This window comes from Paenibacillus sp. J22FR5, assembly GCF_059691975.1.
Genome location: NZ_JCAUAN010000018.1, coordinates 1 through 57,480, shown reverse-complemented (window position 1 = coordinate 57,480; position 57,480 = coordinate 1). Strand labels below are relative to the sequence as shown.

The 57,480-nt window shown below is 45.9% G+C and carries 56 protein-coding genes, 1 pseudogene, 1 riboswitch and 1 other annotated feature (1 of these 59 only partly in view); of the genes and pseudogenes, 50 read left to right on the top strand and 7 right to left on the bottom strand.

Annotated features, from left to right (window positions below; translation table 11 throughout):
- From AC58P7_RS21155 to AC58P7_RS21100, 12 genes are all read left to right on the top strand, one after another.
- A protein-coding gene (locus tag AC58P7_RS21155; RefSeq protein WP_497346335.1) for an alpha/beta hydrolase crosses the window boundary here: on the top strand, nucleotides 1–414 show its 3' portion. The gene continues 390 nt to the left of window position 1, outside the view; the window shows 414 of its 804 coding nt (coding positions 391–804); the start codon falls outside the window, past its left edge; it ends in the stop codon at nucleotides 412–414.
- Nucleotides 411–1,193 carry a 5-oxoprolinase subunit PxpB gene (gene pxpB, locus AC58P7_RS21150; protein ID WP_497346333.1) on the top strand — a complete coding sequence of 261 codons (783 nt, stop codon included), beginning with the start codon at nucleotides 411–413 and terminating at the stop codon, nucleotides 1,191–1,193. The genes AC58P7_RS21155 and pxpB overlap by 4 nt, the downstream gene beginning before the upstream one ends.
- Entirely contained in the window at nucleotides 1,183–2,178 is a 996-nt protein-coding gene (locus tag AC58P7_RS21145; RefSeq protein WP_497346331.1) for a 5-oxoprolinase subunit C family protein, read from the top strand. Before pxpB ends, AC58P7_RS21145 begins: the two co-directional genes overlap by 11 nt.
- A gap of 71 nt (nucleotides 2,179–2,249) precedes the next feature.
- Complete coding sequence (locus AC58P7_RS21140; protein WP_497346329.1) at nucleotides 2,250–3,017, top strand: LamB/YcsF family protein; 768 nt, start codon at nucleotides 2,250–2,252, stop codon at nucleotides 3,015–3,017.
- Between the two features lie 968 nt (nucleotides 3,018–3,985).
- Nucleotides 3,986–4,273, top strand: coding sequence for a CD3324 family protein (locus AC58P7_RS21135; protein ID WP_028556449.1), 288 nt, complete (start codon nucleotides 3,986–3,988; stop codon nucleotides 4,271–4,273).
- 161 nt (nucleotides 4,274–4,434) lie between these two features.
- A complete protein-coding gene (locus AC58P7_RS21130) occupies nucleotides 4,435–4,818 on the top strand; it encodes a gamma-glutamylcyclotransferase family protein (protein ID WP_497346327.1) in 384 nt (127 codons plus the stop codon).
- Nucleotides 4,819–4,908: 90 nt separating this feature from the next.
- Entirely contained in the window at nucleotides 4,909–5,283 is a 375-nt protein-coding gene (locus AC58P7_RS21125; protein WP_497346326.1) for a response regulator, read from the top strand.
- A gap of 215 nt (nucleotides 5,284–5,498) precedes the next feature.
- A complete protein-coding gene (locus AC58P7_RS21120; RefSeq protein WP_497346324.1) occupies nucleotides 5,499–7,262 on the top strand; it encodes a response regulator in 1,764 nt (587 codons plus the stop codon).
- A 199-nt stretch (nucleotides 7,263–7,461) separates the two neighbouring features.
- Complete coding sequence (gene nikR, locus AC58P7_RS21115) at nucleotides 7,462–7,962, top strand: nickel-responsive transcriptional regulator NikR (RefSeq protein ID WP_497346322.1); 501 nt, start codon at nucleotides 7,462–7,464, stop codon at nucleotides 7,960–7,962.
- A 55-nt stretch (nucleotides 7,963–8,017) separates the two neighbouring features.
- Nucleotides 8,018–8,422, top strand: a complete 405-nt coding sequence (locus tag AC58P7_RS21110; RefSeq protein ID WP_497346320.1) for a DUF2203 domain-containing protein — start codon at nucleotides 8,018–8,020, stop codon at nucleotides 8,420–8,422.
- 4 nt (nucleotides 8,423–8,426) lie between these two features.
- On the top strand, nucleotides 8,427–10,085 hold the full coding sequence (locus AC58P7_RS21105) for a copper resistance CopC/CopD family protein (RefSeq protein WP_497346318.1): 1,659 nt from the start codon (nucleotides 8,427–8,429) through the stop codon (nucleotides 10,083–10,085).
- 42 nt (nucleotides 10,086–10,127) lie between these two features.
- Nucleotides 10,128–10,313, top strand: a complete 186-nt coding sequence (locus AC58P7_RS21100) for a hypothetical protein (RefSeq protein ID WP_497270105.1) — start codon at nucleotides 10,128–10,130, stop codon at nucleotides 10,311–10,313.
- A 103-nt stretch (nucleotides 10,314–10,416) separates the two neighbouring features.
- Here the strand turns inward: AC58P7_RS21100 and glsA are convergent, their stop codons facing one another.
- The gene (gene glsA / locus AC58P7_RS21095) at nucleotides 10,417–11,370 is read right to left on the bottom strand and encodes a glutaminase A (RefSeq protein ID WP_497346316.1); all 954 of its coding nucleotides are present in this window, start codon (nucleotides 11,368–11,370) and stop codon (nucleotides 10,417–10,419) included.
- A gap of 24 nt (nucleotides 11,371–11,394) precedes the next feature.
- Nucleotides 11,395–12,315, bottom strand: coding sequence for an aldo/keto reductase (locus AC58P7_RS21090; protein WP_497346314.1), 921 nt, complete (start codon nucleotides 12,313–12,315; stop codon nucleotides 11,395–11,397).
- 249 nt (nucleotides 12,316–12,564) lie between these two features.
- Between AC58P7_RS21090 and lepB the strand changes: the two genes are divergently transcribed.
- Nucleotides 12,565–13,095: a signal peptidase I gene (gene lepB / locus AC58P7_RS21085; protein ID WP_497346312.1), complete on the top strand. Its 531-nt coding sequence runs from the start codon at nucleotides 12,565–12,567 to the stop codon at nucleotides 13,093–13,095.
- 52 nt (nucleotides 13,096–13,147) lie between these two features.
- On the opposite strand, the gene AC58P7_RS21080 is transcribed toward lepB, so the two are convergent.
- Complete coding sequence (locus AC58P7_RS21080) at nucleotides 13,148–14,803, bottom strand: MDR family MFS transporter (RefSeq protein WP_497346310.1); 1,656 nt, start codon at nucleotides 14,801–14,803, stop codon at nucleotides 13,148–13,150.
- Nucleotides 14,804–14,832: 29 nt separating this feature from the next.
- Complete coding sequence (locus AC58P7_RS21075; RefSeq protein ID WP_497346308.1) at nucleotides 14,833–15,261, bottom strand: MarR family winged helix-turn-helix transcriptional regulator; 429 nt, start codon at nucleotides 15,259–15,261, stop codon at nucleotides 14,833–14,835.
- 208 nt (nucleotides 15,262–15,469) lie between these two features.
- Nucleotides 15,470–15,724, top strand: a binding site (T-box leader).
- Nucleotides 15,725–15,794: 70 nt separating this feature from the next.
- On the opposite strand from AC58P7_RS21075, the gene pheS reads away from it, so the two are divergent.
- The 6 genes and pseudogenes from pheS to AC58P7_RS21045 all read left to right on the top strand — a co-directional run bounded on the left by pheS (nucleotide 15,795) and on the right by AC58P7_RS21045 (nucleotide 23,160).
- Nucleotides 15,795–16,829 (top strand): phenylalanine--tRNA ligase subunit alpha, encoded by a 1,035-nt coding sequence (gene pheS, locus AC58P7_RS21070; RefSeq protein WP_497346306.1) that lies wholly within the window; start codon nucleotides 15,795–15,797, stop codon nucleotides 16,827–16,829.
- 25 nt (nucleotides 16,830–16,854) lie between these two features.
- Nucleotides 16,855–19,347, top strand: coding sequence for a phenylalanine--tRNA ligase subunit beta (gene pheT, locus AC58P7_RS21065; RefSeq protein WP_497346304.1), 2,493 nt, complete (start codon nucleotides 16,855–16,857; stop codon nucleotides 19,345–19,347).
- Between the two features lie 94 nt (nucleotides 19,348–19,441).
- Nucleotides 19,442–21,568: a hypothetical protein gene (locus AC58P7_RS21060; RefSeq protein ID WP_497346302.1), complete on the top strand. Its 2,127-nt coding sequence runs from the start codon at nucleotides 19,442–19,444 to the stop codon at nucleotides 21,566–21,568.
- A 4-nt stretch (nucleotides 21,569–21,572) separates the two neighbouring features.
- The gene (locus tag AC58P7_RS21055) at nucleotides 21,573–22,127 is read left to right on the top strand and encodes a CvpA family protein (RefSeq protein WP_497346300.1); all 555 of its coding nucleotides are present in this window, start codon (nucleotides 21,573–21,575) and stop codon (nucleotides 22,125–22,127) included.
- Nucleotides 22,128–22,542: 415 nt separating this feature from the next.
- A pseudogene (locus AC58P7_RS21050) lies at nucleotides 22,543–22,713 on the top strand (transposase family protein); the annotation flags it as partial.
- Between the two features lie 36 nt (nucleotides 22,714–22,749).
- Nucleotides 22,750–23,160, top strand: coding sequence for a hypothetical protein (locus AC58P7_RS21045; RefSeq protein WP_497346480.1), 411 nt, complete (start codon nucleotides 22,750–22,752; stop codon nucleotides 23,158–23,160).
- A gap of 76 nt (nucleotides 23,161–23,236) precedes the next feature.
- On the opposite strand, the gene AC58P7_RS21040 is transcribed toward AC58P7_RS21045, so the two are convergent.
- Together AC58P7_RS21040 and AC58P7_RS21035 are read right to left on the bottom strand one after the other, a co-directional pair.
- A complete protein-coding gene (locus tag AC58P7_RS21040) occupies nucleotides 23,237–23,659 on the bottom strand; it encodes a cupredoxin domain-containing protein (protein ID WP_497346298.1) in 423 nt (140 codons plus the stop codon).
- A 173-nt stretch (nucleotides 23,660–23,832) separates the two neighbouring features.
- Nucleotides 23,833–24,201 carry a phage holin family protein gene (locus tag AC58P7_RS21035; protein ID WP_497346296.1) on the bottom strand — a complete coding sequence of 123 codons (369 nt, stop codon included), beginning with the start codon at nucleotides 24,199–24,201 and terminating at the stop codon, nucleotides 23,833–23,835.
- A 235-nt stretch (nucleotides 24,202–24,436) separates the two neighbouring features.
- On the opposite strand from AC58P7_RS21035, the gene AC58P7_RS21030 reads away from it, so the two are divergent.
- From AC58P7_RS21030 to AC58P7_RS20900, 27 genes are all read left to right on the top strand, one after another.
- Nucleotides 24,437–26,797, top strand: coding sequence for an endonuclease MutS2 (locus AC58P7_RS21030; protein WP_497346294.1), 2,361 nt, complete (start codon nucleotides 24,437–24,439; stop codon nucleotides 26,795–26,797).
- Nucleotides 26,798–26,890: 93 nt separating this feature from the next.
- Nucleotides 26,891–27,571: a PspA/IM30 family protein gene (locus AC58P7_RS21025; RefSeq protein ID WP_497346292.1), complete on the top strand. Its 681-nt coding sequence runs from the start codon at nucleotides 26,891–26,893 to the stop codon at nucleotides 27,569–27,571.
- A gap of 126 nt (nucleotides 27,572–27,697) precedes the next feature.
- Nucleotides 27,698–28,117 carry a DUF350 domain-containing protein gene (locus tag AC58P7_RS21020; protein WP_497346290.1) on the top strand — a complete coding sequence of 140 codons (420 nt, stop codon included), beginning with the start codon at nucleotides 27,698–27,700 and terminating at the stop codon, nucleotides 28,115–28,117.
- 133 nt (nucleotides 28,118–28,250) lie between these two features.
- A complete protein-coding gene (locus AC58P7_RS21015; RefSeq protein ID WP_497346288.1) occupies nucleotides 28,251–28,751 on the top strand; it encodes a hypothetical protein in 501 nt (166 codons plus the stop codon).
- 120 nt (nucleotides 28,752–28,871) lie between these two features.
- Nucleotides 28,872–30,104 carry an MFS transporter gene (locus tag AC58P7_RS21010; RefSeq protein ID WP_497346286.1) on the top strand — a complete coding sequence of 411 codons (1,233 nt, stop codon included), beginning with the start codon at nucleotides 28,872–28,874 and terminating at the stop codon, nucleotides 30,102–30,104.
- A gap of 62 nt (nucleotides 30,105–30,166) precedes the next feature.
- Nucleotides 30,167–31,087, top strand: a complete 921-nt coding sequence (cysK, locus tag AC58P7_RS21005; protein ID WP_497346284.1) for a cysteine synthase A — start codon at nucleotides 30,167–30,169, stop codon at nucleotides 31,085–31,087.
- Nucleotides 31,088–31,285: 198 nt separating this feature from the next.
- Complete coding sequence (locus AC58P7_RS21000) at nucleotides 31,286–31,777, top strand: Lrp/AsnC family transcriptional regulator (protein ID WP_056609404.1); 492 nt, start codon at nucleotides 31,286–31,288, stop codon at nucleotides 31,775–31,777.
- Between the two features lie 15 nt (nucleotides 31,778–31,792).
- On the top strand, nucleotides 31,793–32,995 hold the full coding sequence (locus AC58P7_RS20995; protein ID WP_497346282.1) for an aminotransferase class I/II-fold pyridoxal phosphate-dependent enzyme: 1,203 nt from the start codon (nucleotides 31,793–31,795) through the stop codon (nucleotides 32,993–32,995).
- 67 nt (nucleotides 32,996–33,062) lie between these two features.
- Nucleotides 33,063–33,329 carry an aspartyl-phosphate phosphatase Spo0E family protein gene (locus AC58P7_RS20990; RefSeq protein WP_497346280.1) on the top strand — a complete coding sequence of 89 codons (267 nt, stop codon included), beginning with the start codon at nucleotides 33,063–33,065 and terminating at the stop codon, nucleotides 33,327–33,329.
- 61 nt (nucleotides 33,330–33,390) lie between these two features.
- Nucleotides 33,391–33,918, top strand: coding sequence for a hypothetical protein (locus AC58P7_RS20985; RefSeq protein WP_497346278.1), 528 nt, complete (start codon nucleotides 33,391–33,393; stop codon nucleotides 33,916–33,918).
- A 32-nt stretch (nucleotides 33,919–33,950) separates the two neighbouring features.
- Nucleotides 33,951–34,104, top strand: a riboswitch (cobalamin riboswitch).
- A gap of 161 nt (nucleotides 34,105–34,265) precedes the next feature.
- Nucleotides 34,266–35,282, top strand: coding sequence for an ABC transporter substrate-binding protein (locus tag AC58P7_RS20980; protein ID WP_497346276.1), 1,017 nt, complete (start codon nucleotides 34,266–34,268; stop codon nucleotides 35,280–35,282).
- A complete protein-coding gene (locus AC58P7_RS20975; RefSeq protein ID WP_497346274.1) occupies nucleotides 35,282–36,319 on the top strand; it encodes a FecCD family ABC transporter permease in 1,038 nt (345 codons plus the stop codon). The genes AC58P7_RS20980 and AC58P7_RS20975 overlap by 1 nt, the downstream gene beginning before the upstream one ends.
- Nucleotides 36,320–36,324: 5 nt before the next feature.
- Complete coding sequence (locus tag AC58P7_RS20970) at nucleotides 36,325–37,101, top strand: ABC transporter ATP-binding protein (protein ID WP_497346272.1); 777 nt, start codon at nucleotides 36,325–36,327, stop codon at nucleotides 37,099–37,101.
- 23 nt (nucleotides 37,102–37,124) lie between these two features.
- Nucleotides 37,125–38,228: a nicotinate-nucleotide--dimethylbenzimidazole phosphoribosyltransferase gene (cobT, locus tag AC58P7_RS20965; protein WP_497346270.1), complete on the top strand. Its 1,104-nt coding sequence runs from the start codon at nucleotides 37,125–37,127 to the stop codon at nucleotides 38,226–38,228.
- Nucleotides 38,229–38,331: 103 nt separating this feature from the next.
- A complete protein-coding gene (gene cobU, locus AC58P7_RS20960; protein ID WP_497346268.1) occupies nucleotides 38,332–38,892 on the top strand; it encodes a bifunctional adenosylcobinamide kinase/adenosylcobinamide-phosphate guanylyltransferase in 561 nt (186 codons plus the stop codon).
- A 37-nt stretch (nucleotides 38,893–38,929) separates the two neighbouring features.
- On the top strand, nucleotides 38,930–39,922 hold the full coding sequence (gene cbiB / locus AC58P7_RS20955; protein WP_497346472.1) for an adenosylcobinamide-phosphate synthase CbiB: 993 nt from the start codon (nucleotides 38,930–38,932) through the stop codon (nucleotides 39,920–39,922).
- A complete protein-coding gene (cobS, locus tag AC58P7_RS20950) occupies nucleotides 39,898–40,725 on the top strand; it encodes an adenosylcobinamide-GDP ribazoletransferase (RefSeq protein WP_497346266.1) in 828 nt (275 codons plus the stop codon). The genes cbiB and cobS overlap by 25 nt, the downstream gene beginning before the upstream one ends.
- A 16-nt stretch (nucleotides 40,726–40,741) precedes the next feature.
- Nucleotides 40,742–41,854 carry a threonine-phosphate decarboxylase CobD gene (gene cobD, locus AC58P7_RS20945; protein WP_497346264.1) on the top strand — a complete coding sequence of 371 codons (1,113 nt, stop codon included), beginning with the start codon at nucleotides 40,742–40,744 and terminating at the stop codon, nucleotides 41,852–41,854.
- Nucleotides 41,851–43,464: a cobyric acid synthase gene (locus AC58P7_RS20940; protein ID WP_497346262.1), complete on the top strand. Its 1,614-nt coding sequence runs from the start codon at nucleotides 41,851–41,853 to the stop codon at nucleotides 43,462–43,464. The genes cobD and AC58P7_RS20940 overlap by 4 nt, the downstream gene beginning before the upstream one ends.
- Nucleotides 43,461–44,030 (top strand): cob(I)yrinic acid a,c-diamide adenosyltransferase, encoded by a 570-nt coding sequence (locus AC58P7_RS20935; RefSeq protein WP_173110852.1) that lies wholly within the window; start codon nucleotides 43,461–43,463, stop codon nucleotides 44,028–44,030. The genes AC58P7_RS20940 and AC58P7_RS20935 overlap by 4 nt, the downstream gene beginning before the upstream one ends.
- Nucleotides 44,027–44,968, top strand: a complete 942-nt coding sequence (locus tag AC58P7_RS20930; RefSeq protein WP_497346260.1) for an RluA family pseudouridine synthase — start codon at nucleotides 44,027–44,029, stop codon at nucleotides 44,966–44,968. The genes AC58P7_RS20935 and AC58P7_RS20930 overlap by 4 nt, the downstream gene beginning before the upstream one ends.
- Before the next feature lie 127 nt (nucleotides 44,969–45,095).
- Nucleotides 45,096–45,461, top strand: coding sequence for an arsenate reductase family protein (locus tag AC58P7_RS20925; protein WP_497346258.1), 366 nt, complete (start codon nucleotides 45,096–45,098; stop codon nucleotides 45,459–45,461).
- Between the two features lie 7 nt (nucleotides 45,462–45,468).
- Nucleotides 45,469–46,563, top strand: a complete 1,095-nt coding sequence (locus tag AC58P7_RS20920; protein ID WP_497346256.1) for a site-2 protease family protein — start codon at nucleotides 45,469–45,471, stop codon at nucleotides 46,561–46,563.
- A 28-nt stretch (nucleotides 46,564–46,591) separates the two neighbouring features.
- Nucleotides 46,592–47,767 (top strand): aminotransferase class I/II-fold pyridoxal phosphate-dependent enzyme, encoded by a 1,176-nt coding sequence (locus AC58P7_RS20915; RefSeq protein ID WP_497346254.1) that lies wholly within the window; start codon nucleotides 46,592–46,594, stop codon nucleotides 47,765–47,767.
- Between the two features lie 92 nt (nucleotides 47,768–47,859).
- Nucleotides 47,860–49,026, top strand: a complete 1,167-nt coding sequence (locus tag AC58P7_RS20910) for a DNA sulfur modification protein DndB (RefSeq protein ID WP_497346252.1) — start codon at nucleotides 47,860–47,862, stop codon at nucleotides 49,024–49,026.
- Complete coding sequence (locus AC58P7_RS20905; RefSeq protein WP_497346250.1) at nucleotides 49,026–50,201, top strand: DNA sulfur modification protein DndB; 1,176 nt, start codon at nucleotides 49,026–49,028, stop codon at nucleotides 50,199–50,201. Before AC58P7_RS20910 ends, AC58P7_RS20905 begins: the two co-directional genes overlap by 1 nt.
- Before the next feature lie 172 nt (nucleotides 50,202–50,373).
- The gene (locus AC58P7_RS20900) at nucleotides 50,374–50,565 is read left to right on the top strand and encodes a hypothetical protein (RefSeq protein WP_497346248.1); all 192 of its coding nucleotides are present in this window, start codon (nucleotides 50,374–50,376) and stop codon (nucleotides 50,563–50,565) included.
- Nucleotides 50,566–50,656: 91 nt separating this feature from the next.
- Here AC58P7_RS20900 and AC58P7_RS20895 read toward each other — a convergent pair whose 3' ends face one another.
- Nucleotides 50,657–51,682 (bottom strand): LacI family DNA-binding transcriptional regulator, encoded by a 1,026-nt coding sequence (locus tag AC58P7_RS20895; RefSeq protein ID WP_497346246.1) that lies wholly within the window; start codon nucleotides 51,680–51,682, stop codon nucleotides 50,657–50,659.
- 525 nt (nucleotides 51,683–52,207) lie between these two features.
- Here AC58P7_RS20895 and AC58P7_RS20890 point away from each other — a divergent pair.
- From AC58P7_RS20890 to AC58P7_RS20875, 4 genes are all read left to right on the top strand, one after another.
- Nucleotides 52,208–53,527: a sugar ABC transporter substrate-binding protein gene (locus tag AC58P7_RS20890; protein ID WP_497346244.1), complete on the top strand. Its 1,320-nt coding sequence runs from the start codon at nucleotides 52,208–52,210 to the stop codon at nucleotides 53,525–53,527.
- A gap of 93 nt (nucleotides 53,528–53,620) precedes the next feature.
- Nucleotides 53,621–54,934, top strand: coding sequence for a carbohydrate ABC transporter permease (locus tag AC58P7_RS20885; RefSeq protein ID WP_497346242.1), 1,314 nt, complete (start codon nucleotides 53,621–53,623; stop codon nucleotides 54,932–54,934).
- The gene (locus AC58P7_RS20880) at nucleotides 54,931–55,779 is read left to right on the top strand and encodes a sugar ABC transporter permease (protein WP_497346240.1); all 849 of its coding nucleotides are present in this window, start codon (nucleotides 54,931–54,933) and stop codon (nucleotides 55,777–55,779) included. Before AC58P7_RS20885 ends, AC58P7_RS20880 begins: the two co-directional genes overlap by 4 nt.
- Nucleotides 55,776–57,347 (top strand): alpha-amylase family glycosyl hydrolase, encoded by a 1,572-nt coding sequence (locus AC58P7_RS20875; protein ID WP_497346238.1) that lies wholly within the window; start codon nucleotides 55,776–55,778, stop codon nucleotides 57,345–57,347. Before AC58P7_RS20880 ends, AC58P7_RS20875 begins: the two co-directional genes overlap by 4 nt.
- The last annotated feature ends 133 nt before the right edge of the window (nucleotides 57,348–57,480 follow it).

Below are 57,480 nucleotides of genomic sequence, written 5' to 3'. Positions count from 1 at the left end.
TACGATGCAGGAGATCAGACATCATCAGATCAGATTGATCAACATAGCTCACGTCCTGATCTCATGGTGCTGTGTTATCCGGTTATTTCATTCGGTGTGAATGCACATCAAGGTTCACGAATTAATCTGATTGGTGAAGATGCCAGTGATGAGTTAGTCAAGGATTTGAGCAATGAACTTCAAGTAACGGCCGATACGCCGCCAACCTTTCTGTGGCATACTGCGGATGACGGTGCAGTTGCCGTTGAGAATAGCCTTCTCTTTGCTGGCGCACTTAGTCGTCATAAGGTACCATTCGACCTGCATGTTTTCGAATCAGGACATCACGGGATCGGTATCGCAGATGATCATGCTGAAGCATATATCTGGCCTGAGGTTTGTGCAAATTGGTTGAAAAAGCAGCGTTTTGCATGACCAAGCTTGCCTATGTATGTTATCCGCTCGGAGACTCGGCGATTGTGATCCGATTAGGAGAGGACATTCAACTAGCTAATCTGTATCAGATATCGCGGCTAACGAAATATCTGGAGCGTAATTGGCTTGATGGCTTTATCGAGCTTGTTGCCGCTTATACAACCATTACAATTTATTATGATGCTTTCCGAATTTATACCTATACATCTGAAGGCAATCTAAAATTTGGACGCGCCATAAGGAAGCCTAGTTGGCTTCCTTATGATTATGTTTTACAGTACATAGAGCAGATTTTGGACAAGTATGACGAAGGGGACGAGCACGGTCAGGGGCAGTTAGGAACGATCATAGAAATTCCCGTTTGTTATGGGGGGACGTTTGGGCCTGATCTTGCGGAAGTCTCCGCGTACCATAAGGTAACGCAAGAAGAAATTGTGACAAGGCATCACTCTCGCTTGTATCGGGTGTATATGATTGGTTTTGCACCAGGTTTTCCTTATTTGGGTGGTATGGATGAAGGACTTGCAACACCACGGAAATCAGTGCCTCGCACACAAATCCCTGCTGGTTCTGTGGCCATTGGTGGGGCACAAACAGGTATTTATCCATTTGAAACACCAGGGGGCTGGCAGCTCATTGGTCGAACACCCCTGCGTCTCTTTCGACCAGAAGCTAATCCTCCCTCTTTGTTACAAGTAGGGGATGGAGTGAAATTTGTGCCGATCACTTCGGAGCAGTTCCATGCGTTAGAAGAGGGGAATGCGAGCTATGGGCTTTGAGGTAAAGAAACCTGGCATCTTATCCTCTCTCCAGGATGAGGGACGCTACGGTCACAGGAGGCATGGCGTGATTGTAGCAGGGCCGATGGATCGATTTGCCCATCGTACTGCTAACCTACTTGTTGGGAATGAGACAGAGGCTGCCACATTGGAAATGACACTTCTCGGACCGACCCTAGTTGCGCACAGAGACATGCTGCTTGCGATTTGCGGTGCGGATATGGGAGCAGATGTAGATGGAAGTCCGGCCCCTCTGTGGCGACCGTTCGTCCTTCGCGAAGGGAGTGAGTTGCAATTCCGTTATGCCTTTGAAGGATGTAGAGCGTATTTAGCTGTGCATGGGGGGTTCAGGGCTAACGTTGTGCTTGAAAGCCGCAGCACCTATTTGCGGGCGGGAATAGGTGGATATGAGGGAAGACCCCTTCGCACAGGGGATGTGTTAGAAGTTGAGATTAATGATCTGGTTTCTGAGTTTATGTACGGCGTAGAGCTTCCAACCAAGTCAGTGAGCTCAATGTTTCGTCCCGTGTATCGCGATAATCCTACGATACGCATTATTCGCGGCAAGGAATCATCCTTATTTACCGAAGATAGTTGGTCCAGATTACTTTCTCAAAGCTTTCAGGTGACATCACAATCGGATCGAATGGGATATCGGTTATCGAATGAGTCAAAGTTTGAGCTTGAAGCTGGTGCGTCCTACGAAATGATTTCGGAAGCTGTAGTTGGAGGTACGCTGCAGGTGCCCTCGAGTGGACAACCCATTCTACTTCTGGCTGATTGTCAAACAACAGGTGGATATCCCCGGATTGCTCACGTTATTACAGCCGATCTTCCGTTGGTTGCTCAGGTGAAACCAGGGGGGGAGCTTCGTTTCCAAGAGGTTACTCATCGGGAAGCGCAGGAGCAACTGTTGCTGCAGGCGATGGATCTTAAGCTTCTGGAGGCGGGGACGAAGAGCTGGATGAGGGAAATGAGACGATGAATTTCGCTAGGCTTGGATAGCGTGAGTGGCAATGATGAGTTGGGATTAACTTGAGTGGGAGCGTGATGGCAATGCTGCGCATTGATTTGAATTGTGACATGGGCGAAGGCTTTGGCGCTTATCGCCTCGGCCGCGATGCGGAGCTGCTGGACTTCGTCAGCTCCGCCAACATCGCCTGCGGGTTCCACGCAGGCGACCCTGCAACCATGCGCAGCACGGTACAGCTGTGCCTGCGCAAGGGCGTTGCGATCGGGGCCCATCCGGGCCTGCCCGATCTACAGGGCTTCGGCCGGCGCGAGATCGCGATCACGCCGGCGGAGGCTTACGAGCTGACGTTGTATCAGCTCGGAGCACTGCAGGCATTCGTCCACGCCGAAGGCGGACGAATGCGGCATGTTAAGCCGCATGGCGCGCTCTACCACATGGCTGCGAAGCGCCATGAGCTAGCCGCCGCGATTGCGGCAGCGACAGCCAGCGTCAGCACGGAGCTGACGCTGTATGGTCCGCCCGGCAGCGAGCTGCTGCGGGCGGGCGCCGCCGCGGGGCTGCGGACCGCGAGCGAGGCTTTCGCGGACCGCAGCTACCAGCGGGACGGCTCTTTGACGCCCCGCGATCAGGCGGGGGCGCTGCTGGAGAGCGCCGCCGAGGCTGCGGCGCAGGTGGAGCGGCTTGTCCGCGAAGGGAAGGTTCTCTCCCGTGAGGGAGAGAGCCTGAGCATGCGCGCGGACACGATCTGTATCCACGGCGATGGCGTTCACGCCGTGGAGTTCGCGCGCGATATCCGCGCGCTGTTGGAACGAGGCGGCATCACGGTGATGCCGCTGGGTGCTAGCACCTAGCACGCTAAGTAGCTAAGCGGAAATAGAAGCGGTCAACCGCTTCTAAAGTAGCCAATCAGCTACTTTGAAATGTGATAAGAGCGGTGAACCGCTCTTAAGTGCACGCTAGGTGTGACATTTGAGGAGTTTAAGCGGAAATAGAAGCGGTCAACCGCTTCTAAAGCAGCCAATCAGCTACTTTGAAATGTGATAAGAGCGGTGAACCGCTCTTAAGTGCACGCTAGGTGTGACCTTTGAGGAGATTAAGCAGAAATAGAAGCGGTCAACCGCTTCTAAAGCAGCCAATCAGCTACTTTGAATTGAGATAAGAGCGGTGAACCGCTCTTAAGTGCGCGCTAGGTGTGACCTTTGAGGAGTTTAAGCGGAAATAGAAGCGGTCAACCGCCATTATTCAACCGCGTTGCCTCACCTATTCACTCCCGCCAGTAGGAAAGAATCCTTATACCGATTCTTTCTCTTGAGACTAGGTCTCCAATATGAGTTAATTAGGTTGTAGCCGGCCGGCTAATTCCTTCGGAAAGGAGTGATCAAGGTGATTACAACGCAAACAGAGGTGGTCTCTGCGTAAGCAGGGATCACTGTTCCAAGCGAGGGCCCCTAGGCCCTCGCATAACTTTAACGAACGAGTAGACAGCGAGATGCTTTTTACATATAATGAGAATTGTGAACACGAAGTGAACACAACAATAAACTACGGTGAAGGGAGTGCTTTTTAATGAACACAATGACAATGACAGTAGCGATGAATGTTGCGGCCGCCGCAGAGGTACTCGTCTCCTAACTGAATATCATTCGTGGAATAACCGTTCACCTGAATTGTATAATTGCATATACAACCGACAGGCACGATTATGATCGTGTTTTTTTTATTCCATTTTTGAGAATGGTAGGAGGTTAAGGGGCGATGAAGATACTCTCTGCAAATCAGTCAAAGTCAAGCTTTGCACAATTTGAGGAGGTTTTCATCCATGAGTTACAAGAACGGGAAAGATGTTCTTCCCCCTAACCTATTAAAACAACTACAAGAATATATCCAAGGCGAAATCGTGTATATCCCTAAGAAAGAGCAGAAGCGCGCTGGCTGGGGAGAAAATAACGGCACTCGCATTATCATTGAGCGGAGAAATCGTGAGATTTTCCGGTTGTACCAAACGGGCTCGACGGTTCTGGAGCTGATCAAGGTGTTTCATTTATCCGAGGACAGCATCCGCAAAATTATCGTCAAAACTCGCGAATTAACAGCGAATCAAGCATAGAAGTGGCATCCATCGTGATGCTGCTTTTTTTTGTTGATTTTCTATGGTGAGTCGCATACTGCCTTATCGGTATCTCATGTCATTCATCTTTACATAGGAATCCATGGTTTCCGCGCCGAAATCATTCATATAGAGCATGTAGACGATTAGGAGGAATAGAGATGATCACTGTATTTGTGTATGGAACGTTGCTGGTAGGAGAAAGCAATCACGCTGTTGTCTCGCCATTTTTGCTGGATGTGCAACCTGGTGCGATCTATGGACGTTTATTTGATGTAGGGCCTTACCCAGCACTAGTTCGCACAGGTGATGATCATATCGTTGTGGGGGAATGGATCAAAGTTACCGAAGAAGGGTTGGCCGATATGGATGTCTTGGAAACTTACTACGGCCCAGGTCATGCGGACAATGAGTACGAGCGAATTTGGGTGAAGGATGTCAGCGGAGAGCGAGAAGGTTGGGTCTATTGTTATACAAGCACGCGTGGGCTTCCAGTAATTCATGGCTCCTCCTGGAAGGCCTATCGGCACCAAAAAAGCATGTGATTTCTTTCGGGTTTTTCCGACATTTTCCTATCTTGGCCCCTGATATGATGCTATAATTAGTAGTAATTTAAGGACTCGAGGAGAGAGAATATGTCAGCATACAAAATTTTGCTTGCCGATGATGAATTGGCGCTTCGCTTTCTGCTGACGGAAACGTTATCCGATGAAGGATACGTCATCACAGAGGTTGAGGATGGTGGGCAAGCGATCGAGCAGTTGAGCAAGGAAGCTTATGATTTAATCATTCTTGATTATATGATGCCAGAGCGTACGGGTGTAGAAGTTTGCTCATGGCTTAGACAAAGTGACAATGTAAATCGGGACTTGCCAGTCATTCTATTGACAGCCAAAGCTCTTGAAAAAGATAAAGAGAAAGCTAAGGCAGCTGGTGTCACCACGTACATTGTGAAACCTTTCAGTCCACTTCAATTATTAGACACCATAGAGCAACTGTTGCAACGTTAGGTTGAACAAGTATGTGCTGAGATCAGTTTGACCGCATAAGAATTTATAAGTTTCCGGTACTCGGAAGAACAAATTCTTATTGGCGATAAAAACAACCATATATAGGGATCTTTGGACGGAGACCAAAGTGTCTCTCCACTTCTAACGCGGTCGCTCATCCTCGAAGTACTTCGATAAAAGTTTTTCTCATAAAGCTTATAAAGGGTGATTGTGTTATGAGCCATAATAACTTAGAGAGATCGAAAGATTCCGGTTCAGAATTTGATCGAGATGCAAGAATTCTTAAACAAGGAAGAAAGCTGTTTATTCGTGAATATGAGAAACAGCTTCAGCAGCTTCAGTCTTTGCTGACAGCGTTTCAAGTTGAGCCAGTCCGAGAGGACCTGCAACAATGTTATCGGATTGCACATACACTTAAAGGGAGTGCACCCGTTTTTGGCTATCAAAGAATTGGTAAGATTGCCGAAGAACTCGTGCGGAATTGGGAATGGACCCAAGGGGTGTTAAGCGAAGATCATGAGGTACTCCTGTCAACAAGTCCTGTCTATGAAAGCATAGAGCGAACGGCTGGACTGTTACTTGAATTAAATATGGAACTGGATATCGGATTAACGGAAATTCAGATGGATGAACAGCAAGATCCTACCCCGGGTTCCATGCTTAGAACTCTAAAAAGCCGCATATTGTTAGTCGATGATGACGATGCGCTGCGCTCTTATTTGACAAGGCGCTTGCAACTCGATGATTGCGTGGTTGATGAAGCAGCAGATGTAGAGTCAGCTAAAAAATTGCTCCGTGAACAAACGTATGATCTCGTTACATTGGATCTTATGATGCATCCCCAGTCTGGCTATGAGCTGTTTGAGTTCCTGAAGGAAGATCCTACACTTAAATGGTTGCCGCTTATTGTTTTATCAGGTCGTGATGATGTTAGTGATAAAGTTCGCTGTTTTCATTTAGGGGCCGATGATTATGTGACCAAGCCGTTCCAGTACGAGGAATTGGCTGCACGCATCTATGGACTTCTCAAGCGAACACGGAATTTTGAACAACTGGCTTTCCGCGACCCATTGACAGGTGTATTCAATCGCCGCTATTTTGATCTGCAGATTGGACTGGAGCTGCAGCGGATTGAGCGTTACCCAGCGCCAATTTCCCTCGTGTTTATCGATATTGACAGCTTCAAAAGCGTCAATGATACGTATGGGCATCATGTAGGAGACTTGGTGCTTCAAGGCTTGGCTCACTTGCTGCAGATCAATCTGCGCTCAACAGACTTATTGGCGCGCTTTGGCGGTGAAGAGTTCGTTATCGCACTTCCGAATACGACAGTGGATCAAGCTCGGTCTATTATGCAAGATATTTTAGACAAAGTACGCTTGAAAGCAGTAGCTCAGAATGATGGTCAAACGTTCTCCATCACGTTCTCTGCTGGTGTAGCTGAATGGCAAGTGGGCATGACAATTGCGGAGTGGGTTGAAAAGGCTGATGATGCAATGTATCAAGCGAAGCAGCAGGGCAAGAACCGCATAGTACGTGCCGATTTAGAGGATGAGGGTGCACAATTTACAAAGCTTGTCGCACATGCGCATGCACAGCTTCAGAAGAAAAAGCTTCTCATCGTTGATGATGATCCCATTCTAAGAGCTATTCTCATTTCGCAATTAGAGCATTTACCGATTGCGATAACGCAAGCTTCGGATGGGGAAGAGGCGTGGCAGTTACTGACTGATCAAGCCTTCGATGCTTGTATCCTAGATGGCGTTTTGCCAAGGTTGGATGGATTCACGTTATTGGAGAAAATAAAGGCAGATCGCGATTCTCTTTTGAAGGATATGAAGGTACTTATGCTTTCAGGGAAGAAGAAGGTATCCGATGTAGTGAAGGGTCTTCAAATGGGAGCAGACGATTATATGACGAAGCCGTTCTCACTCTTAGAGCTCGAAACTCGTGTGAAACAGTTAATGAAACTTGAATAAATAGAGGAGGGGGGCTTGTAGCTTCTCTCTTTTTTTGTTTTTCGATTGTGGGGGACACGGCCTCATCTTATGGTCGCTATTCTTTGAAAGGCCGAGGATAGAGTTTTGTCATTGTATCTCCATGCTTGAGGTTTGCGACGCCAGCACTTTCTGCTACAGTAGGAATATAGACGAAGAAAAATATGAAGGAGCAAGATGAATGTCGGATAAAGACAATCTGGTGCGTTTCGGCATTTCGATGCCGCAATCCCTTATCGAGCAATTTGACCGGTTGATTGCGTTACAAGGGTATGATAATCGCTCGGAGGCGATTCGGGATCTTGCGCGCAAGGCGCTTTTAACCTCAAGCAGTTTGCAGCCTAATGAATTGGTCGCCGGCACGATTGTGATGGTGTATGACCATGAAATCAGAGATTTGCCGATCACGCTAATGGAGCTTCAGCACGACTATCATCATGCGATTATTTCAACGATGCATATCCATTTAAACCATCAGCAATGCTTGGAAATACTTGTGGTTCGCGGTGTGGTACAGAAGCTTCGAGAGTTACAGCAACGCATTCAGGTGCTTAAAGGAGTTGGCTACGCGGAGCTGTCTGTTACACATGTGGACGAGCATAGTCAGAGCCAAGGGCACGGCCATCATCATGACCATCATCATGACCATTATCACAGTCACGATAAGCCCAACACGGACTAGTAGAATTCGTAGTTCTTCCGTTTTTTTGCTAAAATAAAGAGCATGGAGGTGCGTTATGTCGGAGAAGAAATGGTTCTCTTTGGAAGAGGCCAATGGCTTATTGCCTTTTGTGGATGGGGAATTGAAGAAAATGCAAGCCTTGAAAAGTGAGTTTGAGGACAAATATATGGAACTACGTCATAAGAAAAATGAGTACGCGGAGAAGCCTGGAACGGAAAAGGATCCGTTTTTTGTCATGGAAGCTGCCCTGGAATTTCTTCAAATTGAAGCGCGTGGACTCATTCAAAGCTTTCAAAAGACAGGAATAGAGCTGAAGGATATCGATACGGGTCTTGTTGATTTCCCATCTATTATGAATGGACAAGAAGTGTTGCTGTGTTGGAAGCAAGGAGAGGATCAGATTCGTTATTATCACGGGGAGCAAGATGGTTTTGCTGGCCGTAGACCGATAACGGATTAGAGGGATGAAGATGCGACTAGATAAGCAACGAACTAGGCATTGGCTTCTACGATTGCCAGCAGGCTTGATTGCTGTGTTAGCGATCATGCTGCTCAGCGCCATGATTGCACCTCAATCAGCCTCGGCGCACGCCTCATTAGTCGAAGCGACACCCGAAGAGGGAGCGAAGCTCGAAACCTCGCCGGCTGGGGTGTCCGTCACGTTCAATGAACAATTAGATAGCGGACTCTTTTATATCAAGGTCTATGATCATAGCGGAGCTGAAATCACGGATCGCAAAGCACAGATGAGTAAGGATCAGATGAGCATTAAGCTTGATCTGCCTAAGCTGTCAGAAGGCGTGTATTTGATTAGCTATCACGTCATTTCGGCTGACGGGCATCCCGTTGGGGGGAGCTATCCGATCACGATCGGAAATCCTCCGCAGGAGGATGTGCTCGATGTGCCGACTGCTCATACAGGCCATGATCATAGCTCGGGGCCATTAACGACAAAGGGCTTACTGCAATATGCCTCTCGGGGCTTGTGGTTCCTGATGTTGTTAGCATTGACCGGCTGGGCATTCTGGTTGCGATTAGTAAGGCCGCAAGGAGAAGAAGCACAGAAATCGGTATCCAACTGGACGCTGAATCTTCAACGCGCACATATCGTTGCCCTATTGTTACTCATTTTTACACATATCGAGGATCTCCTAGGTGGCGGAGGTGTGGAAGAGGTATGGCAGCTGCTAAGCTCAACGAATATCGGAATCTCGTGGGTGCTGCTTCTCGTGTTATCCTTCCTAGGCTTTGTTCTGCTTGGCAGGTGGGCATGGGTAGATGTGACTTGGTCGTTGGCTCTTCTAGCTGTCAAAAGCTTTAGCGGCCACGCAGCCTCCTTTTCTCCCTTGTGGGCGACGATTGGGCTTGACTTTATTCATCTCGTTGCTGCAGCCTGTTGGGTAGGCGGATTAATTCTGCTGTATGCAAAATGGCGTCATAACAAGATGGATCTCGGTAGCTATATGCAGAAGTTTTCAAGATTCGCACTGATCTCGATCCTTGTTTTAACCGTTTCAGGATCTATTTCCGTACTCATCTTTCTGCCAAATCTGCATTATTTGCTATACACGTCATGGGGTAAACTGCTGCTTGTGAAAATTGGTGTGGTGGTACTCGTCGCACTGATTGGATTCGTGATTCGGCTCTTTCTTCGCAAAAAGAAAGTGAATCAATCGATCGTCTGGGTCAAGCTGGATCTGACGCTTATGGTCATCATTGTTGTACTTGTCGGTTTGCTTACGTATATGGCGCCGATCCCGGCCAACGAGCCGCTTCAGTGGCATCAGATGGGGGAGAAGGTCCATGTTTCAGTGGATATTTCGCCCAAAGTACCTGGCAATAACACGTTCGTCGCAAAGGTATGGCTACCTGAGAAATCAGGCCAACCGAAGCAGGTTCTTTTGATTTTGCATAATATGGATGATAACGAGATTGCACCGATTGCTGTGCCTTTAACGATGTACAAAGACAATACGGAAGAGGAATCGTATGGATTCGCCAAATTTAGCTACAAATCCGAAGGACCTTACCTGCCTTTTAGAGGAAATTGGGAGCTTGAAATGCGCGTCATGGATTCAGAAGATAACGAGACCGTGTATACCAAAGATTTTATTGTGTATTGAGTCAGTAGAAAGCAAATTCGTTTAGCAGGGAGGAAGATGACTATGGCATGGGTTCAAATTTTAGATAAAGACCATCTGTCAGTCAAACTCGATGATAAAGATGATTCCGCTCTAATTGAAATCAATGACGGCGGCATTTCGCCGAACTATGTGACGATTCGATTGAATGAGCATGAGGTAGATGAGTTGATAGAGGCGCTCCAACGAATCAAGCAATCGATGCAATAACGGTAAACATAGAAAGAACCTTCCCCTCGACTGAAAAACAGTCAAGTGAGAAGGTTCTTTTTTTAAACCTGCCAAGTTGGTGAGAATGCCAGAACGTAGCTGCTTAGAACATGCTCCAATCAAATTCTTGGGAGAGAATGCCGAGGAGATGAACACCAGCGGTGCTATTCCCCTTGCGGTTCAGCGCAGGCCCCACGAGACCGATGCCGTATTGTCCAGGCACCATCGTCAGGATACTGCCGGATACACCGCTTTTCGCAGGCAGCCCAACGTTCATAGCAAATTCGCCAGAGGCATTGTACATCCCACAGGTAAACATGAATGTCTTGGCAATTTGCACGAAGCGCCGCGGGATGAGGCGTTGCTTGCGAATCGGATCCACGCCGTTATGGGCGAGAACGAGAGCCATTCTAGCCAAATCCGTACAATTCACCTCGATGGAGCAGTGGCTGAAGTAGACGCGAAGAACATCGTCAACTTCTTTGTCTAGAACGCCGTTATCCTTGAGGAAATAAGCCAAGGAACGATTACGGTGTGCCGTATCGGACTCTGATTTGAACACTTCTTGATTAATCGCAAGCGAGGGGTTATCGGCAATATCCCTGAAAAAATGCAAGATTCGATCGATCTGCGCATCTGTACTATCTCCAGCTATTAAGGAGGAGATGGCAATCGCTCCCGCGTTAATTAAGGGGTTGAAAGGGATCCCCGGCTCGATTAGTTCTAGCTTCAGCATGGAGTTGAAGTCATCGCCTGTCGGCTCCATCCCCACCTTTGAGAATACAACGTCTTCGCCGTTATCCATAAGTGCTAGAATCAGTGAAAAAACTTTCGAAATGCTTTGCAAGGTAAAGCGAAAGTCTGAGTCACCAGAGACAGTGGTATTTCCTTCACTATCCATGATGCAAATACCGAGCATATCCCCAGAAGCGTTCGCTAATTCGGGAATATAGGAAGCGACATGACCTTCAGAGGTATGCGTTTTGCTAATGGCAACCCACTCGTCGATATGTTCATTAAGCTGCTTCCAGGTTTCATCGTGTTGTAGGTGACGCATGGCGAAGTCAGTCCTTCCTCGTCTCTAGGCTTTCCAAGCTTGTGGATGATTGTCGCTGATAAGCTCTGTTGCTGCGGCATTGGCAATCACTTGCTCTGGGTTTTTGCAGCCTGGAATAACGGAAGTGACGGCATCATGTTTCAAGCACCAAGCCAATGCCCACTTAGCCATATCCATGCCTTCTGGCACTTCATTTTGCTGAATGCGCTGAACTTCTTCAAGCTTCTGTCTGACGCTTTCCGCATCGTGACGGTGACGAACATCCGTATTGCTGAATACAGCACCAGGTTTATATTTACCACTTAAATAACCGCTAGCCAGCGGTACACGTGCAAGAACACCAAGATCCTGTTCCACACATGATGGGAAAACTAAATCTTCTGGTGCACGATCCAGGCGATTGTACACAACTTGAATGGCTTTGGAATTCACTTTACTGGAAGCCGCGGTTTGATGAATATTGGCGTTGCTGCCGATCGAAGTACCCAGATGACGAATTTTACCAGCCTGAACTTGTTTATCAAGTGTCGTCCAGAGATCATCATTATCGAACAAAGCATCCGGTCCGGAATGGAATTGGTATAAGTCAATGTAATCCGTATGTAAAGCTTGCAGTGACGCATCAAGCTGCTTGATGACGGATTCCGCGCTAAACTCGTCAGTACGTGTGAATAAATCATGGAAATGGTGGCCGAATTTCGTGGCTACAACCCATTTATCACGGTCGCGGCGGGATAAATAATTACCGATGAGAGACTCTGAAAGGTGATCACCATAGCATTCAGCGGTATCAATTAAGTTGATCCCGAGCTCATCTGCTTGATCCAGAATTGCGTCTGCTTCCGCTTGTGTATAGTTTAATCCCCACTCTCCACCAAATTGCCAAGTGCCAACACCAACGATGGAAACTTTCAGGTCTGTTTTGCCAAGTCTGCGATATTTCATTAAGCACACTCTCCTTATTAGGGTATCCAAATTCATTATACAACAACATTTTATTTTACCACATTAGCATGGTTGAAGTTTTCGGTTCCCGAAAACGTCTTGCTAATTGGCGATATAAACAACCTTTAAAACGCGGTCGCTCATCCTCGAATGACTTCGATAAAAGTTTATCTCATATTAATGTAAGCTTTCAATAAATGCGTTACATTGTAAGAGTCTATCATTGAAAAAGAAAGTGAGCTGGTTCTATTGATCAAGAAGTACTTACTAGGCTTGTTGAAAGAATGGGTACCTACGCTAGCGTTCGCTTTCATCATTGCGCTAGTGGTCAACACGTATGTTGCGCAAGCGATGACCGTTCCCACGGGATCCATGCTGCCGACCATTCAATTACAAGACGAGCTGATCGTTGAGAAAATGAAGCCATTAACTGATTTCGAGTTCGGTGATATCGTTGTGTTCTGGCCGCCTTTAGAAGGTAATGAGGACCGTTACGTGAAGCGTTTGATTGGACTGCCTGGCGATACGATTGAGATCAAAGGTGGTGCGTTGTACCGGAATGGAGCCAAAGTGGATGAGCCTTATATTAAAGCGCCAATGACGTACACCTATCATCAGGTAACTGTACCTGAAGGAAAGTACTTCTTCCTTGGTGATAATCGCAATGACAGCTATGATTCCCACTTGTGGCCGACGACACCGTTTGTTGCGGAGAAAGATATTATCGGTAAAGCCGTTTTTCGCATTTTTCCTTTAAGTCAAATTGGAACAATTGAATAGGTGAATAAAGAAGCTCCCAACCTCGGTAGAGGAAGGGAGCTTTTCTTATGAATTATATGAGATGAGCTGACATTTGTTTCTCGTCTTCACCGTCTTCGTTTTTCTTCGATTTACGGTCAGAAAGTTTGATGTTACCAACGAATAGCGTAAGGATCGCGCCGAGGATAACAAAGACTAAACCATAAATGAAAACTTGATGAAGTGATGTAACGAGTGCGTTTTTAATCAGAGGTACCATGTGTTCTACGAACTCTTTTGGCATTTTGGCTAAAGACTCAGGAACGAGTAACGATGAATATAAGCCTTGCGGATTAGTGTGAATCATCTCTGTCATTTGAGAGGCTAGCTGACTCGATTCCGCGGGAAGCTGCTTCAGAACCGGCTCCAAATCTTGTTCGAGCAAGACCGTCGATTTATGGTTCATGATGGCACCGAGAATCGTCATCCCGAACGTACCCCCAATTTGACGGAAGAATTGGCTGGAAGAAGTAACTACACCAAGCTCTGATTTCGGGAAGCTTTCTTGAAGAGCGAGAGTCAGAATTGGCATAACAAGACCCATACCTAAACCAAGAAGAACCATATAGCTTGAGGCAATCAACTTCGTAGTTGAGATTCCCATTGTGCTTAAGAATATGAATCCTACCGCCATTACAATCATACCTATAAGCATTTGTCTTTTAACGCCGATTGTTTGAATCAATTGACCTGACACTACACTGGCAGCAATCATTGTAATCATAAGAGGTGTCATAACCGTACCCGATGCGGATGCGCTGATTCCTACAATTCCTTGCATAAAGAGGGGAACGAACATAATGGCACCGAACATTCCAACCGACATCAGGAAGCCTACACCGTTAGTGGTGGAGAAGGTTCTGTTTTTAAATAAACGAACGGGAAGAATAGGTTCTTCTGCTTTACTTTCAATTCGTACGAAGGCAACTAAAGAGACTACAGCAACTACGAACAGGCCGATGATTTGCCAGGAACCCCAAGCATATTCACTGCCGCCAAAAGTCAGAGCAAGAAGCAAGCTTACGACACCGACGATCATGGTGATAATACCTGGAATATCGAATTTAACTTTTCCGACTGATATATGCTTAGGCAAAGCAATTGCGATCAAAATAACAGCTAAGATACCGACAGGCAGGTTGATATAAAACACCCAACGCCAGTCCCAAGCATCTACGATCCAACCACCAACTTGGGGGCCAATAACAGAAGATAAACCAAAAATGGCACCGAAAACACCTTGCCATTTGGCACGTTGTTTACCGGTAAATAAGTCCCCAATGATAATCATTGCCATCGGCATCATGATACCACCGCCAAGACCTTGCAAACCGCGGAACAAAATGAGCTCTGTCATGTTCTGAGACATCCCGCAAAGGGCGGAAGCTACGATAAAGATAAGTAAACCAGTAACATATACGACACGACGACCGATCAAGTCAGACAATTTACCTGCAATCGGCACGATAACGGTTGAAGTCAGCATGTACGCTGTCGTCAGCCAGGTCATCAAGCCAAGTCCGCCAAATTCACCGACAATACGCGGCATCGCCGTTCCTACAATCGTACCGTCCAAAGCTCCGAAGAGCATAGCGATGATCAAACCGGCGAGCAGAAGCCCACGATTTTTGAGCTCAGGCGCAGCAGCTTCGAAGATATCCTTAGGCGCTGCTTTTTGAATGCTTTCCATGTGTACCACTCCTTTGGTGTCATAAAAAATTAATAAAATGAAGTAAACTTTTCAAATGCTTCTACGAAAATCCGTAGTTCGTCAGCTGGAAGCTGTGATAGACCGCGAGCAATTACATTCTTTTGGACTTCGTGGGCCTCAGCAAGGACAGCGGTACCTTCGGCCGTATTTTCAACTAGTACAATACGTCGATCCGTTTCATGATGTTTACGAATAACATGCCCACTTTGAACAAGGCGATCAATCATGACGGTGATTGCGCTTGGTTTAACGCCCAATTTATCGGCAAGATGGGATTGCTTCGGTGTATTCTCCTTGGAGATCATCGCTAACATGAATAATTGTGGCGCCGTTAACTCTGAATTGAGTTCATTGAGGAGAGTATGATTAATTTTGCGGTGAGCCAGCTCAAATGTTGTGCGGAAGCGATTGGTATAGGCTGTCAATTCATCTTCCAAAATCATAACCTCCCCTTGTAAATTGTTAGAATTGTCTAAAAATTAAATAATATAATATTTAAGTAGAGAAATATTTAAAGTGTTTAATTAAAATATAAACCCGTCAGCGGGTGAAGTCAATAGGTGATTTCTGAAATTTTCAGAAACAAGGGGTTCGTGTACTTGCATATCCTTTGTATCTTGCATATAATAACTGGAACATATACGTGGAAATGCTTTGACGGAGAAGAGTACACAGTGCTTCTTGACAGGGAGGGCAAGCCGAAGATTGAGAGCTGGCCCCGAGAATCAGGCTGTGGAAGTTCGCTCCCGAGCAGTCCTTTGAACAGAAGCGTTGAGATGCTTCTCATTAGAGGGAACCGGACACATCGTCCGTTATCTGGAATGAAGTGAGACTCGTTTATTTGACGATTGTACATAGACGAATCTAATTAGGGTGGTACCACGGCTTTTCGTCCCTTGCGAGGGAGCGGAAAGTCTTTTTTGTGTTTTCATAAAGGGCGATTCAGAGGCCTAATTCAGGAGGGATTTCGATGAAAGAGCGGTTAGAGGCTTTGAAGCAAGAAGCACTGCAGGAGCTTAGCGGCGCCCAAAGTCAGCAGGAGCTGAACGATTTAAGAGTTAAATATTTGGGTAAAAAGGGGCCATTAACAGAGGTTCTTCGCGGTATGGGCACGTTAAGCGCAGAAGAAAGACCGGTCATCGGCCAAGTGGCGAATGACGTTCGTGCAGCCATTGAGGCTGTTATTGAAGAAAAACAAGCAGCGTACACGAAACAAGAAACTGAAAACAGACTTCGTGCTGAAATGATCGATGTTACGCTTCCAGGACGTCCTTCACAGCAAGGTGCTGTACATCCTTTGAGTAAAGTTATTCAAGAGATTGAAGACATCTTCATCGGGATGGGCTACACCGTAGCTGAAGGCCCAGAGGTTGAACAAGATTACTACAACTTCGAAGCGTTGAACTTGCCGAAGGATCACCCGGCTCGGGATATGCAGGATTCGTTCTATATTACAGAAGAAATTTTAATGCGTACGCAGACATCCCCTGTTCAAGTAAGAACAATGGAGAAACGTAAAGGTGAAGTTCCGATCAAAATCATTTGCCCAGGTAAAGTTTACCGCCGTGATGACGACGATGCGACTCACTCCCACATGTTTACGCAAATTGAGGGCTTGGTTATTGACCGCAATGTGCGGATGAGTGACCTTAAGGGCACCTTGCTTCAATTTGTGCAAGAGATGTATGGCCCACAGACCAAAATTCGCTTGCGTCCAAGCTTCTTCCCTTTCACTGAGCCTAGCGTTGAGGTTGACGTTAGCTGTGCGATGTGTGGTGGCGAAGGCTGCCGTACATGTAAGCAAACCGGTTGGTTGGAAATTCTAGGAGCCGGTATGGTACATCCGCGCGTTCTTGAAATGGGTGGCTATGATCCGAAGGAGTATACGGGCTTCGCATTTGGGATGGGCGTAGAGCGTATCGCCATGTTGAAATACGGAATCGAAGATATTCGTCATTTCTATACCAATGACTTGCGTTTCTTAAAGCAATTTCTACATGTGTAAGCAATAGGAAAAGGAGGGTAAAAGCATGAAAGTTTCTTATCAATGGTTATCAGAATATGTTGACGTAACAGGCTTCACAGCCGAGGAATTAGCTGAAAAATTAACCCGCAGCGGTATCGAAGTGGATATCGTCGAGGATCGTAATAAAGGTGTAACGAATGTTGTTGTTGGATTTGTGAAATCTCGCGATAAGCACCCAGACGCTGACAAGCTAAGTGTTTGTGTGATCGATGCGGGGCAGGGCGAAGACTTGCAAATCGTTTGTGGCGCTAAAAATATTAATGCCGGACAAAAGGTTCCTGTCGCAATGATCGGTGCCGTCCTTCCGGGCGGACTGGAAATTAAACGTGCCAAGCTGCGCGGCGTAGAATCCCAAGGGATGATCTGCTCCGCAAAAGAGCTTGGATTGAATGATAAGTTGCTGCCGAAAGAAATCCAAGAAGGCATCTTGGTGTTGCCTGAAGATACGAAAATCGGAAGCTCCATTCTTAATGTATTAGCGATCAGCGACAAAGTCATGGAGCTGGATTTGACACCGAACCGCTCCGATTGCTTGAGCATGCTCGGAGCGGCTTACGAGATCGCGGCGATCCTTGGCCGCGAGGTTAAACTGCCTGATGCGGAAGCTGCGCTGCAAGCAGCAGGAGCTGCTGGCGTGAAAGCTGCAGACCGCATCAGCGTGAAGATCACAGCCACAGAGCAATGCTCGCACTACGCGGCTCGTCTGATTGAAGGCGTACGCGTGGGCACTTCTCCGCTGTGGATCCAAAACCGCTTGATGGCAGCGGGAATCCGCCCCATCAACAACATCGTGGACATCACGAACTTCGTGATGTTGGAGTACGGCCAGCCGCTGCACGCGTTCGACGCTGAGCAGCTGAACAATGGCCACATCGACGTACGACTCGCTGAAACGGGCGAGAAGCTAGTGACACTTGACGATGTGGAACGTACATTAGAGCCGCATATGCTGCTTATCACGGACGGTACAAAGCCTGTAGCGATCGCTGGTGTTATGGGCGGAGCCAACTCCGAAGTGACAGAAGGCACGACACGAATTCTGCTTGAATCCGCGAAGTTCGCAGGAAGCTCTGTGCGCCGCACATCGCGCCAGCTAGGTCTGCGCTCAGAAGCGAGCCTTCGCTTCGAGAAAGAAGTGAACCCGGAAGCCGTGCTCCCGGCACTGAACCGGGCTGCTGCGCTGATTGCGCAATACGCAGGCGGTAAAGTCGCTGACGGCATCGTAGAGGCCGCTAGCGGAACACACAAATCGGTTAGCATCGAGCTTGCTGCTGATCGTGTAAACAACTACCTCGGCACAACTCTTTCCTTGGCCGAGATGGGGCAAATCCTTTCGCGCTTGCATTTCACATTCGAGCAGGCTGGCGAAGGCAAGCTGCTCGTGCATGTGCCGAGCCGCCGCGGAGACATCACGCGTGATGTTGATTTGATCGAAGAAGTAGCACGCCTCTTCGGCTACGATAACATCCCGACAACCTTGATGACCGGCGTAACAACGCCTGGGTCATTGTCCAAAGAACAATCCATCCGCCGAATTACTCGAAATATTTTAACGCAAAGCGGATTGAATGAAGTGATCACGTATTCCTTCACAAACCCACGTTCACATGGTGGCGCAGGCGTGGAAGCGAATCAACAAGCACAAGCAGATGCCATTCCTGGTCTGTACCCGACAGCTACGCCGATCTCATTAGCGATGCCAATGAGCGAAGACCGCAGCCAGCTGCGTACCAGCTTGGTGCCGCATTTGCTAGATGTTGTTAGCTATAACCGCAATCGTACGATGGATGATGTCGCCATTTTCGAAATTGGTAAAGCATTCATCACCGATGAATCAGCACTTACGGCTCTGCCGCAAGAAAAACTGTTGTTATCCATCGTATTAACAGGTAAACGACGTCAAGCACATTGGGCTCAGAAGTCAGAAGCGGTTGATTTCTATGACATCAAAGGTGTGTTCGATCGTTTAGTGCAATACTTGGGGATTAAAGGACTTACGTACACCTCCGCTGCACCGGAGGGGTTCCACCCTGGCCGTACAGCTGAGATACTGCTTGCTTCCGCTGAGGGTCAGAAGGTTATTGGCCGTGTGGGTCAACTGCATCCAACTGCCCAACAACAGCGTGATTTAGATGACACCTACGTACTTGAAGTGGAACTTTCTCCAATCTTGGAAGCAGCTGGCGATGAGATAGTTTATAAATTGCTGCCGCGTTATCCCTCCATCGGACGTGATATTGCTGTCGTAGTGGGCACGAGCGTTCCTGTTGGTCTTATGGAACAAGCAATTTCCGAGGTTGCTGGGGAATTGTTGGAATCCATTCAGGTATTCGATATCTATACCGGAGAGCGTCTTGGGGCTAATCGCAAAAGCGTAGCGATCGCACTTGTATACCGCCATGCGGACAGAACTTTGCTTGACGAAGAAGTAACAGAACTCCACGCCAAAGTTGTGGCAACTCTTGAACAACAATTTGAGGCGGAGTTAAGAAAATAGTGTAACTTTCCTTATAGGTTGCAGGAATATAGGCTGGTCTTATCGAAATTATTCTCGATAGGACCAGCCTTTCATCTTAAGGGAGGATTTAAAAGTGACTACTGAAGATAAAACAAGAATTACTGTTGATATATATGGACACCAATATAAACTTAAAGCAGATACAAGCACGAATCATATGAAGCGTGTTGCTGAATATGTAAATGACCAAATGTTTCGCATTGCCAAAGGATATCCACGTCTAGACTCACAACGAATCGCTGTTTTAGCCGCAGTAAACATGGCGGACGAGTGCTTCCGAATGAATGAAATTTTAGAAGAACTCAGCAAAGTGCAAAAAGAGCAAGAAGCGACCAAAATCGCCTACGAGAAATTAACTACGCGATATCATGAATTGAAACAAGAGGATGATAAGAATCAAGCTCTTCTTGCTGAACAGAATGGAAAGCTGCAACAAATCACAGAACAAGAAAAACAACAAAAACAAGAGATTCATAAAGTCAGACAAGAACAAGAACAAACGAAACAGCAAATGCTGCAATTGAAACAGCAGAATGAGCTAGGCAAGCAACAAATAGACCAAGCAAAGCAACAGTTAGATCAGGCGAAACAACAGCAGGTTCAAGCCAAACAGCAGATCGATCAAGCTAAACAACAACAAGATCAAGTCACTCAACAAATTGATCAATTCAAGCAGCAACTCGACCAAGAAAAGCGCCAAAATCTGCAAGTGAAACAACATCTAGAGCAAGTCAAACAACAATTAGATCAAGAAAAACAACAGCATCAACAAAACAAACAACAGCTTGAGCAAGCCAACCAACAGAAATCCCAACAGCTTTTGAAGCTGACTGAACAACATAAGGCCGAGCTGGCTTCGATAGCTGAGACTCATCGCCAAGAAAATGAAAACCTGCACCACCAACTTCAGGAAGAAAAACAATCACTCATTCAGCTGCATCTTCAAGACAAGGAAAACGTAGAACTTCAGCATCAAGAAGAGTTGGCTGTATTGTCGAAACAGAGCGGATCAGATCTTGCAGGCATCCATAAGCAGTACCAGGCACAAATCGAGTCCTTAACTAAGCAGCACCATGATGCTCAAGCGTCAAGCTCACGAGAGCATCAATCACAACTGGCTTCCTTGAAACAAGAGCATCAATCACAGCTTGCTTCCTTGAAGCAGGAGCATGAGGCGCAACTTGCCTCCCTGAAACAAGAGCATGAGGTTACAATTGAGATCCTTACAGACGAGCATCAAACTGCAAAAGCACATATGGCAGAAGAACATCAGATTGAATTAATAGCTATGTCAGATAGTCATCAAAGTGAAATAGAAACGATTTCTGAAGAATATCAAACCGAAATAACAGCGATTGCCGATAAGCTTCGTAATGAAATTGCAAATCAAACAGATGAGCACCATTTCGAGATAGCCTCTCTGACAGAGAATCATCAAAATGAGATCGCTTCTATCGTGGAGAAGCATCAAATCGAATTGAGCTCGATATCAGAGAAGCACCAAAATGAACTGAGTGCGATCTCAGAGAAACACGAAAACGATTTGAGTATGATCTCAGAGAAACACCAAAACGAACTAAGTACCATCTCAGAGAAGCACCAATATGATTTGAAATCCCTATCTGACCAGCACCAAGAAGAATTAGTGTTCAATACGACTAAGCATCATAACGAAATAGCAGCCATTGCCCGAGGGCATCATGCTGAGATTCTTTCCATCAAACATAAACATCAAGCCGAACTCGAGGTTGCAGCAAGCACACATCAGGAAGATATTGACTCGCTAGCTATACTGTATCAAGAAGAAGAAGAGGCGAAGATTCGACGTTTTGAAGAAGAAAAGGGTGATCTAGAAGGTCACTATCAAGAGCAGCAAACGAACTTCAAGCAGCAGCTTGAAGAGCAAAAAGCAACGATCATTCAACACTATCAAGGGCAAATCGAAGAACTTCTTGCGCAAATGCAAGCGGAGCGAAGTACACGTGCACAACAGTTTGAAGAAGAGAAAGAACGGATTCTAACTCAAGCTCAACTTGAGAAAGAAGAACTCCTTCAGATGAGCATGAACGATGAAGCGCAGCAAGAAGAGTTGCAAGCCATCAAAGAAGAGTACAGGAAATTGCGTGAGGAATACGCCAAGCTTCAAATCGAATACAATGAATGGATCGAACTCGTAGAAGCTGACAGCACAATCGGGTAGCCTAGTGACACTGAACACACTGGATTACGTCTTGATGTCGGTTATAGCCTTAGGACTACTTATTGGCTACTTTAGAGGATTTATCGCTCAAATCGTTTCCATTTCGGGCATGATCCTCGCTTATCTCGTTGCCTTTTATTTTTACAAGGATGTTGCTCCCATACTCAAGAACGCAATATCACTTCCAACCTATCAAAATTATCAAAATTATGAATTCATTGTTAAAGGATTCAAATTAGATACTTATATCCTAAATGCGATTGCCTTTGCTCTCTTATTTTTCGGCGTGAAACTCGCGCTTGTGATCATTGGCAGAGCATTGAATATTCTTGCCAAAACGCCTGGTCTCAACGCCATTAATCGTTGGAGCGGTGCGTTACTGGGATTAGCAGAAGCGCTTCTAATCATTGTTATAGCTGTAAATGTGATGACCATCATTCCCTCTGATGGCCCCCAAAAGCTATTAGCTAGTTCATCCATTGCTCCTTATTTGATCAACGAGCTACCGCAAGTCGCAGGGAAACTCCATGACATGTGGAAGCAAGGAATCTCATTATAATAGCTGCCTCCTTTCGAATAGAAAGTTGCAGCTTTTTTGTTTTGTTTTTGTTTTTGTGTATGCGTGGAAAACCATTACGGCAAAAGTACGACATGGGCAGTAGGCGCAGGGTAAGTATGTCACAAAACAAGTTTTCTGAAGTATCTACAAAACCACGAATTTTGATGAGACGCTGTGATAAACCATAGTATCTGTGTGGCATCAACCAAAAATTCCCTATTTTTTACTCTTCTATTCCCCTTGAGTTCTCCTCCCCTTAAAATTTTCAAAACACCATGACTAAAAGTAATTGTAGATATCTCAGAAATTCCGATACTCTGATATACGGCTCCATAAAAAAACAAATTCTTCTTTACATGGAAACAAATGTTCGATATAATAAATATAGGAACATAAGTTCTGATTGTGGGGTGGGATGATAATGGACATGCATCGTATAGGCTCATTGGAAAATACTTTTCAATCTGAGGAAGATTGTGAGAAGTTCTTAGTGAAAAGTCGGTGGGCAGATGGGTTCTTTTGTCCAAGATGTGACCATGATTCATTTTATAAAGTGAAGACACGCAGCTTACTGGAGTGTAAGGAGTGCCGTACACAGATATCTATTACGGCGGGGACCGTTATGCATAAATCCAAACTATCTTTATTAATCTGGTTCAAAGCGATTCGAATGTTGATTCGAGCTGAGAGCAATTATTCAATTTCAGCGTTTGCAAGTATACTAGGCGTGAATTATCGAACAGCTAAGCTGATGCTAGAAAAACTTTCCTTAGCCTTATATAAACAATATGCACGAATGGGGAACAAGAAGCTTGGGAAGCCAACTGAAGAACCCTCGCAAGACGTAATAGAGTGTGATAGTGGTGAGAAAAGTGTCCAATCAAAGAAGAATACGAGTATCTTAGCGGCATATCAGTTTAAGACCGCAAGAAACGTTAAATACGCCGAACAAGATTTGTTCAGAAAATGGATGAATGCCTTCTTATCTGTGTATTTATATCCTCATTTTCTCCGATGTTTTCAAGTTGTCTGAAACTAAGTAGCAACTTGAAAACAAAAAACCTTATCACGGAATTCGTGATAAGGCAAATAGCAGGTTGTATTATTAATTATTCAACGATAAGTGTTGTTTTCATATTCGCGTGGCCAGTTCCGCACATGACAGAGCAGTTGATTGGGAATGAACCTGCTTTATCTGGCGTAAAGGTAGCGGTTTTATTACCATTGTTGAGGTTAATGTTAAATTCTTTAATGGCTGCTCCATGAATACCTTGGGAATTATCAAGTGTTATTGTGACAGCCTCACCTTTTTTGACGCGATATTCGGTTTTTTCAAATTGAAAATTTGTAGCTTTTAAGACGACTTGTTGTCCACCTGTTGCAGCTTTTGTAGTCGCATCTGGCGAAGCAGTTGTTTGCGAAGACGCTGCTGGAGTTGTACTGGATTCTGTTGTTTTGGAGTCTTTATTTCCGCATGCTGTGATGGCAATAATTACTGCTAGTCCCATCATAAGAATGAATAGTTTTTTCATGGGTATCCCTCCGTATACATAATGATTTCCTCATTATTGTACACGACCTATTTCCAAAATACAGTGACAAACTGGTGAAACCACATAGAAAAGATCGGCCCGGCGAGTAGGAACGCTGCAGACCGATCTTTTTTTTGCTTTAACTTGGCTATCAGTTATCGAAACTGACAGGTTTATCGACGATCTTCTCTACCGGTGATCCCCTGTTCGAAAGGGGTTTTCACTGGAATGAATAAGTCGATGATCCCAATGACTAAAGCAGCTAAAATGGCACCTATCAAGCTCGTAGAAACATTGGTCACAACAAATTGAGCGGCCCAAATGACTAATGCGCTCACGATAAACCCTACGATCCCTCTGCCAAATGGGGTGATTTGTTTACCGAAGACTCCTTCAATGATCCAAGCGGCGATCGCAATGACTAGTGCCAAGAAAAACGCACTCCAAAAACCACCTACCTTAAACCCCGGGACTAACCAGCTTACAAACATTAAAACCAAAGCTGAAACAATAAACCTTACCAGATGTCCAAGAAGATGCATGTTGTGAACCTCCTTTTTTCTGTCATGGAATGACCTCGATTGAGGCTTTTCCATGCAAAATGCTTTGATTGTGACGATTTGCAATTCCCTTTGGCAGAGGATTAGATGCACAATTTAGTGTATCCATTTTTACGATATTTATGGTGGGCAGTATCTTCCATATAATCATTGTCTCCGTAGCTAATCATGCTCAATTTGGTTTATAATATAGGGTAGAGAAAAGAGGTTGGAGACGTTGAATCCCAAAATTATAAAAACATTAGAATATCAGAAAATTTTACATAAAGTTGCTCACCATGCATCCACATCATTGGGTAAAGATGCAGCAGAGAAGCTTGAGCCTATTGGAGATTTTGAACTCGTTAAGCTTCGCCTTCAAGCAACGGATGAGGCTGTTAATGTTGAAAGGTTAAAGGGAAATGCGCCTTTTGGCGGAATAAGAGATATTCGCTCCCCGCTTCATAGAGCTCGTATTGGTGGGATGCTAAATCCAACTGAGCTGCTTGAAATTTCAACTACGATGTTTGGAACACGCAGATTGAAGCGCTTCGTGCTTACTGCTCATGAGGAATATTCGATTCCAATGCTAAAATCGCAGGTCGATCTATTGACAGAAAACAAACAATTAGAAGATAAAATTAATAGCTGCATAGATGAAAATGCAGTCGTTGTTGATGGAGCTAGTCCTGAGTTAGGGCGAGTTCGGAGTGAGCTTCGCACAGGCGAAGGTAGAGTTCGCGAAAGATTGGAACAGATGATTCGCAATTCTTCTGTCCAGAAGATGCTGCAGGATGTGCTCATTACGATTCGGAATGACCGATTTGTAATTCCTGTGAAATCGGAGTACCGTTCCAGTTTTGGAGGGATGATTCATGATCAATCTGCCTCAGGCGCGACACTTTATATAGAACCAGATGCAATCGTACAATTGAATAATAAAATTCGTGAACTCAAATTTAAAGAAGAAGCTGAGATTGAGAAAATTTTGCGGGCATTGACCGAATTGGTTGCAGAGCAAGTAGAAGTGCTTGTTTTGGATGTTGATCAGCTGGCCCAGCTTGATTTTACTTTTGCCAAAGCAGGATTAGCTAGAGAACTAAAGGCAACAATGCCAAGATTGAATGATCGCGGCTTTATTAAAATTAAAAGAGGACGACACCCTCTCATTGCAGCAGATGCCGTTGTTCCGCTTGATTTGGAGTTGGGCAATGATTTCTCTCAAATTATCGTAACAGGGCCGAACACAGGGGGGAAGACGGTTTCCCTTAAAACGGTGGGACTTCTGAGCTTGATGGCGATGTCAGGGCTATTTGTACCTGCCGAGGAAGGTACACAATTGTGTGTGTTCGATGCTATTTATGCAGATATAGGCGATGAACAGAGCATTGAGCAAAATTTGAGTACTTTTTCGAGTCATATGACCAATATTATTAGTATTTTGCGGGATATGACGCCAAAAAGCTTAGTGTTGCTTGATGAGTTAGGCGCAGGTACGGATCCTGCAGAAGGGTCTGCCTTGGCTATCTCGATTTTGGACTACATTCATCAAATTGGCTGCCGTATCATCGCAACGACGCATTATTCGGAACTGAAGGCGTATGCTTATCAAAAGCCAGGTACGATTAACGCGAGTATGGAGTTTGATATCCAAACACTTAGTCCGACTTATCGTTTGTTAGTAGGTGTTCCTGGGCGGAGTAATGCTTTTGCGATTGCTGAGCGTCTTGGATTATCTCGTCGTATTATTGATCATGCTCGCACGCAGGTGGGTGAGGAAGATCAGCGCGTAGAGTCCATGATTGCTTCCCTCGAGGAGAATCGTCTAATCGCGGAATCTGAGCGTCTTGCCGCAGAAGAGCTGCGTAAAGAAGCGGAAGCGATGCGCAAATCACTGGAGGCACAGCAGCTCAAATTCGACGAGCAGCGTGATAAGTTGCTAGAAAAAGCAGAACGCGACGCACGCGAAGCTGTTCTCAAAGCTCGCCGCGAAGCGGATGAAGTTATTGCTGATCTACGTCGCATGGCGCAAGAGGAAGCGAGTGGCGTTAAGGACCACCGCTTGGTGGAAGCGAAGCGGCGTCTAGATCAAGCGACGCCAGAACTGCGCAGCAAGCAAGTTCGTGCCTTGAAGAAACGGCCGGAGCAAATTGAAGCGGGGGATGAAGTGCGAGTCATTTCATTGGGACAAAAGGGACACGTTGTCGAACTGGTGGGTACAGCCGAAGCAAATGTTCAATTGGGGATTATGAAAATGAAGGTGCAGCTGTCCAATCTAGAGAAAACAGGCAACGCGGCTCCCGCCAAGCAACCACAGAAAGTGGCAACCACGCTAAAACGTACGCGTGATGACAATGTCAAAATGGAATTGGATATGCGCGGTATGAATATGGAGGAAGCTTTGATCGAGGCAGATCGCTTCCTAGATGAGTCGTTCTTGAGTAATTTTGGCCAAGTGTATTTAATCCATGGTAAAGGAACTGGTGTGCTTAGAACTGGGATGCAAGAATATTTACGTCGACATAAGCACGTGAAAAGCTATCGGATGGGTAATTACAATGAAGGTGGAGCCGGCGTTACAGTTGTCGAATTAAAATAAGTTTAAAATTTTTGATCCTATTTTGAAACTCATTCTTTGGTGTTGCGTATGAAATAGGTATAAAAGAGTATTAAACCTTAGGAGGAATTTTAGATGGGAATTTTCAAAAGACTTCGTGATATGACAATGGCTTCAGTTAATGATTTATTGGATAAGGCAGAAGATCCTGTCAAAATGTTAAATCAGTTTTTGCGAGATATGGAAGAAGATATCATGGAAGCCGAAGCTGCAGTAGCGAAACAGATTGCGATCGAGAAGAAATTCAAACTGCAATTTGAAGAGTCTGAAGAGATGGTAACGAAACGTACAGAGCAGGCTATGAAAGCCCTGGAAGCAGGGAATGAAGATTTGGCCCGCCGCGCACTGGAAGATAAGAAAGAGCATCAAGGTCGTTATGATGAATTGAAACGTCAGTATGATCTTGCCAAAACGAACGCTGATCAGCTTCGTGCACAATTGACGGAGATGAAAGACGAGTTCACGAAGATGAAGAACAAAAAGGATTTGTTAATTGCACGCGCTGAAACAGCAAAAGCACAAAAACAAATCAACCAAGCGATGTCTGGCTTTGGTACAGATAACGCGGCTAAAGGTTTTGATCGTATGAGTGAAAAAGTTCTTCAAATGGAAGCTGAAGCGCAAGCAAGCGGAGAAATTCGTGCTAAAAACCGTAGCTTGGACGATGAGCTAGACGGTTTAGGCGGAAGCAGCAGCGGGATCGATGATGAACTGGCTGCGATGAGAGCAAAGCTAGCTGAAAAAAAACAATCCTAATGTTATACTAGTTGTACCTGCGAGAGACTGAGTCATACTCAGTCTCTACTACCATATATAGGGATTAGGGGATTTTTAATTGATGTTAATGTCTCTCTACTTGTGTAAAGGAAGGCAGGAGACGATATGAACGAAGAGGTGGATGTCTTGTTGAGTAATCCGTATTTATCAACGCTTGCATTTTTTGCTGTAGCAGTGGTCGCGCTTGTTATCTTCCTCACGATCTTTGAAATGGTTACGAAGTATGACGATTGGGCTGAAATAAAAAAAGGCAATTTCTCAGTAGCTATGGCTACTGGCGGGAAAATTTTTGGTATTTGTAACTTGTTCCGATTTGCTATCTTAAACAATGACACCATGATTCACTCTCTCGTTTGGGCTGGCTATGGCTTCTTGCTGTTGTTGGTTGCTTATTTTATTTTTGAATTTCTAACGCCTTACTTCAAAATTGATGAGGAAATTAAGAAGGATAATCGCGCGGTAGGTTTCTTATCCTTAACGTTATCAGTCTCCTTATCCTATGTGGTCGGAGCTTGTGTAACTTAGTACATAGTCTTGGAGGCTTGAACAATGAAATACCTGTGGGGAACCTTGTTTGCTATTGCGCTTGTGTTTGTAGCGGCAGGGGTTTATTATGTATTGAAATATGCATGAATGCAATTAGGTGGAGGATTTCGCAATGAGTGGCAATGAAGAAGTTGTGTGTCCGTGGTGTCAAACAGAGATCGTTTGGGATCCCGAGATCGGACCTGAAGACGAGTGTCCACACTGTTTTAATGAATTGAATGATTACCGCAGCATTGATTTAAAGGTGAAGCAGACGGGGCAGAAGCTGCGCTTCAATGAGCAAGAATATGCTGAATCCGATGAGGATTTATCAATGGCGTGGGATGACTCCGATGAGCCGCTTGATAAGTATGGCGAGAAAGTCCAGCAAATGACGGATGAACAGGAAGAAGCGCCGGAGTGCTCCAATTGTCATGAATTCTTGCTTCTTGCTGGAACGGAAGTGACAAGCGAAGCTTCCTTCACGCCTAGTATTCCTAAAACGTTGGGAAGTGCTTTCCTTACAGGTCCTTTCACGTCGGATGTTTATGTGTGTCCATCTTGTTTCAGAGTGGAAAAAGTGCTTTCTGATACAGACCGATTGCTGATGGTTGAACGAATCAAATCGGAATAACAACGCTTAAAGAACCGAGTCCTGTGGATTCGGTTTTTTTGCGTGAATTTGCCTCATATTTTCACTCCAAAGGGGAAGCTTAACAAGAGCCAATATTCGCTCTCAGGTAGGAGGAGGAGTATGCAAACTAATGAAACGAATGTGAAAAGCAAAGGGAAGCTGGATGCTCAAGCGATCCTTTTGCTTATTGTTCATGCGTTATTCGGCGGAGCCAATGCCTTGTCAGGTACATTTGTTGGCGTCTATTTATGGAAAGCTAAAAACGACTTTACGCTTATCGGTTGGTTTACCTTAACGACCCATTTAACCATGGCCATTACCTTCTGGTTAGCTGGGAAGTGGGTGAAAGAACACAATAAAATGAATTGTTTACGTATAGGTGTCTCGATTTCAGCTTGTTTCTACATGCTGGTGCTTTGGATGGGGACGAGCAGTGTCCACTATTTTGTATGGCTAGGCTTGGTTCAAGGCATCTCTGTTGGCTTGTTCTGGATTGCCTTCAACGTCGTTTACTTCGAGGTAACGGATCCTGACAATCGGGATCGATTCAATGGCTGGGTTGGCCTTTTAGGCGCAGGTGCAGGCATTATAGCTCCGTGGATTTCAGGTTTACTCATTGTCAGTTTAGGAGATGGAGCGGGATATCGGCTCATATTTTCCATTTCTTTAGGCATATTTGTATTAGGCGTCGTGATTAGTTTTTTTCTGAAAAAAAGAAAAGTGAGCGGAACATACGAATGGCTGCTGCCGTTTAGGATACTAAGACAACCTGAAACACCTTGGAAGCAGGTAAGTTTGGCTTTGCTTTTTCAAGGCGTTCGTGAGGGTGTATTTGGCTTTATGATTGGATTGTTGGTGTACATATCGACATCAAGTGAAGCAAGCTTAGGTAATTTTGCTCTAATTACGTCTTCTGTTGCGTTAGTCAGTTTCTGGGCAGCAGGTCGGTTCATTCGGCCATCTTTTCGTAAAATGAGTATGTTCATTGGCTCGGTTATGGTTGTGCTTGTTATTTTGCCGTTCTTTTGGAAAATGTCCTATAGTACATTACTGATATTTGGTATCGGATCTGCGCTCTTTTTCCCCATGTATTCCATACCCATGATTTCTGTCGTCTTTGATCTGATTGGTTCAGATGAGGAGAGTGCCAAACAGAGGGAGGAATACATTGTCCTGCGAGAGCTATCACTGAATGTAGGGCGCGTCTGCGGTGTGTTGTTATTTATTTGTGTCATCTCATGGAGCAAGGAGCCGCTCGTTATTAATGTCTTACTCCTCGTTATCGGCAGCTCGACATTCTTTTCATGGGTATTCATCAGAAATAAACTAACCGCCTCTAAGCCTAAACCTTGACATGGACTAGGCTTCCACATGAAAATGTGAGTAGCATGTTTGAGGGATGAGGAGGGGCACCTATGTCGAAAAAAATGGTCAACAGCATCACAGAGCTCATCGGGGACACCCCTGCAGTGCGTATTCGTCGTTTGTTGGAACCGGAGGCTGCCGAACTGTATGTGAAGCTGGAGTATTTCAATCCGAGCGGAAGCGTGAAGGATCGAGCTGCATGGAATCTAATTGATCAGGCAGAAAAATCGGGGCACCTTCAACCAGGTTCAACGATTATTGAACCTACGAGCGGGAACACAGGCATTGGTCTTGCGATGAATGCCGCGGCCAAAGGCTATAAAGCTATTTTGATTATGCCCGATAATATGAGCAAGGAACGCATAAATATACTAAAGGCTTACGGGGCTGAAGTGGTTCTCACACCAGCGGCTCTACGGATGCCAGGAGCCATTGCTAAAGCAGTAGAGCTGCGGGATCAAATCCCTGGCAGTTTTATTCCACAGCAGTTTGAAAATCCGGCGAATCCCAGTATTCATCGAGTAACGACAGCTCCTGAAATCTTGCAGCAAATGGAGGGCCGGTTAGATGCGTTCGTAGCAACATCGGGGACAGGTGGCACGATTACGGGAACTGGTGAAGTGCTCCGGGAACATTTGCCGAATATCCAGATTTATGTGGTAGAGCCAAAGGGCTCACCTGTGCTCTCTGGAGGGAGCCCTGGACCTCACAAGTTGGTAGGGACAAGTCCGGGCTTTATTCCAGCCATTTTGAACACAAGCATCTATGATGAAATTGTGCAAGTGTCGGATGAGGATGCGATCCAAACGATGAAGGATTTGGCAAGTCAGGAAGGTATCCTAGTAGGCCCTTCTGCGGGCGCCTCGGTTTGGACGGGGATACAGGTTGCGAGGAAGCTAGGGGCAGGAAAACGTGTGCTCTGTATTGCGCCAGATACGGGCGAACGGTATTTAAGCATGGATCTTTTTTGATAAAAGTACAGTGAATTTGGCAGCGAAAAGCCACTTGGATGGTCATCCAGTGGCTTTTTATTCTACCAATCGGGGTGGAATTTTCAAATATATATAAATATTCTGCCTATCTTTCTCACTCAGTAATTGAATTAGGACAGCGATTCATTGTAAGATGAATGGATGAACGAAACATATTTCAGAAAGGTAGGTTTAACCATGGATACTTTGAAGCTTAAAATTCTCGATTTACTAAAGGAAGATGCCCGCAGGAGCGCGGATCTGATCGCCACCATGTTAGGAACGGCGGAGGCCGAAGTTGCGCGAGCGATAAGCGAGATGGAAGCGGATAAGGTCATCGTCAAATATGCGACAGTCGTGAACTGGAGCAAAGTAGATGACGAAAAGGTTACCGCCCTAATTGAAGTGCAAATTACGCCGGAGCGCGGACGCGGGTTTGATGCGATTGCGGAACGGATCTATTTATATCCGGAAGTCAAATCGGTTTATCTCATGTCAGGGGCGTATGATTTGCTCGTAGAGATTGAAGGAAGCTCATTGAAGCAAGTCGCTTCATTTGTTTCCAACAAACTTTCACCCATCGACCGGGTACTTTCAACGAAAACGAATTTTATTTTGAAAAAATACAAACAAGACGGCATTATTTTCGAAGATCAGGAAGACGATCATCGAATGCTTGTTTCGCCGTAAGGAAGAGGTAGCGCGATGATCAAGGATGAGACCACCATTCAATCAAGTAAAAAATCCATGCAGGACTACCTCGCTCCTGCTGTACGTGAAATGAAGCCGTCCGGCATTCGGAAATTTTTTGACCTCGTTAGCAATAGCAAAGAGGATATCATCTCTTTAGGTGTTGGCGAACCCGATTTCTCCACGCCTTGGCACGTTCGTGAAGCAGCTGTTCATTCTTTGGAGCGCGGTAGAACGAAATATACGCCAAACTCAGGTATTCCTGAGCTTCGTGAAGCGATTGCGAACTATTTGTATACATCGTTTAAAGTCAAATATGAACCATCCAATGAAGTGCTCGTAACGGTTGGAGGCAGCGAAGCGATCGATTTAGCGCTCCGGTCCCTGATTACGCCGGGGGATGAAATTCTAATTCCGGAGCCTTGTTATATTTCGTACTCGCCGATCACAGCCATTAGCGGTGGTGTGCCAGTTGGCATCGAAACGTTCGCTAAGGATCAATTTAAATTAACGGAAAAGGCGCTTCGTGATGCGATTACGCCACGTTCCAAAATATTAATTCTATGCTACCCAAGTAATCCAACGGGCGGCATTATGACCTATGAGGACTGGCTGCCAATTGCCAAAGTGGTTGAAGAACATGATCTGATTGTCATTTCTGATGAGATTTATGCGGAGTTGACGTACGGTCAGAAGCATGTGAGTTTCGCCGCGGTTCCAGGGATGCAGGATCGAACGATTCTCGTTAGCGGGTTCTCCAAAGCTTTTGCAATGACAGGCTGGCGGATGGGCTATGCCTGCGGTCACAGGGAACTGATCTCGGCTATGACCAAAATTCACCAGTATACGGTGATGTGTGCACCTGTCATGGGTCAAGTCGCTGCTCATGAGGCGTTGACGAATGGACTTGAAGAGAAGGATCGTATGATAGAATCCTATAATCAACGGAGACGATTGGTTGTCAAAGGCTTCCGTGAGGTAGGACTTGAATGCCATGAACCACAAGGTGCATTCTATGCGTTCCCAAGTATTGTTGCTACGGGCTTAACTTCCGATGAATTTGCACAGCGTCTCTTGTACGAATCTAAGGTTGCTGCAGTGCCTGGAGATGTGTTTGGACTTGGAGGAGAAGGCTTCTTGCGGTGCTCTTATGCTTATAGTGTTTCCCAGCTCAATGAAGCTTTAGAGAGAATCGGTAATTTCTTGAGGAAATTATAAGAATCTTCTAAATTCATATGTTCATAGTAGACGAAAACTGGTATTCTTAGAGTAAGGAGGGATGAGCATGGCTTTTATGGAATATCAGCTTACTAGCTTTCAAAAGCAATTTCAAATTCGCGAACAAGAGTTTGGGCCGCGTTGGCTGACCAGACATGCCAAAAAGCAAAATTCCCTAACTTTACTGGAAGAAGAGATTCATACATTAAGACGGAAAATGGAACAGATGGTCATGGAAGGACGAGAAATGACTTCTGATGCAGTTGTTGAATTAAGCACGATGCTGGATCAAAAAATAAATGAATATATGACATTAGGAAAGAAAAGTCGGTGAAAACCGACTTTTCTGGCGACTATCGATAAATAGAGAGTACACGACGGAGGGATTTACATACATGAAGGCGAAATGGCTATTCGTTGTATTGCTAGGAATGATGCTGACTCTAACAGCTTGCGGTGGACCTAAAGCAGATGTATCCGTATTTATTATGGGCCCCAATGGTTTTCCTAGTGAAGCGGCAGAGAAAATGGAAGTATCTTTAAAAGCTAAGGTTGGGGAAATGCCTACCGTAAAGCTGAATACATCCCCTATTTTTTCTTTGGAAAAAATGATTGTTGAGCTGGCTGCTGGCGGTAACGGTATTTTCATCCTGGGAGAAGAACAGTTCAAAGGCTTGAGTAATCAAGCGGGATTCGTTTCGTTAGACAACACAATCAATCCTGCAGATTATCCTGATGGGGTAATCGAAATCAAGGAAGAAGGAAAAGCAGCGGAGAAGCATTTGTACGGCATTCCGTTAGCAGGGAATAAATGGATGAAAGAGCAAGGATTTGAAGGTAAAGGTTTATTCGCATTCGTTCCTCAGAATGCTCCGAAAATGGACGAGGCTTTGAAAGTTCTCAAAGTCATTGCACAAAAGTAAGAGAACGTCTATAATCGACAAATAGATTGATCGTATACTATGCAACCAAAGGTGCTGCTAAGCTTCGGAATAGAAGTTTAGAAGTTAAAAGGGAAGCCGGTTCAAGTCCGGCGCGGTCCCGCCACTGTAATTCAACCATGCGAATGGCTGGAGAGTCAGGATACCTGCCTAAGGTGCCGTTACAACATCCTTCGAGGAAAAGGATCGCGTTAAATCAGGAAGCAGCGTAGCTAAGTTCGTTGCCCAATACCGCGATTTATCGTCTCCTTCGTTCCTAGTGAACAGGGAGATTTTTTTGTTGGAATTAATCAATCGAAAATCAAAAGGTCAGAAAGAGGGTTCCGTCGATGAAACAAAGTTTGGTCAAAAAGGGTCTTATTCTAACGGTAGCAGTAGCAACAGCCATTTCCTTAGCAGCATGTGGTAAAAAGGATGCAGAAATTTCGGATCCATCGAAACTTGGTGGCGAGGGGACGAAGGCGCCAACGACAACGGCAACGACGGCTCCTGCTGCAGCAAAGAAAACAACGTATCCTTTGAAAGTGAAGGATGCGACAGGCAAAGAGTTTACGTTTGACAAAGCGCCTGAACGGATTGCATCCGTTTCACCGTCTGAGACAGAAGCACTGTTTGCAATTGGGCTAGATGCGAATATCGTGGGTGTGTCTGATTACGATGATTATCCAGAAGAGGCGAAAACGAAACCGAAGCTAGGCAGCATCACGAAACCAAACCTAGAGGCTGTCATTGCTTCCAATGCAAATCTTGTTTTCACAGGTGTATCCATGAATGCAGAATCGGTTGAGAAACTTCGTGCGATGAACATTAATGTGTTTAAAGTAGAGCCGAAAACATTAGATGATGCGATTACCAATATTCAAACATTCGGTCTCATTACCGATCATCAGGAGCAGGCTGAAAAAGTTGTGACCAAAATGAAAGCGGATCGTAAGAAGGTTGTCGATGCCGTGAAAGATGTGAAGCAAGAGAACAAGAAAAAAGTGTACATCGAATTTGCACCAGGCTGGACAGTGGGAAGCGGAGAGTTCATGGATGAATTAATTACGCTCTCTGGTGGTATTAACGTTGCTGCCGATAAAGCAGGCTGGTATGAAATTAGTGAAGAGAAAATCATTCAGCAGAATCCGAACGTAATCCTGTTTGCTAACGGGGTTGTTGATACGAAGAGCAAAAAACCGTTGGAAGAGATTATACGTATGCGCGGTGGTTGGGATGCGATTGACGCTGTCAAAAATAAACGTGTGGTAGGTCTCGACCAAAACTCGCTAAGTCGCCCAGGTCCGAGATTGACGGATGGACTTCTGGAAATGGCGAAAGGTATCTATCCTGAATTGGTGAAATAATGAAAAGAAAATTATTGCTAGGGGGAGGAGTAGGAGTTATACTCCTTCTTCTTTCTATTGTGGTGAGTTTATCCATCGGTACGGCCCATCTTCCTATTTCGCACATTGTAGGGATATTGGGTAAGCATCTTCCTTGGTTAGGAAATCACATCGAGGTAAATTGGCCGCAATCCTCCGAACAAATTATGAATAAAGTGCGAATTCCTCGTGTATTACTAGGTGTTCTTGTTGGGGCTGTACTCTCCTTAGCTGGGGCTGGTTTCCAAGGCGTCCTGCGTAATCCGCTGGCCGATCCGTACTCACTTGGCGTATCCTCAGGAGCTTCTGTAGGGGCTGCTTTTCTCATTTATTTCGGGCTTCAAGTGGCTTGGTTCGGGCAATGGTCCATCCCGATTGTGGCTTTCATGACGGGGCTTATTTCCTTGTTCTTGGTCCTAAAGCTAGCCATGATTGAAGGGAAGCTGAAGATGGAGACGCTGATTCTATCGGGTGTCGTGATGCAAGCATTTCTCGGTGCGTTCGTGTCGTTCTTAGTTTCGATTTCGAACCAAACGATTAATGAGATTATTTTTTGGCTCATGGGCAGTCTAGCGTTGCGGGGATGGTCATATACGTATATGATTTCACCCTATCTCGTGATAGGTCTCGTCATTCTCCTAAGCTATGCGAGATCGTTAAACTTGCTATCATTAGGTGAGCGTCAAGCCGCCCATCTGGGTGTGCATGTGGAGCGTACAAAGCTAATCGTTCTGATCACGGCGACATTGATCACAGCTGCTGCGGTATCTGTGGCAGGGGTCATTGGTTTCGTTGGACTGATCGTGCCGCATTTGGTGCGACTGCTGGTTGGTCCAGATTATCGATTGATCATTCCTTTATCTGCGATCGGTGGTGGCATTTATGTTTTATGGGCAGATACCCTCGCTCGAACACTCCTGAGTCCAACTGAAATTCCTCTCGGTGTTATAACGGCATTTCTAGGTGCGCCATTCTTTGCCTATCTGCTCCATAAAGATAAGAAAACGTTAAGAGGTTGATGACGATGATTAAGGTGGAGCAGTTGTCTCAAAGTTTTCGAGAACAACAAGTGTTAAACGGTCTTAGCTTTGAGGTTGGGCAGGGTGAATTTTTTGGTATTATTGGACCTAATGGCAGCGGCAAATCCACCTTGCTCCGTTTAATCTCTGGCATGGATCCTATAATGAATGGCCATGTGTTTTTGCAGGGGAAGAAAGTATCAACCTATTCGCGAAAAGAGTTAGCTAAATGGCTCGCTGTTCTTCAGCAGGATGCATTGCCCCCTGTAGGCTTCACGGTTCGTGAGGTCGTGGAGATGGGACGCTATCCTTTTCAGAATTGGCTTGGTGAGGATACGGCTGATGCAAATGGACTTATTGATGCGATTATTACCAAGCTTGAGCTGGATGCGCTCGTAGACCGAACAATTGAGCGTTTAAGCGGTGGTGAACGTCAGCGCGTTGCACTGGCCAAAGTGATGGCGCAGCAACCAAGCTTGCTCATGCTGGATGAGCCAACCACCTTTCTAGATATCGGCTATCAAATACAGATGATGGATTATATTCGAAGCTGGCAGCTAGAGTCGGAGCTAACGGTTGTAGCCGTACTGCATGATTTGAATTTGGCAGCACAGTACTGTACACGATTGATGATTGTGCATGAGGGACGGATAACCGCCATGGGAACACCAGAAGAAATCATTACGAGTGCACGCATCGCTGAGGTGTACGGAACAGAACCGATTATTTTGAAGCACCCCGTAAGTGAGGTGCCGCAGATTTTATTGCAACCTGGGAAATAATTCAAGGTGGGAGGATGACAATAATGAATAAATTACATAACCTGATTAACGCGATTGAACCTATCCATCAAGAGGTGGCTCTTCAAGCGAATGATCATTTGAATCAATTGACCAAGCCGCAAGGAAGCTTAGGCAAGTTGGAGGATATTGCGCGCCAAGTCGCAGGGATAACAGGCGAAGTGATTCCAACTTTTGAGAAAAAAGCTGTTATTGTTATGGCAGGTGATCATGGTGTTTGTGAGGAAGGCATTAGTGCCTTTCCAGCGGCAGTGACACCTCAAATGGTGCTTAACTTCCTCTATGGCGGGGCTGCTGTTAATGTGCTAGCTAGGCATGCAGGAGCTGATGTGGTGTGTGTAGATATGGGGGTCAATGCAGATTTGGAACATCCGAATCTGGTCTCATGCAAAGTTAGAAAAGGCACGCGCAATATGGCGAAGGAAGCGGCACTAACGCTGAAGGAGACGGTGCAGGCGATTCAAGCAGGCAGTGAGATCGTAGATGATTTGGTGGCAAAAGGCTACCGACTTTTCGCCACTGGCGAAATGGGGATCGGGAATACGACGGCGAGCGCGGCGATTTTGTGTGCTTTGACTAGCCTAGACGCTGGCCTTGCTGTGGGCCGTGGAACGGGCATCGACGATGCGACATGGCTGCATAAGCAGTCGGTTGTGAATAAGGCGTTGGATGTGAATGGGCTGCGTGGGCGAGGAGACGCGGGTGCAGGTGCAAATGCAAATGATAGTGCAAGCGCAAGCGTGGAATTTGCACTTGAGGTGTTAAGTAAGGTCGGCGGATTGGAGATCGCCGGACTCGTTGGGGTGATCCTCGGCGCAGCGAAGCATCGCTGCCCGGTTGTGGTCGACGGCTTCATCTCGTCGACAGCGGCTCTCGTGGCGAGCCGATTAGCCCCGCTAAGCGCGTCCTACATGCTCGCCTCGCACTTATCGCAGGAGCAGGGACATACGAAGCTGCTGGAGTCGGTTGGCCTCGCAGCGATGCTGCAAATGGATATGCGACTGGGCGAAGGCACAGGCGCGGTGCTTGTGTTCAACTTGATCGATGCCGCAGGCAAGATCATGAAGGAAATGGCAACGTTCGAAAGCGCAGGCGTGTCGCGGGGTTAATGTTTAAGGCGGCTGTACTGAAGCTGTAATGCGAGTAAGTAAGAAGCTGCAAGAGTTGTGAGCAGCGATTTGACATAGAAGGAGAAAGAAGGAGGCGGACGCCATGGCAGTTCTGGTAACGGGCGGCGCACGCAGCGGCAAAAGCTCCTTCGCGGAGAAGCTGGCGATGCATCGCTGCCAGCGAGGGCTTTACATCGCGACCTCACACATCTACGATGAGGAAATGAGGGAGCGGGCCCAGCTGCACCAGCAGCAAAGGCTTCATTCGGGATTCCCTTGGGAAACCCTAGAGGAGCCGTATGCGCTGCGAGCTTGTCTCGAGCAACTGCGTGAGAGCGGCGAGGAGGCTGTAGTTCTCGTGGACTGCCTAACCCTTTGGCTGACGAATTGGCTGCTCTACTACGAGAAGGAGAGCGAGGCTATTCAGCTCGTGACGAAGCAAATTGACGAGCTCGTGGACGTCGTGTCCTCCTACAGTGGACAACTCATCATGGTTACGAATGAAGTTGGCGACGGCATTGTGCCGGAATACCCGCTGGGTCGTCAATTCAGAGACTTGGCTGGACGGTTGAATCAGCGATTGGCTGAAGTTTGTCAGCAGGTGTTTCTGGTTACCGTTGGTATCCCCATCGAACTAAAGAGTAGAGCCTATGTTTTAGACTAATAGATGCTTGAAACAAGTATGGAATGGTGACTCTTATATGTGGATATATACATGGCAGGAAATCGTTTGGATGACGGCTGCTGCGATCGCATTAGACTGGATAATTGGCGATCCGAAGTGGCCCACTCATCCTGTTATTATCATTGGCCGTTGGATCCGCTTCGTGGAAAACAGGCTGCAGCCTAAAACAGATAAAAGTCAGAATAAACAGCACGTAGGCTGGCTGCGATTCAAAGGAATCGTGCTCATGGCCTCGACAGTTACATTGAGCTTCTCTGTGGTTCTACTGCTTGTAATCTTCGCCCGTGAGGTTCATCCTTGGCTAGGTTATGCTATCTCAACCTGGCTTATCTCCACCACGATTGCAATCAAAGGATTAAAGGACGCCGCGTATCTTGTCTACAATCCGCTGCGTGCAGGCAACCTCGCAGATGCTCGAAAGTACACCGGCTACATTGTAGGCCGGGATACGGATACGCTCTACGAGGAGGAACTCACGCGAGCCGTCGTGGAGACGGTCGCGGAGAACATCGTGGACGCGGTCATCGCGCCCTTGTTCTATGCGCTGATCGGCGGTGCGCCGCTGGCGATGTTATACCGTGCATCGAATACGCTGGATTCGATGGTCGGCTACCGAAATGACAGATACCGTCATTTCGGCACCGCGTCGGCCCGCTGGGACGACGCCTTGAACTGGATCCCGGCGCGGTTGACCGGGATCCTGCTGATCCTCGTGGCCCTGCTGAAGCCGGGCCTCTCAGCGGGGCGCGCGGCGGCGGCGATTCGCCGCTTCGCGCATCTACACCCCAGCCCGAACAGCGGGATACCCGAGTCGGCGGTAGCCGGGGCACTCGGGATCGAGCTTGGCGGGCTGAACGTCTATGGCGGCGCTGCGAGTGAGCGCGCCCGCCTAGGCTGGCCGCTGCGTCCGCGGACGCAGCGGGATATCGTGCACGCCGTGAGAATGCTCTACGGCGTCAGTTATGTAGTGATGGGAGGACTCCTGTGCGTCATACTCGTGCTTTGGTAGACTGGCTGCGAGCCTGTCTAGCTGCCTTTCAATTTCTGACGCGTCTGCCAATTCCGGTGCAGATTGACTATACCGAGCGCGTATTTCAGCGAAGCTCGGTATTTTATCCGCTCGTTGGCTTCGTGATCGGACTGCTTCTCCTGTTGGCAGGAGAAGGGTTTTCCTACGCTTTGCCAACCATGCCTGCAGCGATCCTATTGCTAGGAATTTGGGTGGTTCTCACAGGCGGACTGCATCTGGATGGTTTGATGGATACCGCAGACGGTATTCTCAGTCATAGACCCAGGGAGCAAATGCTAGAGATTATGAAGGATAGTCGCGTAGGCGCGATGGGCGTTATCGTGTGTGTCCTACATTTATTACTAAAATTTTCCTTGCTGTATACCTTGCTAGATGCAGATCAACTGGGGGAACGAGGCAGCCTACTTATCCTATTGGCAATCGTACCTATATGGAGCCGTTGGTTCATGGTTGCAGCGATAAAGAATTGGCCTTATGCACGGCCGAATTCGGGGCTAGGCAGCCTGTTCCGTGGCGTTAGCGGCAAGCATGTCACTTTATCGTTAGTAGTAGCCCTGCTGACAACTACGTTATGTATCTACGGCAGTAACCTAACTTCATTGCCTAGCTGGAGCATCGTCGTTGGCTTTACAGCCATAACAGCGCTCGTTGGAGGTGGAATTGCAGCTTATATCAGCAGCAAATTAGGCGGTCTTACAGGAGATACCTACGGTGCTTTAAACGAACTGCTGGAGAGTGTGCTTTTGCTTGCTGTCATCATTATTCAAATGCATGGTTTGTAATCCTTAAGTGAAAGGAATGACCATTATGTTAGAGCGTTACGGCCACGGGGGCGATCTTAGGACGGCTGAGGAAGCCTTCAATCGGCCGATGGAGCAGTTTCTGGATTATAGCTCCAATATGAATCCACTTGGACCTCCCGAAATGGTCAAACAGATTTTGACTGAGAGCTGGCGGGATATCGTTAAATATCCAGACCCTGCTGTTCGTGAGTTGCGGAGAAAGCTGTCCCGCAAATATGATATTAATTCCGAAAGTATCCTGGTCGGAAATGGTGCTGCCGAGCTAATTGATTTGATCATCCGCGTATTGAAGCCAAGGGCAACGGGCCTGGCTAGGCCTTCCTTTAGCGAATATGAGGAAGCGGTTCACAAAACGGGTGGCGATCTCACCAATATTCCGTTATTCCCTCATAACCTTTTTGAACTTCAATGGCAAGACATCGAACCATCGTTATCCGCTGTTGACTTGTTCTTCCTAGGGTCTCCCAATAACCCCACAGGTAAATTACTTCCTCGTTCTGTGTTAAACAGTCTGCTCCAGAGTCAGCGTAAACTTGTACTCGATGAGGCTTTTATGGATTTTGTTCCTAAGGAGGCGGATCATTCGCTGCTCAAGCTTGCGTCTACAAGTCACGATCTCATTGTGATTCGCTCGATGACCAAATTTTATTCAATTCCAGGGATACGATTAGGCTTCGTGGTGGCGCACCCAGACCTCATTAAGCAACTTCGTCAGCAACAGGTGCAGTGGAGTGTGAATTATCTCGCTCAGCGCATTGGAGAAGCGGTTCTAGATGATGAGGCATTTGAACAGTCCACTAGGAATTGGTTGAGCATTGAGAAGCCGTGGCTGATCGATCAACTAGGTCGATTAGGCCTCGAAGTCGTACCGAGTGATGTGAATTTTCTGCTGTTTTCATTCCCTGAGTCGATTGGGGTTAACGTTAAGCAGGCTCAACAAATTCTAGGGCACCAAGGTATTCTCATACGAGATGCTTCGTTATTTGAAGGCTTGAATGAACGTTATTGTCGTGTTGCCATTCGTCTTCGTGCGGATAACGAGCGTTTAATTCATGCTCTACGAAGCATGTTAAGTGACTTATCTAGGAGTGAGGGTGGCAGACCATGAGTGAAACTGTTTCGAATTCAACCGTTCTAATGATTCAAGGCACAGCTTCAGATGTTGGTAAAAGTATTCTTACGGCTGCCCTCTGCCGTATTTTCACGCAGGACGGCTGGCAGACGGCCCCTTTTAAATCACAAAATATGTCCCTCAATTCCTATATCACCTTTGACGGCAAAGAAATTGGCAGGGCACAAGGTGTGCAGGCGGATGCTTGCCGAATTATTGCGACAACCGATATGAATCCGATTCTGCTCAAACCCAAGCAAGACATGGTTGCACAGGTCGTTGTACATGGTAAACCTTATGCAGATTTGGACGCAAGAACCTATAGAGAATCCTATTTGCCGAAAGCGGAAGAAATCGTAAAAGAAGCCTTAGAACGCCTCCGCAACCAATATGATATTGTGGTTCTAGAAGGTGCGGGAAGTCCGGCTGAAGTGAATCTCAAAGATCGTGATATCGTGAATATGAGGCTGGCCGGTTGGGCGGATTCTCCCGTTCTGTTGGTTGCTGATATTGATCGTGGCGGGGTTTTTGCATCCATTGTGGGTACGCTTGAAATCTTGACGCCAGAGGAAAGAGATCGCGTGAAAGGCTTTATCATTAATAAATTTCGTGGGGATGTTAGCTTGCTGAAGCCTGGCTTGGATTGGTTGGAAGCGCGAACCGGGAAACCAGTCCTTGGTGTTATCCCTTATTTACAGCAGTTGGGTATCGAGGATGAAGATTCAGCTTCTCTCGATTCCAAGCGTACTCAGATTAGGAAAACTGAGAGTGGCCTAGGGAAGCGTGCTGATCAATTGGATGTTGCCGTTATTCGTTTGCCTCGCCTGTCTAACTTTACAGATTTTGATCCTCTGCAAGAGGAAAGCGACGTACATTTCCGTTATATTGAGCATCTCGCTGAATGGGGAGAGCCGGATGTGGTGTTGCTTCCTGGCAGTAAGAATACGATGGAAGATTTACGATATCTGAAAGAGTCGGGATTGGCTACGCGATTGACATCATTTGTTCAGGAGGAAGAAGGCCACATTGTTGGCATTTGTGCAGGTTATCAGATGCTAGGTGTGACACTTTCGGATCCCGGGCGATACGAATCGGACCATGCGGAGCTCGAAGGCTTGGGTCTATTGCCGACAGAAACGGTGTTTACGCCGGAAAAACGAACGGTACGGGTACAAGGTGTTAGCACGCTTTTCGCAACAGATAACGCTAAAGTAGGTATTGATGGCTATGAAATCCACATGGGGCGGACGCAATATTTGCATGAAACCGTGGCTCCTTTCCATATAGCTCCTCAAATAAGCACGGACTCGGACGAACAATTAGAAACTCCTCTTCATAATGACGGGGCAGCCTCCCTAGATGGGCGTGTGTGGGGAACTTACATCCATGGCATTCTGCACAATGATGACTTCCGAAGAGCATGGCTGAATCAGATTCGCACACATAAAGGCTTAACTCCTACAGCAGAAGGACTTCGTTATAAGGAACGTCGGGAAGCCGCATTTGATCGATTGGCTGAGCATGTTAGACTGCACTTGGATATGCAGCGTATCTATGAGATGATAGGAGTAACAAATCCTACGAAAAATGGAGGGATCCTGAAATGAAAATATATACGCGTACAGGAGATGCCGGTCAAACCGGTGTAATTGGCGGTCGTGTGGATAAAGATGATGATCGGGTCGAAGCTTATGGGACGACAGATGAACTGAATAGCTTCCTTGGTCAAGCAATGAGTTTCATGGATCCGCAGAAATATCCAGATTTATTGCCTGATTTACTGCAGGTTCAGCATGAGCTGTTTGATTGCGGTTCAGATCTTGCGCTTCTGAAGCAGGATTTGCGTCCCTATAAAGTAACGGCTGACATGGTGGATGCCCTAGAGGCTTGGATTGATAAGTATGATGCAGAGACGCCAGATATCACACGTTTTATTTTGCCGGGAGGCGGGACCGTTTCATCGACTTTACATGTATGTCGTACGGTATGCCGAAGAGCCGAGCGTCTTGTCGTCACACTGGCTCGCACGCAGGAGATTAATCCAGAGGTGCGCCGATATTTAAATCGATTGTCCGACTTTTTCTTTACCATTGCCCGCACAGCGAACTTCCGTGAGGGGATTGCTGATGTGGAATATATACGTAGTGCTGAGGTGTTTAAACGTAAATCATGAGCTATTATGAACCATTAGTGTACGTTGTCCCGCCTGAGGAAGAGGGTTTTATTCTCAAGACGGTGCTGCAAAAGAGATTGATGGTCTCACGTAAATTGTTATCCCGCATCAAATTGACAGAACAAGGGATCACAGTAAACGGAGAAAGGCAGTACATCAATATCAAAGTGAAGGCTGGTGATCGAGTGGAAATTCGGATGGAGGAAGAGCAGTCCGAGGATATTCTGCCGCAGGACCTTCCGTTGCATATCCTTCACGAAGATGAGCATCTGCTCATTCTAGCTAAGGATGCGGGCATCATCGTCCATCCGACGCATGGTCATTATGTGAACACGATTGCGAATGGGGTCGTATACCATTGGCAGCAAGCTGGGATTACGTGCCGTTTCCGCCCTGTGCATCGACTGGACCAAGAAACCTCGGGCGTTCTGGCAATTGCCAAAACACCGTATGTGCATCAACAAATTTCCGAGCAAATGATTCAGCATCTTGTGAAAAAAGAGTACCTCGCTTTCGTCTGGGGGACGGTTGCCGTACCGAGTGGAACGATCAATGAGCCCATTGACCGTGATCCCGATCAGCCTCATGTGCGCATCGTTAGGCCAGATGGCTACGCTGCTGTAACTCATTATGAGCTTGTGAAACAATTCGAAAAGGCTGCGCTTGTCCGAATTTGGTTGGAAACAGGACGTACGCATCAAATTCGTGTGCATATGCGACATTTAGGCCACCCACTATTGGGTGATAAGATGTACACATTGCCCCAATATGAGGAGTATGCGGCTGAACTTGAAGCCAGCGGACGTTTAGAGCGCCAAGCCCTGCATGCGTTTAGATTGGGCTTTGTTCATCCAGGCACGAGGGTATGGACGGAATTTAACGCTCCTCTACCGGCAGATTTAGCTGCACTTGAACAATGGTTAGAGGAAAGTAGTTAAATAAATAAAAACCATTCCAATTTGCGGATGGTTTTTATTTGCAATTACTTGACTTTCCTTGTTAATTAGCCCAAAATTTTAAGTAGTTCGACTAGATCATCATACGGCATAAAGGAGTTATTACAACATGGGAGTTAAAGTGTATGGATACGATAAATGTGGGACGTGCCGTAGTACAATAAAGTGGCTGAAAGCACATGACATTGAGATTACAGATCAAGTCCCTTTATTTGAAACGCCGCCTACAGCGATGGAACTAGCGGAGCTGCTTAAGCTTAGTGGTTTTGAGATTAAGAAGTTTTTCAATACATCAGGTGACGTATACAAAGAAATGAATTTGAAAGACAAACTGCCTGGCATGACTCAACAACAAATGCTTGATTTGTTAGCCTCAAATGGACGCTTAATCAAGCGACCTATTATAACGGATGGCGATAAAGTTACCGTCGGCTTCAAAGAAGATGTGTTTGAGGATGTATGGGCGAAAGGGTGATGTGCATATGGGAGATAACCAGAAACCAGCACGCAAAAAGTCACCATTAGCTATTGGCGGATTCATCGCTGTTCTCCTTTCACAAGGCAAGCTGCTTCTTGCCGCTTTGAAATTTGGTAAGGTTGGCGGGGCCATCATCTCGATGTTCATCACGATCTGGGCTTACGCTTATTTAGCGCCTTTACCGTTCGCAATTGGCATCGTCCTCATGATCCTCATTCATGAGCTTGGTCACGTGCTCGCAGCGAAGATGAAGGGATTTCCCGTTTCGGCGCCAGTCTTTATCCCATTTCTCGGTGCGTTGATTACGATGAAAAAGAATCCAACCGATGCGGCGACAGAAGCATTTATCGGAATCGGAGGTCCTATTCTAGGCACTCTCGGGGGAGTCGCCGCTTTTGGAATAGGCGTGTATTTGGATTCGGCTGTAATCGTGTCTGTTGCCTACGCTGCATTTTACCTTAATCTGATTAATTTACTGCCGATTCATCCCTTGGATGGCGGGCGAATCTCGACAGCGGTAACACGTTGGTTATGGCTGCTTGGATTAATTGGCGGGCTCATATTCATTGTGTACATCAACAATTATGCGAATAAAGTTATCTTCTTTATCATCTGGGCGTTGTTTGCTTGGGATTTGTACAAGAAATATGTACGGTATCGACATAAAGAAGAGCGCATAACCGTCGCTACACGATTCGAATTTCCAGCCAATCATTTGTTAGAGCAAGGCTATATGATTCCAGGTGAGAGTCACACACGTGACTTGGACTATATTACCTTCTCAGAACTGCAAGGACCAGGCGCTGGCCGGCAAACCTTGCATATGTCTTGGCAAGCTATTAGCTTTGAGGGCCACGCTTATTTACCTGTGCAGGCGGTCATCAAACGAGTACAACTAGTGAAAGTGGAACGTATGAATAAAGAGGATGGCTTGCACCTAGGTCTCCAAGTTCAAGTGGAGTACTCCCCTCTAGGGTTACAGGAGAACTATTATGAAGTGCCAGCTAAGACTCGCTGGAAGTTTGGTATCACGTATTTGGTCTTAATTTTATTTTTGCTGTATATGATTAGACTCGTTCATCAGGTCGGCATCATTTGATGACAATCACATTAAAAGGAAGCTACCCATGACATTTAAAGGATCACAACGGCTGCAACAGCTAGGCTCGGCTATTTTTTCGGAAGTGGCTGAATGGAAGAGAGAAGTTATGAACCAAGGGGTGGACGTCATAGATTTAGGTATAGGAAGTCCTGACCAACCTCCTTCTGCCCGAATTTTGGAAGCAATGGCTGAAGCTGTTCGAACCCCAGCTTATTACGGTTACCCTTCCTCCGAAGGGAGCTTAGCATTCCGCGAAGCTGTTGCCAAATGGTATCACTATCGGTTCGGTGTAGAGCTTGATGCTGAAACGGAAATCTTAACTTTGATGGGCTCACAAGATGGGCTTGCTCACTTAGCGCTTTCACTCTGTGATCCTGGGGATATAGCGATTGTCCCTGATCCAGGTTATCCCATATATTCGGCAAGTCTCGTACTGGCGGGGGTTGAGCCTTATTTACTACCGCTGCGTGCAGAAAATGATTTCTTACCCCGACTAGAGGACATTCCAGATGACGTGGCTGCGAAGGCAAAATTCATCTTGCTTAACTATCCGAGCAATCCGTTGTCTGCTGTTGCAGATCGTGCTTTCTTTGAGCATTTGATTTCCTATGCCAAGAAGCAAGACTTGCTTGTTGTACACGATCTTGCCTATTCCGAAATGGCTTTTGACGGCTACAAGCCAATGAGCATTTTGGAGATCGAAGGTGCTAAGGAGGTTGCCATTGAATTCCATTCTTTGTCCAAAAGCTTCAATATGGCAGGCTGTCGCATCGCATTCCTAACGGGTCATGCAGATGCGGTCAAAGCGCTCAAGACACTTAAATCGAACATCGATTATGGGGTATTCGGCGCCATTCAAGCAGCAGGTATTGCAGCTTTAGAAGAAGATATGGAAAGCGATCACACTGTCTCAAGTATGTATGAGAGGAGACGAAATGGTTTTATTTCGGCATTAAATGATGCGGGTTGGATCATTCCACCACCGAAAGCAACGATGTTTATTTGGGCTCCGATACCCAAGGGTTGGACGTCTCGACAAATTTCCCGGGAAATGTTATTCCAGACAGGGGTAGTCGTTATTCCTGGCGATGCATTTGGCGCTGAAGGAGAAGGATTTGTCCGTATTGCTTTAGTGCAAGAAGAGGCTCGATTACTTGAGGCAGCAAGACGTATAGGAGATTGGCTACGATCCTTAGAATGAAAGTTAGAGATTTTGGTAAAAATAGGAGAATGAGAGACATATGTAGGTGTAAGGTTTTGAGAAAATTTATACGTTGAAAGGGGTAAGCATATATGGATGCCATTTCTTCACTATCAGAGCTGTTAGCGGATCAGAAGCCGTCATCGTTCGTAGAAATTCCCGGAGTTTTAGGACATACGTTCGGGCAAGCAACAATAGCTGCAACATTACCTATTAGCAAACTATTTTCTATTTTTGAGGTGGATTTAGAAGTACAACGTGCGATTATTCCACGAAACCTCTCCAAGTTAATTGACTATGTGAATTTATATTTAGAAGACCGCCAGCCCATCTATTTCCCTGGGATTATTTTCTCTGCAAGAGGCGCTGGGCATTATGATGAGGAGCATGGAGCGCTTCGTCTACAGCCGATCGAGAAATTGTATGTTGTGGATGGCCAGCATCGCTTAGCTGCATTCCAACGGATTATGGAAACGCTGCAAAGTCAGATGGCACGTGCGAAAGATCGTCGTGAATACGACAAAATGGAAGAAATTACGGAAAAGCTGCGTCGTTTGTATGCATTCCCGATTTCCACAATGACGTATTTGGACATTAATGCCCGTCAAGAACGTCAATTGTTCTCCGACATTAACAAGCTTCCTCGTAAACTTGGAGGCAACTTGGCTGTGCTTCGTGATCAACGTCGATTCTATCATGTCGCTGCGACTGAGCTAGCGGCGAAAGCACCTGCTATGCAGAAGCTAACTGTCGATATGTTCTCTGAACGCGGGAAATCGCCGGAGTACTTGTTCTCCTACCACTTGTTAATTGAGATTCTGGTGGGATTATTTGAAGGTCGAATGAAATCAGCGGCTCGCAATAACAATTATCAATATGCGGATAAAGATTTGCAGGAGCTTATTTCGCTAGCAGGCGGTTATTTTAACGGATTATTGACTCACTTGCCGTCACCGGCGAAGGGTGAAATCGTGTGGTCCGAGAATATCCAAATTGCTCTAGCTCTTTTCATGCATGAAGAAGCAACGAAAACAGGCAGCTTTAATCGCTATGCGCTTGAGCATGCCCTGAAAATATTGCCGCATGTGAATTGGAATAGTATTTACGCAGGAGAAGAAAAGGATCGTTTGCCTAGACGTACGCGGATTATGAAGGCTTACAATCATATCAAGAGTTTCTATCAGGAGCAAAATGCGTTCTTAATCAGTGACGCTGAAGCCTACAAAGCTAGTTTTGCGAATAAGGAGGACGTGAGCTAATGGAAGGATTACGCCTGAAAATGACCATCCATCCGTTCTGCGAAAGGTTCGGTCTCGCGACTGTTGCCTTACGCGTTCAGGACTTGCTGAACTATACGATGATCGATCCGATGGTTCAACGGAAGTTGAGTAATATGCAGCGCCGGAAGATTTCGACCTATTTGCAGGAACGCGAGTTAGACCATGTGTTTTTCGGTCCTGTTACACTATCGCTTCGCGAAGTTAATCAATTGTCCAAAGGGGCGAAGGAGTTCCTTCTCAAGCATGGCTCGAAGCTTTCAATACTAGATGGGCAACATCGTATTCTAGCACTTGGTTATGTGAATGAGCAGATGCAGAAAGAAGTAAAACGCTTCGAGAAGAAGCTTGCGCTACTCAAGATTAAGCAACGGAAGTTTAGTGATGATGCAGAGATTAAACAAGAGGTTGAGGAAACGGAAGGCACGATTAATCAGCTAGAGGGAAGACGCCTAGACCTTATGGAAACACAGCTTGCTGTGCAAATTTATATTGGCTTAACGGAGGAAGAAGAGCAGCAGTTATTCGGCGACATCAACTCCAAGGTGCAGCTAGTTAGTAAGGAACTCGGACATTCCTTCGATTCCATCGATCCGCTTAATTTGGTTATTCAGCAAGTTGTGGATCACAATGTGTATCTGAAAGCAGCAGGTGTGGAGAGACGCAGCAATTTGACCTCGTTTAACCGTAACTTTACATGTTTTAGCTGGTTGTATGCGACAGCGACAATGCTATTCTCTGGTAGAATGCAGCCTTCTTATGAACTGCAGCGTAAAATTCGTCATGATCCATCGACCTATGTTGAAATCTTGCATCAGTTTTTCAATACTATCCTACCTATGATGCCAGAGCAGCCAGGATTGGCGCAATATACATCAGCAAACCGTGTGATTCAGGAAAGTATTGCGCTCTATGCGAATCGTTTCTTATTCCCGAATGGGGAATATAACGAAGAGTGGACGCAGTCCCTACAGCTCTTAGAAGGCTTCGATTGGTCACATGATAACGAAGAATTGATCTATGTTTTTGGTTCATTGGATAATGGGAAAATCAATCTCATTCACGAGAAATCGTTGAAAAAGCATGTGAAGCTCGTGCAATTCTTCCTTGAAGGCACGGATTCGGCAAGTGATTCGGAAGAAGTATCTTCCGCGTAGTTAGAGAAATAGGAAACCTTTCTATCTCGATGAAAGTTGAGAGATAGAAAGGTTTTTTTCGTGTGTCTATCGCCTTCTCTTAAAATATACGCATCCACTTCTTCATTCGTCTATATCAAAAGTGGAAAGCTAGAATACTATATCGTATAAAGCTTGAAGGGAGGAAAACACAATGAGTTGCTCCGTATTTGCTACTTTGGCTCGCATCGGACTTGGTACGGTCATCACAGTTCACGCAGGTACTACACCGAATCATACAGGTAGATTTCTTGGTATTGAAAATGGAAATGTTGTTCTAGCAAATAATAACGGTACGGTTTTCTTTGTTGCCATCGATAAAATCGCTGTCGTTCATATTCCTTAATGATCGTACCAAAATGAAAGAAGAAGAAAGCAAGAGAGCGGACGAGCTCTCTTGCTTTCTTCTTTTATGTCGTATATAGCGAGGAATGACCTTAACTATGAATAGAATGAAGGGACGATTCTCTCGTCATCAATCGATGTGGGATGATGATGTGATGATGGTGAATCGGTTCACCCTTCACAGCTTTAATTAAGGTTTGTGAGGCCGTGTATCCGAGTTGATAGATGCCAATATCGATGGAGCTGATCGGTGGAGAAGACAGTTCTGACATCGGAATATTGTTGAAACCAACCAAGCTAAGGTCAGTTGGCACTTTATAGCCAAGCTCAGTCACGCCGCGAAGAACACCGAAGGCAACGATGTCATCAATGACGACAAGTGCAGTGGGACGCTCAGGCAGATTCATGAAAAATGACATGGCACGATAGCCGCTTTCTTGCAGAAATTCACCCTCAACAATCCATTCGGACTGAATTTCCAACTTAGCCTCTCGCATGGCTTGTACATAGCCATCCATACGATCTCGTGAGACGATAAGATTTGGAGGCCCGCTTACGAAGCCAATGCGCTTATGGCCTTGGGCGATTAGATGGCGTGTCGCATCATAGGCAGCCAGTATATTATTATTATCAACCGAAAGCACATCAGGGAAATCTTCACTTCGACCCACAAGCACGAACGGGAAATTCATCTCTTGTAAGAAGGAGATTACAGGATCGGATTTACGAGAATATAGCAGAATGATGCCATCGACTCTGCGCCCTTTGACAAGTCTAGTAATCGCTTCGACTTCTTCACGTTCTGATGTACCTGTGGTCATCATCAAGTCATAGCCGCTTCGCGTGGATTGTGTCACGACGCCGCGAATGATTTCAGAGAAGAATAGATTTAAGAAGAGTTCTTCTGCGGAACGCGGCAGGAGAATCCCTATCGTTTGTGTTGTTTTGGAAACAAGACTCTTAGCCATGACATTCGGGTGATAACCCAATTCATCCATAATCTCTTTCACTTTGCGGATCGTTGCTGAACTAATGCGAGAATGTCCGGATATTACGCGGGATACGGTAGAGGGGGAAACCCCTGCTTTTTTGGCAACGTCGATAATCGTAACGGACATGATCCGAACCTCCAGTGCAAACGATTGTGCTCACGGATTGTGATGCGTTATTTACTATGTTAGCTATTTCCCCAGCAAAAGTAAATCATTTAGATGAAAAGGTTGTAGTTTTATTTAGATAGTGCTCAGGTATTGCTACTAGTGCTCTGGATCGATGCAATTTGCATTGAACTTAGTGCAAAATGTAGGATTTTGTCATTCGTTTTATTTTTGAAATACTTCGTAAATCAGAGATTTCAGAAGGTAATTAGAGATAATTACGCGAAATCAGCCCGATTTAATCTGTGCAAACGTTTTTACAAATGAAAAGGTATGTTGTATGATTACTCATGAATAAAGCGCTTGCAAGGAGATGTTTCACGCAATTAAAGCACTTTGTTCGATAAAAATGAAACTTAAAGCTATGACTATTCGAAATTGAGCAAACGTTTGCACAACTATTTGTAGTCGCTTACATCCGCTCATTTCACCGCAATACAACGCTTGTATCCACCATGTACACAATATGAGAGGGGTTTTACAAAAATGAAAAAAACACTATCCATGCTTGCAGCCGTATCCGCAGTTGCACTATCTGTAACAGCGTGTTCTTCCGCACCAGAGGATACTGCGAAGCCTTCAGCAGCAGCTGCAACAGAAGCACCAAAAGCAACTGCAGCAGCAACGCCAGCAACAACAACCGATACCGACATGGGCCTTAAACCAGAAGCTGGTGCTAAACTCGTAGTTTGGGATGCACCGGATCAAAAAGCATTCATTGAATCCATTGCCAAGCAATTCGAAGCGAAATATAAAGTATCTGTTAAATTCGAAGAAGTGAACCCACCGGATCAACCGGCTAAATTAACGGCTGACGGTCCTGCTGGCGTAGCAGCAGACGTTACTGTTATTCCACATGATAACTTAGGTAAAATGGTAGCTGCAGGCTTGTACTTGCCGAATGATGTGTTCGCGGATCAAACGAAAAAAGAAAACGCGGAAGCTGCTGTACAAGGAGCGACCTTCAATAATACACTGTTTGGTTACCCGAAATCAGTTGAAACGTATGCTTTGATCTATAACAAAGATTTGGTGAAAACGGCGCCAAAATCCTTTGATGACGTAGTAGCTTTTGCTAAAACGTATAATGATCCTGCGAAAAACAAATTCGCTTTCATGTTTGACATTGGAAATTTATATTTTGACTATGCGTTCCTAGCAGGTCCTGGCGGATACGTATTTGGTAAAAATGGTACAGATAAAACAGATATCGGTCTTAACAATGATGGCGCTGTTGCTGGAGCAAAATTCTTTGCTTCCTTGAAAAAGGATGTACTGCCTGTTAAATCCGGTGATGTGACGTATGATATCAAAAAAGGTCTCTTCACAAGCGGTACACTCGCAATGGATCTTAACGGACCATGGACGATTCTTGATTACAAAAATGCGAAAATCAACATCGGTGTTGCGCCTATTCCAACAATCAATGGTAAACCAGCTGTATCCTTCGCGGGTATCAAAATTCTAGGTGTTAACGCTTATACGAAATACCCGAATGCAGCTAAATTGTTCGCACACTTCGCGACTTCCCAAGCAGCTCAATTGGAAAACTTCAAAATCTCTGGCCAACTTCCTTCTAACAAAGCAGCAGCTGAAGATGCAACTGTGAAAAATGATGAGCTAGCAAACGGCTTCCTACAACAATTGAAAACGTCCCAAGCGATGCCTTCCATTCCGGAAATGGGCAACATCTGGACACCAATGGGCGCAGCACTTGGCGACATCTGGAACGATGGTAAGGATCCTAAAGCTACGCTAGACAATGCGGTTAAACAAATTAAAGATACGAACGCGGCAACAAAATAAGATTGATAAAACCACTTGTATAGGTTGCGGACACCCGTCGAGGAATCGGCGGGTGATTCCATTCTAGGATAGGGAAGGAGCTGGCTGAAGGAAATGGGTACTCATCGTCGCATGGCGGCTGCTTTATCTGTGATAAGTCTTGGCCTTGGTCAATTATATAATCGTCAATATATGAAGGGTCTCCTCCTACTTCTCATTGAAGTTGTGGGACTTAATTATTTTATCAAAAACTTGAATCACGCCATTTGGGGGCTCTTTACACTTGGGAAAACCCCAACGCATTTCGAAACGATTGATGGTGTTGCCAAAACTGTAAAAGGGGATCATTCCATCTTCCTGATGTTGGGTGGACTGATTACGCTGATTCTGCTGTTCCTCTTCGCTGTCGTGTATGTGATGAATATTAAAGACGCCTACCTGACGGGGAAGAAGCGGGAAGAAGGAAAGAAGCCTGCGAACTTTGCACAGACGATGCGATATGTGACCGATAAGAGATTTCCGGAAATTTTCCTCTCCATACCGATCATTGGCGTTTTGTTCGTTACGATTTTGCCGATTATTTTTACGATACTGATTGCCTTTACGAACTATTCAGGTCCAGATAATCTACCGCCTGCGAAGGTGCTGAAATGGGTCGGCTTCCGAACGTTTCATGACTTGATTATGTTCAAAACGTGGAGCTATTCCTTCTTCCATATCTTAGGATGGACCATTATTTGGGCGGTTGTCGCTACGTTTACCACTTATATGGGCGGGGTGCTGGTAGCGTTACTTGTCAATCAAAAAGGCATTCGCCTAAAGGGGATGTGGAGAACGATTTTCATTATCCCCTATGCGATTCCACAGCTAGTTTCCTTATTAGTTATGAAAAATATGTTTAACGGTCAATTTGGACCTATTAATCAATACCTTGGTTATTTCGGTTTAGGCAAGCTTCCTTGGTTGACTGATCCCACGATGGCGAAGATTACCGTTATTATTGTCAACATGTGGGTAGGTATTCCTGTTTCCATGATTCTAATTATGGGTGTATTAACAGCGATTCCCAAGGATCTATATGAAGCAGCAGAAGTAGATGGGGCATCGGCATTTCTGAAATTCCGTCTTATCACGATGCCGTTCATTTTATTTACAACAGCGCCACTTCTTATTATTCAATTTGCAGGTAACATCAATAACTTCAACGTTATATTCCTTCTGACCAAAGGAGATCCGGTTAACGGTAAATTCCAATATGGCGGAAGTACCGATTTGCTAGTGACGTGGCTGTATAAGCTAACGCTGGATCAACAGAAGTACAACATCGCGGCAGCGGTCGGGATTATCATCTTCTTTATGATTGCTTCGCTTTCCATCTGGAGCTATCGTAAAACGCGCTCATTCAAAGAGGAGGATATGATCCAATGAGTACAACTCGCAAAAAATCAAAATTCACTTTCGGGCTGCTTTTAAGCTATATCGTGCTGGTTATTCTCGCGATTTGTTGCATTTATCCTGCGCTTTGGGTCGTATTAGCCTCATTCCGACCAGGTGCCGCGCTGTATAGCCCGACTTTGATTCCAAAAAGCTTAACCTTTGACCACTATCACGAGTTATTAACTTCCACACGTTTTAAATTTACAACTTGGTATTGGAACACGCTGAAAATCGCTACATTAACGATGATTTTCTCGACGATCCTAACGACGATAAGCGGCTATTCCTTGTCTAGATTCCGGTTCAAAAGCAGAAAAACGATCATGACAGGTGTACTCATCTTGAGTATGTTTCCAACGTTCATGAGTTTAACCGCTTTTTATGTCCTACTGCTGCAGCTCAAATTGTTTGATAACATTTATGCGCTCGTGGCGATTTATTCGGCAGCGGGCTTGCTGCAAGCTTTTGTGGTGAAGGGCTTTTTCGACACGATTCCCAAAAGTATTGAAGAATCGGCACGCATTGATGGGGCATCAAATCTGCAAATTTTTATCAGAATCATGCTGCCGCTGTCCAGACCGATGCTGACCTATGTCGCATTAATGTCCTTTACAGGCGCGTGGGTCGATTTTATTTTGGCAAAAGTCGTCCTGCGTTCGAAAGATCACTGGTCTGTCGCCGTTGGATTGTTCGATTTGGTTGATAAAGAACAGAGCAGTAACTTTGCGCTATTCGCTACGGGATCGGTACTCATTGCATTACCTATTACAATTCTGTTTGTCTTCTTGCAACGTTTCCTTGTTGATGGCTTAACATCAGGAGCATCTAAAGGATGACAAGTTTGCGTAGGCTGAATCGGTTCTGGATGCTCGGAATTGCGCTTGCGCTGATGATGGCAGGATGCTCAAAGGGGACTGCGAACGAGGATAGTGGGAGCAACCATGGCGTATTTTATGAGATTTTTGTTCGCTCCTTTCAAGATTCGAATGGGGATGGGGTCGGTGACCTGAATGGAGTTACGGCAAAGCTCGATTATTTAAAGGATTTAGGAATCAAGGGGATATGGCTTACACCGATCCAATCTTCGCCTAGCTATCACGGCTATGATGTGAAGGATTATTATCAGGTCAATTCCGATTTCGGTACGCTGGCTGATTTCCAGGCATTAACCAAAGAGGCGCATAAGCGCGGCATAGAGGTTATTATGGATTTGGTCGTTAACCATACCAGCTCTGAGAATCCCTGGTTTATCGAAGCGGCGAAGGATAAGAACAGTCCTTTCCGTAATTGGTATACGTGGGCGGAAGATCAAGGCAGACCTGCAACGGGACAAAGTGCCGCTGGCGACAAGGCTTGGCATGTGAAAAATGGCAGCCACTACCTCGGTATTTTCTGGGAAGGCATGCCGGATTTGAATTTTGACAATCCGGCTGTTCGCAAGGAAATGATTAAGGTTGGTCAATTCTGGCTGCAGCAGGGTGCAGATGGTTTCCGTCTAGACGCTGCTAAGCATATCTATGAAGATTTCACAGACTCCAAAAAAGATCCGCAAACCTCCCTGAAAAATGTAGCCTGGTGGAAAGAGTTCCGAGCAGGTCTGCAGGAAGTGAAACAGAATGCCTATCTAGTCGGAGAAATTTGGGATAGTATTGCTGTCATTGCGCCTTACTTAGACAATGCTTTGGATTCAGGCTTTAACTTTGATTTGGCTAAAACGCTGATTAGCTCAGCGAAATCAGAGACCGCAGGAAACATCGCGTTTACACTGGAAAGAGCTTACGGCTTATATGAGAAAAGCTCCGGTGGCAAATTCATTGATGCGCCATTCCTGTCTAATCATGACCATAACCGGGTAATGAGTGCCCTGCAAGGTAATGTGAACCATGCGAAAATGGCCGCATCCCTGCTGCTCACCATGCCTGGCAACCCGTTTCTCTACTATGGCGAGGAAATTGGCATGATTGGCTTAAAGCCAGACGAGTACTTGCGCGAGCCCATGCATTGGACCGCTTCTGGCGGCGCTGGTCAGACGACGTGGGAAGCTCCGCGCTACAATAAAGAAGGAGCACCAAATGCTGCTGATCAGCTTATGGATGCCAACTCACTGCTCAATCATTACAAGAAGCTGATTCAATGGCGTAATGAGGAGCCTGCTTTGCAAGGTGGAAAGATCACTGAATTTAAGGCGAGTAATGAGCATATTGCAGCTTATGTAAGAGGGGAAGGCAAGGACGCGCTCCTTGTTGTTCATAATCTCTCTGGGCAGGAGCAGGTGCTGGACCTGAATGAAGATCAAGTGAATACCGGTTTTACGAAGGCGAAACGGTATACGGTTAAAGGTTGGAAGCTTGACGGGAATAAGCTGGTTGTGCCTGCTTATTCGAGTTTAATATTGAAGCGGTAGAAAATAGGAACCCCCTTCGTCGACTGAACCGCACCCCCTAAAATAGACATTAGAAAAAACCCCCGGGTTAATCTAAACTATTTTAGGGGGTGTTTGGCATGGCGACAAAAGGACAGAAGCTAAAAACGTACAG

What these genes read in the sequence shown, in the direction of transcription:
- AC58P7_RS20900 (WP_497346248.1), top strand. Translation starts at nt 50,374, where the DNA reads ATGAGTTGCTCCGTATTTGCTACTTTGGCTCGCATCGGACTTGGTACG.
- AC58P7_RS21135 (WP_028556449.1), top strand. Translation starts at nt 3,986, where the DNA reads ATGAGTTACAAGAACGGGAAAGATGTTCTTCCCCCTAACCTATTAAAA.
- AC58P7_RS20970 (WP_497346272.1), top strand. Translation starts at nt 36,325, where the DNA reads ATGATTAAGGTGGAGCAGTTGTCTCAAAGTTTTCGAGAACAACAAGTG.
- AC58P7_RS21080 (WP_497346310.1), bottom strand. Translation starts at nt 14,803, where the DNA reads ATGGAAAGCATTCAAAAAGCAGCGCCTAAGGATATCTTCGAAGCTGCT.
- AC58P7_RS20915 (WP_497346254.1), top strand. Translation starts at nt 46,592, where the DNA reads ATGACATTTAAAGGATCACAACGGCTGCAACAGCTAGGCTCGGCTATT.
- AC58P7_RS20985 (WP_497346278.1), top strand. Translation starts at nt 33,391, where the DNA reads ATGAAGGCGAAATGGCTATTCGTTGTATTGCTAGGAATGATGCTGACT.
- pheT (WP_497346304.1), top strand. Translation starts at nt 16,855, where the DNA reads ATGAAAGTTTCTTATCAATGGTTATCAGAATATGTTGACGTAACAGGC.
- AC58P7_RS21100 (WP_497270105.1), top strand. Translation starts at nt 10,128, where the DNA reads ATGGCATGGGTTCAAATTTTAGATAAAGACCATCTGTCAGTCAAACTC.
- cysK (WP_497346284.1), top strand. Translation starts at nt 30,167, where the DNA reads ATGTCGAAAAAAATGGTCAACAGCATCACAGAGCTCATCGGGGACACC.
- pheS (WP_497346306.1), top strand. Translation starts at nt 15,795, where the DNA reads ATGAAAGAGCGGTTAGAGGCTTTGAAGCAAGAAGCACTGCAGGAGCTT.
- AC58P7_RS21035 (WP_497346296.1), bottom strand. Translation starts at nt 24,201, where the DNA reads ATGCATCTTCTTGGACATCTGGTAAGGTTTATTGTTTCAGCTTTGGTT.
- AC58P7_RS21000 (WP_056609404.1), top strand. Translation starts at nt 31,286, where the DNA reads ATGGATACTTTGAAGCTTAAAATTCTCGATTTACTAAAGGAAGATGCC.
- AC58P7_RS21040 (WP_497346298.1), bottom strand. Translation starts at nt 23,659, where the DNA reads ATGAAAAAACTATTCATTCTTATGATGGGACTAGCAGTAATTATTGCC.
- AC58P7_RS21015 (WP_497346288.1), top strand. Translation starts at nt 28,251, where the DNA reads ATGAGTGGCAATGAAGAAGTTGTGTGTCCGTGGTGTCAAACAGAGATC.
- cobT (WP_497346270.1), top strand. Translation starts at nt 37,125, where the DNA reads ATGAATAAATTACATAACCTGATTAACGCGATTGAACCTATCCATCAA.
- cobD (WP_497346264.1), top strand. Translation starts at nt 40,742, where the DNA reads ATGACCATTATGTTAGAGCGTTACGGCCACGGGGGCGATCTTAGGACG.
- AC58P7_RS21140 (WP_497346329.1), top strand. Translation starts at nt 2,250, where the DNA reads ATGCTGCGCATTGATTTGAATTGTGACATGGGCGAAGGCTTTGGCGCT.
- AC58P7_RS20995 (WP_497346282.1), top strand. Translation starts at nt 31,793, where the DNA reads ATGATCAAGGATGAGACCACCATTCAATCAAGTAAAAAATCCATGCAG.
- AC58P7_RS21110 (WP_497346320.1), top strand. Translation starts at nt 8,018, where the DNA reads ATGTCGGAGAAGAAATGGTTCTCTTTGGAAGAGGCCAATGGCTTATTG.
- AC58P7_RS20895 (WP_497346246.1), bottom strand. Translation starts at nt 51,682, where the DNA reads ATGTCCGTTACGATTATCGACGTTGCCAAAAAAGCAGGGGTTTCCCCC.
- AC58P7_RS21125 (WP_497346326.1), top strand. Translation starts at nt 4,909, where the DNA reads ATGTCAGCATACAAAATTTTGCTTGCCGATGATGAATTGGCGCTTCGC.
- AC58P7_RS20885 (WP_497346242.1), top strand. Translation starts at nt 53,621, where the DNA reads ATGGGTACTCATCGTCGCATGGCGGCTGCTTTATCTGTGATAAGTCTT.
- AC58P7_RS20940 (WP_497346262.1), top strand. Translation starts at nt 41,851, where the DNA reads ATGAGTGAAACTGTTTCGAATTCAACCGTTCTAATGATTCAAGGCACA.
- AC58P7_RS21145 (WP_497346331.1), top strand. Translation starts at nt 1,183, where the DNA reads ATGGGCTTTGAGGTAAAGAAACCTGGCATCTTATCCTCTCTCCAGGAT.
- nikR (WP_497346322.1), top strand. Translation starts at nt 7,462, where the DNA reads ATGTCGGATAAAGACAATCTGGTGCGTTTCGGCATTTCGATGCCGCAA.
- AC58P7_RS20920 (WP_497346256.1), top strand. Translation starts at nt 45,469, where the DNA reads ATGGGAGATAACCAGAAACCAGCACGCAAAAAGTCACCATTAGCTATT.
- AC58P7_RS20875 (WP_497346238.1), top strand. Translation starts at nt 55,776, where the DNA reads ATGACAAGTTTGCGTAGGCTGAATCGGTTCTGGATGCTCGGAATTGCG.
- AC58P7_RS21020 (WP_497346290.1), top strand. Translation starts at nt 27,698, where the DNA reads ATGAACGAAGAGGTGGATGTCTTGTTGAGTAATCCGTATTTATCAACG.
- AC58P7_RS20880 (WP_497346240.1), top strand. Translation starts at nt 54,931, where the DNA reads ATGAGTACAACTCGCAAAAAATCAAAATTCACTTTCGGGCTGCTTTTA.
- AC58P7_RS20990 (WP_497346280.1), top strand. Translation starts at nt 33,063, where the DNA reads ATGGCTTTTATGGAATATCAGCTTACTAGCTTTCAAAAGCAATTTCAA.
- AC58P7_RS20925 (WP_497346258.1), top strand. Translation starts at nt 45,096, where the DNA reads ATGGGAGTTAAAGTGTATGGATACGATAAATGTGGGACGTGCCGTAGT.
- cbiB (WP_497346472.1), top strand. Translation starts at nt 38,930, where the DNA reads ATGTGGATATATACATGGCAGGAAATCGTTTGGATGACGGCTGCTGCG.
- AC58P7_RS20930 (WP_497346260.1), top strand. Translation starts at nt 44,027, where the DNA reads ATGAGCTATTATGAACCATTAGTGTACGTTGTCCCGCCTGAGGAAGAG.
- AC58P7_RS21120 (WP_497346324.1), top strand. Translation starts at nt 5,499, where the DNA reads ATGAGCCATAATAACTTAGAGAGATCGAAAGATTCCGGTTCAGAATTT.
- AC58P7_RS21010 (WP_497346286.1), top strand. Translation starts at nt 28,872, where the DNA reads ATGCAAACTAATGAAACGAATGTGAAAAGCAAAGGGAAGCTGGATGCT.
- AC58P7_RS20935 (WP_173110852.1), top strand. Translation starts at nt 43,461, where the DNA reads ATGAAAATATATACGCGTACAGGAGATGCCGGTCAAACCGGTGTAATT.
- glsA (WP_497346316.1), bottom strand. Translation starts at nt 11,370, where the DNA reads ATGCGTCACCTACAACACGATGAAACCTGGAAGCAGCTTAATGAACAT.
- AC58P7_RS21045 (WP_497346480.1), top strand. Translation starts at nt 22,750, where the DNA reads ATGCATAAATCCAAACTATCTTTATTAATCTGGTTCAAAGCGATTCGA.
- pxpB (WP_497346333.1), top strand. Translation starts at nt 411, where the DNA reads ATGACCAAGCTTGCCTATGTATGTTATCCGCTCGGAGACTCGGCGATT.
- AC58P7_RS20890 (WP_497346244.1), top strand. Translation starts at nt 52,208, where the DNA reads ATGAAAAAAACACTATCCATGCTTGCAGCCGTATCCGCAGTTGCACTA.
- AC58P7_RS21025 (WP_497346292.1), top strand. Translation starts at nt 26,891, where the DNA reads ATGGGAATTTTCAAAAGACTTCGTGATATGACAATGGCTTCAGTTAAT.
- AC58P7_RS21105 (WP_497346318.1), top strand. Translation starts at nt 8,427, where the DNA reads ATGAAGATGCGACTAGATAAGCAACGAACTAGGCATTGGCTTCTACGA.
- AC58P7_RS20980 (WP_497346276.1), top strand. Translation starts at nt 34,266, where the DNA reads ATGAAACAAAGTTTGGTCAAAAAGGGTCTTATTCTAACGGTAGCAGTA.
- AC58P7_RS21090 (WP_497346314.1), bottom strand. Translation starts at nt 12,315, where the DNA reads ATGAAATATCGCAGACTTGGCAAAACAGACCTGAAAGTTTCCATCGTT.
- AC58P7_RS21130 (WP_497346327.1), top strand. Translation starts at nt 4,435, where the DNA reads ATGATCACTGTATTTGTGTATGGAACGTTGCTGGTAGGAGAAAGCAAT.
- cobU (WP_497346268.1), top strand. Translation starts at nt 38,332, where the DNA reads ATGGCAGTTCTGGTAACGGGCGGCGCACGCAGCGGCAAAAGCTCCTTC.
- AC58P7_RS20975 (WP_497346274.1), top strand. Translation starts at nt 35,282, where the DNA reads ATGAAAAGAAAATTATTGCTAGGGGGAGGAGTAGGAGTTATACTCCTT.
- AC58P7_RS20905 (WP_497346250.1), top strand. Translation starts at nt 49,026, where the DNA reads ATGGAAGGATTACGCCTGAAAATGACCATCCATCCGTTCTGCGAAAGG.
- AC58P7_RS20910 (WP_497346252.1), top strand. Translation starts at nt 47,860, where the DNA reads ATGGATGCCATTTCTTCACTATCAGAGCTGTTAGCGGATCAGAAGCCG.